This is a genomic window from Kocuria gwangalliensis, assembly GCF_039544365.1.
GTDB lineage: Bacteria > Actinomycetota > Actinomycetes > Actinomycetales > Micrococcaceae > Kocuria > Kocuria gwangalliensis.
This window is the reverse complement of the sequence record NZ_BAABLN010000035.1, coordinates 113,075-169,350: the sequence shown is the minus strand read 5'-3', so window position 1 is coordinate 169,350 and position 56,276 is coordinate 113,075. Positions and strand designations below refer to the sequence as shown.

At 63.1% G+C, this 56,276-nt stretch carries 55 protein-coding genes and 3 tRNA genes (2 of these 58 running past the window's edge); 29 read left to right on the top strand and 29 right to left on the bottom strand.

Going from position 1 to position 56,276, the window contains the following annotated elements; genetic code table 11:
- Nucleotides 1-822, top strand: partial view of a lipopolysaccharide biosynthesis protein gene (locus ABEA06_RS13415; RefSeq protein ID WP_303382421.1) — the 3' portion only. The gene continues 534 nt to the left of window position 1, outside the view; the window shows 822 of its 1,356 coding nt (coding positions 535-1,356); its start codon lies off the left edge, out of view; its stop codon occupies nt 820-822.
- A 6-nt stretch (nt 823-828) separates the two neighbouring features.
- Here ABEA06_RS13415 and ABEA06_RS13410 read toward each other — a convergent pair whose 3' ends face one another.
- A complete protein-coding gene (locus ABEA06_RS13410) occupies nt 829-1,302 on the bottom strand; it encodes an Lrp/AsnC family transcriptional regulator (RefSeq protein WP_303382422.1) in 474 nt (157 codons plus the stop codon).
- 181 nt (nt 1,303-1,483) lie between these two features.
- Here ABEA06_RS13410 and hisC point away from each other — a divergent pair, with 181 nt between their 5' ends.
- The 5 genes from hisC (at nt 1,484) to ABEA06_RS13385 (ending at nt 6,861) form a co-directional block, all read left to right on the top strand.
- Nucleotides 1,484-2,626 (top strand): histidinol-phosphate transaminase, encoded by a 1,143-nt coding sequence (hisC, locus tag ABEA06_RS13405; RefSeq protein ID WP_303382423.1) that lies wholly within the window; start codon nt 1,484-1,486, stop codon nt 2,624-2,626.
- Nucleotides 2,627-2,856: 230 nt separating this feature from the next.
- A complete protein-coding gene (locus tag ABEA06_RS13400; RefSeq protein WP_315276044.1) occupies nt 2,857-4,200 on the top strand; it encodes an amino acid permease in 1,344 nt (447 codons plus the stop codon).
- A gap of 52 nt (nt 4,201-4,252) precedes the next feature.
- A complete protein-coding gene (locus ABEA06_RS13395; RefSeq protein ID WP_315275996.1) occupies nt 4,253-4,756 on the top strand; it encodes a phosphoribosyltransferase in 504 nt (167 codons plus the stop codon).
- A gap of 31 nt (nt 4,757-4,787) precedes the next feature.
- The gene (locus ABEA06_RS13390) at nt 4,788-5,405 is read left to right on the top strand and encodes an ABC transporter ATP-binding protein (protein ID WP_345311814.1); all 618 of its coding nucleotides are present in this window, start codon (nt 4,788-4,790) and stop codon (nt 5,403-5,405) included.
- Between the two features lie 76 nt (nt 5,406-5,481).
- Nucleotides 5,482-6,861, top strand: a complete 1,380-nt coding sequence (locus ABEA06_RS13385) for a hypothetical protein (RefSeq protein WP_345311813.1) — start codon at nt 5,482-5,484, stop codon at nt 6,859-6,861.
- Between the two features lie 92 nt (nt 6,862-6,953).
- Here ABEA06_RS13385 and ABEA06_RS13380 read toward each other — a convergent pair whose 3' ends face one another.
- The 3 genes from ABEA06_RS13380 to pta form a co-directional block, all read right to left on the bottom strand.
- Nucleotides 6,954-7,196 (bottom strand): hypothetical protein, encoded by a 243-nt coding sequence (locus ABEA06_RS13380; protein ID WP_315276002.1) that lies wholly within the window; start codon nt 7,194-7,196, stop codon nt 6,954-6,956.
- Between the two features lie 914 nt (nt 7,197-8,110).
- Nucleotides 8,111-9,343: an acetate/propionate family kinase gene (locus ABEA06_RS13375; protein WP_345311812.1), complete on the bottom strand. Its 1,233-nt coding sequence runs from the start codon at nt 9,341-9,343 to the stop codon at nt 8,111-8,113.
- 96 nt (nt 9,344-9,439) lie between these two features.
- The gene (pta, locus tag ABEA06_RS13370; RefSeq protein WP_303382512.1) at nt 9,440-11,533 is read right to left on the bottom strand and encodes a phosphate acetyltransferase; all 2,094 of its coding nucleotides are present in this window, start codon (nt 11,531-11,533) and stop codon (nt 9,440-9,442) included.
- Nucleotides 11,534-11,663: 130 nt separating this feature from the next.
- Between pta and ABEA06_RS13365 the strand changes: the two genes are divergently transcribed.
- The 4 genes from ABEA06_RS13365 (at nt 11,664) to ABEA06_RS13350 (ending at nt 14,399) form a co-directional block, all read left to right on the top strand.
- A complete protein-coding gene (locus ABEA06_RS13365; RefSeq protein WP_259914624.1) occupies nt 11,664-12,026 on the top strand; it encodes a thiamine-binding protein in 363 nt (120 codons plus the stop codon).
- Between the two features lie 18 nt (nt 12,027-12,044).
- Nucleotides 12,045-12,980 carry a spermidine synthase gene (locus ABEA06_RS13360; protein ID WP_345311811.1) on the top strand — a complete coding sequence of 312 codons (936 nt, stop codon included), beginning with the start codon at nt 12,045-12,047 and terminating at the stop codon, nt 12,978-12,980.
- Between the two features lie 132 nt (nt 12,981-13,112).
- Entirely contained in the window at nt 13,113-13,475 is a 363-nt protein-coding gene (locus ABEA06_RS13355) for a VOC family protein (protein WP_259914627.1), read from the top strand.
- A gap of 15 nt (nt 13,476-13,490) precedes the next feature.
- Complete coding sequence (locus tag ABEA06_RS13350) at nt 13,491-14,399, top strand: urea transporter (protein ID WP_345311810.1); 909 nt, start codon at nt 13,491-13,493, stop codon at nt 14,397-14,399.
- 12 nt (nt 14,400-14,411) lie between these two features.
- On the opposite strand, the gene ABEA06_RS13345 is transcribed toward ABEA06_RS13350, so the two are convergent.
- The gene (locus ABEA06_RS13345) at nt 14,412-15,875 is read right to left on the bottom strand and encodes an NCS2 family permease (RefSeq protein WP_303382516.1); all 1,464 of its coding nucleotides are present in this window, start codon (nt 15,873-15,875) and stop codon (nt 14,412-14,414) included.
- 224 nt (nt 15,876-16,099) lie between these two features.
- Here ABEA06_RS13345 and ABEA06_RS13340 point away from each other — a divergent pair, with 224 nt between their 5' ends.
- From ABEA06_RS13340 to ABEA06_RS13330, 3 genes are all read left to right on the top strand, one after another.
- Complete coding sequence (locus tag ABEA06_RS13340; protein WP_259914639.1) at nt 16,100-16,930, top strand: HAD-IIA family hydrolase; 831 nt, start codon at nt 16,100-16,102, stop codon at nt 16,928-16,930.
- A 141-nt stretch (nt 16,931-17,071) separates the two neighbouring features.
- Complete coding sequence (locus ABEA06_RS13335; protein WP_345311809.1) at nt 17,072-18,493, top strand: FAD-dependent oxidoreductase; 1,422 nt, start codon at nt 17,072-17,074, stop codon at nt 18,491-18,493.
- A gap of 658 nt (nt 18,494-19,151) precedes the next feature.
- Nucleotides 19,152-19,769, top strand: a complete 618-nt coding sequence (locus tag ABEA06_RS13330) for a hypothetical protein (protein ID WP_345311808.1) — start codon at nt 19,152-19,154, stop codon at nt 19,767-19,769.
- Nucleotides 19,770-19,927: 158 nt separating this feature from the next.
- Here the strand turns inward: ABEA06_RS13330 and ABEA06_RS13325 are convergent, their stop codons facing one another.
- Complete coding sequence (locus ABEA06_RS13325) at nt 19,928-21,319, bottom strand: D-arabinono-1,4-lactone oxidase (protein ID WP_345311807.1); 1,392 nt, start codon at nt 21,317-21,319, stop codon at nt 19,928-19,930.
- A gap of 222 nt (nt 21,320-21,541) precedes the next feature.
- Here ABEA06_RS13325 and ABEA06_RS13320 point away from each other — a divergent pair, with 222 nt between their 5' ends.
- From ABEA06_RS13320 to ABEA06_RS13305, 4 genes are all read left to right on the top strand, one after another.
- Nucleotides 21,542-22,489 (top strand): universal stress protein, encoded by a 948-nt coding sequence (locus ABEA06_RS13320; protein WP_303382520.1) that lies wholly within the window; start codon nt 21,542-21,544, stop codon nt 22,487-22,489.
- A gap of 91 nt (nt 22,490-22,580) precedes the next feature.
- Nucleotides 22,581-22,653, top strand: a tRNA-Glu gene (locus tag ABEA06_RS13315).
- 90 nt (nt 22,654-22,743) lie between these two features.
- Nucleotides 22,744-22,817, top strand: a tRNA-Asp gene (locus tag ABEA06_RS13310).
- 62 nt (nt 22,818-22,879) lie between these two features.
- Nucleotides 22,880-22,952, top strand: a tRNA-Phe gene (locus ABEA06_RS13305).
- A 78-nt stretch (nt 22,953-23,030) separates the two neighbouring features.
- Here the strand turns inward: ABEA06_RS13305 and ABEA06_RS13300 are convergent.
- Together ABEA06_RS13300 and ABEA06_RS13295 are read right to left on the bottom strand one after the other, a co-directional pair.
- On the bottom strand, nt 23,031-24,179 hold the full coding sequence (locus tag ABEA06_RS13300) for a tyrosine-type recombinase/integrase (protein WP_345311806.1): 1,149 nt from the start codon (nt 24,177-24,179) through the stop codon (nt 23,031-23,033).
- On the bottom strand, nt 24,179-24,829 hold the full coding sequence (locus ABEA06_RS13295; RefSeq protein ID WP_345311805.1) for a hypothetical protein: 651 nt from the start codon (nt 24,827-24,829) through the stop codon (nt 24,179-24,181). The genes ABEA06_RS13300 and ABEA06_RS13295 overlap by 1 nt, the downstream gene beginning before the upstream one ends.
- A gap of 121 nt (nt 24,830-24,950) precedes the next feature.
- Here ABEA06_RS13295 and ABEA06_RS13290 point away from each other — a divergent pair, with 121 nt between their 5' ends.
- Entirely contained in the window at nt 24,951-27,014 is a 2,064-nt protein-coding gene (locus ABEA06_RS13290; protein WP_345311804.1) for a hypothetical protein, read from the top strand.
- A gap of 255 nt (nt 27,015-27,269) precedes the next feature.
- On the opposite strand, the gene ABEA06_RS14600 is transcribed toward ABEA06_RS13290, so the two are convergent.
- Together ABEA06_RS14600 and ABEA06_RS13285 are read right to left on the bottom strand one after the other, a co-directional pair.
- A complete protein-coding gene (locus ABEA06_RS14600; protein ID WP_425559536.1) occupies nt 27,270-27,557 on the bottom strand; it encodes a GNAT family N-acetyltransferase in 288 nt (95 codons plus the stop codon).
- Nucleotides 27,558-27,589: 32 nt separating this feature from the next.
- Nucleotides 27,590-28,974, bottom strand: a protein-coding gene (locus tag ABEA06_RS13285; RefSeq protein ID WP_345311803.1) for an IS3 family transposase whose coding sequence is annotated in 2 segments (ribosomal slippage) — nt 27,590-28,656 and nt 28,656-28,974 — 1,386 coding nt in all. Because the reading frame shifts where the segments join, the coding sequence is not laid out codon by codon here.
- Nucleotides 28,975-29,659: 685 nt separating this feature from the next.
- Between ABEA06_RS13285 and ABEA06_RS13280 the strand changes: the two genes are divergently transcribed.
- Entirely contained in the window at nt 29,660-30,247 is a 588-nt protein-coding gene (locus tag ABEA06_RS13280; RefSeq protein ID WP_345311802.1) for a hypothetical protein, read from the top strand.
- Nucleotides 30,248-30,318: 71 nt separating this feature from the next.
- Here ABEA06_RS13280 and ABEA06_RS13275 read toward each other — a convergent pair whose 3' ends face one another.
- From ABEA06_RS13275 to ABEA06_RS13260, 4 genes are all read right to left on the bottom strand, one after another.
- Complete coding sequence (locus tag ABEA06_RS13275; RefSeq protein WP_345311801.1) at nt 30,319-31,626, bottom strand: nucleotide-binding domain-containing protein; 1,308 nt, start codon at nt 31,624-31,626, stop codon at nt 30,319-30,321.
- Between the two features lie 2 nt (nt 31,627-31,628).
- Entirely contained in the window at nt 31,629-32,225 is a 597-nt protein-coding gene (locus tag ABEA06_RS13270; RefSeq protein WP_345311800.1) for an SLATT domain-containing protein, read from the bottom strand.
- Nucleotides 32,226-32,757: 532 nt separating this feature from the next.
- Nucleotides 32,758-34,002, bottom strand: a complete 1,245-nt coding sequence (locus ABEA06_RS13265) for an IS701 family transposase (RefSeq protein WP_345311799.1) — start codon at nt 34,000-34,002, stop codon at nt 32,758-32,760.
- 135 nt (nt 34,003-34,137) lie between these two features.
- The gene (locus tag ABEA06_RS13260) at nt 34,138-34,413 is read right to left on the bottom strand and encodes a helix-turn-helix domain-containing protein (protein WP_345311798.1); all 276 of its coding nucleotides are present in this window, start codon (nt 34,411-34,413) and stop codon (nt 34,138-34,140) included.
- A 109-nt stretch (nt 34,414-34,522) separates the two neighbouring features.
- Here ABEA06_RS13260 and ABEA06_RS13255 point away from each other — a divergent pair, with 109 nt between their 5' ends.
- A complete protein-coding gene (locus ABEA06_RS13255; protein ID WP_345311797.1) occupies nt 34,523-34,960 on the top strand; it encodes a hypothetical protein in 438 nt (145 codons plus the stop codon).
- Between the two features lie 31 nt (nt 34,961-34,991).
- Nucleotides 34,992-35,330, top strand: coding sequence for an Lsr2 dimerization domain-containing protein (locus ABEA06_RS13250; RefSeq protein ID WP_345311796.1), 339 nt, complete (start codon nt 34,992-34,994; stop codon nt 35,328-35,330).
- Nucleotides 35,331-35,381: 51 nt separating this feature from the next.
- Here the strand turns inward: ABEA06_RS13250 and ABEA06_RS13245 are convergent, their stop codons facing one another.
- Entirely contained in the window at nt 35,382-35,612 is a 231-nt protein-coding gene (locus tag ABEA06_RS13245; protein WP_345311795.1) for a hypothetical protein, read from the bottom strand.
- Nucleotides 35,613-35,713: 101 nt separating this feature from the next.
- Between ABEA06_RS13245 and ABEA06_RS13240 the strand changes: the two genes are divergently transcribed.
- Nucleotides 35,714-35,899, top strand: coding sequence for a hypothetical protein (locus tag ABEA06_RS13240; protein ID WP_345311794.1), 186 nt, complete (start codon nt 35,714-35,716; stop codon nt 35,897-35,899).
- 112 nt (nt 35,900-36,011) lie between these two features.
- Here ABEA06_RS13240 and ABEA06_RS13235 read toward each other — a convergent pair whose 3' ends face one another.
- The 9 genes from ABEA06_RS13235 to ABEA06_RS13195 all read right to left on the bottom strand — a co-directional run bounded on the left by ABEA06_RS13235 (nt 36,012) and on the right by ABEA06_RS13195 (nt 44,773).
- Nucleotides 36,012-36,389: a hypothetical protein gene (locus tag ABEA06_RS13235; protein ID WP_345311793.1), complete on the bottom strand. Its 378-nt coding sequence runs from the start codon at nt 36,387-36,389 to the stop codon at nt 36,012-36,014.
- Complete coding sequence (locus ABEA06_RS13230) at nt 36,373-36,630, bottom strand: helix-turn-helix domain-containing protein (protein ID WP_345311792.1); 258 nt, start codon at nt 36,628-36,630, stop codon at nt 36,373-36,375. Before ABEA06_RS13230 ends, ABEA06_RS13235 begins: the two co-directional genes overlap by 17 nt.
- 29 nt (nt 36,631-36,659) lie before the next feature.
- Nucleotides 36,660-37,697, bottom strand: coding sequence for an Eco57I restriction-modification methylase domain-containing protein (locus tag ABEA06_RS13225; protein WP_345311791.1), 1,038 nt, complete (start codon nt 37,695-37,697; stop codon nt 36,660-36,662).
- 2 nt (nt 37,698-37,699) lie between these two features.
- A complete protein-coding gene (locus tag ABEA06_RS13220) occupies nt 37,700-41,011 on the bottom strand; it encodes a DEAD/DEAH box helicase (RefSeq protein ID WP_345311790.1) in 3,312 nt (1,103 codons plus the stop codon).
- Nucleotides 41,004-41,651, bottom strand: a complete 648-nt coding sequence (locus ABEA06_RS13215) for a DNA methyltransferase family protein (RefSeq protein WP_345311789.1) — start codon at nt 41,649-41,651, stop codon at nt 41,004-41,006. The genes ABEA06_RS13220 and ABEA06_RS13215 overlap by 8 nt, the downstream gene beginning before the upstream one ends.
- Before the next feature lie 329 nt (nt 41,652-41,980).
- Nucleotides 41,981-42,760, bottom strand: a complete 780-nt coding sequence (locus tag ABEA06_RS13210) for a pPIWI-associating nuclease domain-containing protein (RefSeq protein ID WP_345311788.1) — start codon at nt 42,758-42,760, stop codon at nt 41,981-41,983.
- Between the two features lie 3 nt (nt 42,761-42,763).
- Complete coding sequence (locus tag ABEA06_RS13205; RefSeq protein WP_345311787.1) at nt 42,764-42,886, bottom strand: hypothetical protein; 123 nt, start codon at nt 42,884-42,886, stop codon at nt 42,764-42,766.
- A gap of 306 nt (nt 42,887-43,192) precedes the next feature.
- Nucleotides 43,193-43,882, bottom strand: a complete 690-nt coding sequence (locus tag ABEA06_RS13200; RefSeq protein WP_345311786.1) for a TVP38/TMEM64 family protein — start codon at nt 43,880-43,882, stop codon at nt 43,193-43,195.
- Between the two features lie 27 nt (nt 43,883-43,909).
- Nucleotides 43,910-44,773: an NYN domain-containing protein gene (locus ABEA06_RS13195; protein ID WP_345311785.1), complete on the bottom strand. Its 864-nt coding sequence runs from the start codon at nt 44,771-44,773 to the stop codon at nt 43,910-43,912.
- Nucleotides 44,774-44,966: 193 nt separating this feature from the next.
- Between ABEA06_RS13195 and ABEA06_RS13190 the strand changes: the two genes are divergently transcribed.
- Both ABEA06_RS13190 and ABEA06_RS13185 read left to right on the top strand, forming a co-directional pair.
- Nucleotides 44,967-45,605, top strand: a complete 639-nt coding sequence (locus ABEA06_RS13190; protein ID WP_345311784.1) for a DUF1801 domain-containing protein — start codon at nt 44,967-44,969, stop codon at nt 45,603-45,605.
- Between the two features lie 151 nt (nt 45,606-45,756).
- Nucleotides 45,757-46,248, top strand: a complete 492-nt coding sequence (locus tag ABEA06_RS13185; protein ID WP_345311783.1) for a hypothetical protein — start codon at nt 45,757-45,759, stop codon at nt 46,246-46,248.
- Between the two features lie 54 nt (nt 46,249-46,302).
- Here ABEA06_RS13185 and ABEA06_RS13180 read toward each other — a convergent pair whose 3' ends face one another.
- The gene (locus ABEA06_RS13180; RefSeq protein WP_345311782.1) at nt 46,303-48,006 is read right to left on the bottom strand and encodes a glycoside hydrolase family 13 protein; all 1,704 of its coding nucleotides are present in this window, start codon (nt 48,004-48,006) and stop codon (nt 46,303-46,305) included.
- 248 nt (nt 48,007-48,254) lie between these two features.
- On the opposite strand from ABEA06_RS13180, the gene ABEA06_RS13175 reads away from it, so the two are divergent.
- Nucleotides 48,255-49,256 carry a hypothetical protein gene (locus ABEA06_RS13175; protein ID WP_345311781.1) on the top strand — a complete coding sequence of 334 codons (1,002 nt, stop codon included), beginning with the start codon at nt 48,255-48,257 and terminating at the stop codon, nt 49,254-49,256.
- 163 nt (nt 49,257-49,419) lie between these two features.
- Here the strand turns inward: ABEA06_RS13175 and ABEA06_RS13170 are convergent, their stop codons facing one another.
- The 3 genes from ABEA06_RS13170 to ABEA06_RS13160 form a co-directional block, all read right to left on the bottom strand.
- Entirely contained in the window at nt 49,420-50,331 is a 912-nt protein-coding gene (locus tag ABEA06_RS13170; RefSeq protein WP_345311780.1) for a hypothetical protein, read from the bottom strand.
- A 3-nt stretch (nt 50,332-50,334) separates the two neighbouring features.
- Entirely contained in the window at nt 50,335-51,141 is an 807-nt protein-coding gene (locus ABEA06_RS13165; RefSeq protein ID WP_345311779.1) for an exodeoxyribonuclease III, read from the bottom strand.
- A 168-nt stretch (nt 51,142-51,309) separates the two neighbouring features.
- Nucleotides 51,310-52,092: a TIGR04086 family membrane protein gene (locus ABEA06_RS13160; RefSeq protein ID WP_345311778.1), complete on the bottom strand. Its 783-nt coding sequence runs from the start codon at nt 52,090-52,092 to the stop codon at nt 51,310-51,312.
- Nucleotides 52,093-52,295: 203 nt separating this feature from the next.
- Between ABEA06_RS13160 and ABEA06_RS13155 the strand changes: the two genes are divergently transcribed.
- Complete coding sequence (locus tag ABEA06_RS13155) at nt 52,296-53,546, top strand: phospholipase D-like domain-containing protein (protein WP_425559538.1); 1,251 nt, start codon at nt 52,296-52,298, stop codon at nt 53,544-53,546.
- A gap of 36 nt (nt 53,547-53,582) precedes the next feature.
- Here the strand turns inward: ABEA06_RS13155 and nadE are convergent, their stop codons facing one another.
- Nucleotides 53,583-54,410, bottom strand: coding sequence for an ammonia-dependent NAD(+) synthetase (gene nadE / locus ABEA06_RS13150; protein WP_345311776.1), 828 nt, complete (start codon nt 54,408-54,410; stop codon nt 53,583-53,585).
- Nucleotides 54,411-54,506: 96 nt separating this feature from the next.
- On the opposite strand from nadE, the gene ABEA06_RS13145 reads away from it, so the two are divergent.
- The 3 genes from ABEA06_RS13145 to modA all read left to right on the top strand — a co-directional run.
- A complete protein-coding gene (locus tag ABEA06_RS13145; protein ID WP_345311775.1) occupies nt 54,507-55,292 on the top strand; it encodes an enoyl-CoA hydratase in 786 nt (261 codons plus the stop codon).
- 78 nt (nt 55,293-55,370) lie between these two features.
- Nucleotides 55,371-55,772 (top strand): TOBE domain-containing protein, encoded by a 402-nt coding sequence (locus ABEA06_RS13140; RefSeq protein WP_303383044.1) that lies wholly within the window; start codon nt 55,371-55,373, stop codon nt 55,770-55,772.
- A protein-coding gene (gene modA, locus ABEA06_RS13135) for a molybdate ABC transporter substrate-binding protein (RefSeq protein WP_425559537.1) crosses the window boundary here: on the top strand, nt 55,772-56,276 show its 5' portion. Its footprint extends 299 nt past the window's final position; only the first 505 of its 804 coding nucleotides appear in the window; the start codon lies at nt 55,772-55,774; its stop codon lies beyond the right edge, outside the window. Before ABEA06_RS13140 ends, modA begins: the two co-directional genes overlap by 1 nt.

The following is a 56,276-nucleotide window of genomic DNA, read 5'->3' as shown; positions in this document are numbered from 1 at the left end:
ATGGCGTTCTTGCTGGTCACTTTGGTTTTGTACGCGGTCTCTCCGTCCGTTCAAGAGGCCCGCGCACGACGACGCCGCGCGGCGTCGTCGGCCTGGACCGTCTCGTTCACCGGGCGGCACGCGAGGGCTGTCCCCGAGCCGGGCAAAACATACGTCCCCCGGCATGCTTCCCGTGGGTCCGGCCAGGACGGTGCCGCCTCGGTGTCCGTCCCATGGCGCCCCGCGCTGACCGTGGGCGCGGGCAATGCGCTCACTGCGCTGTGCGTGCGCGGGCCGATGTTCGTGATTGGCGGGCAATCCCTGGCCGCCGCGGGTGTGTACGAGGTGGCGCAGAAAATCCAGTCCGGCGGCGCCATGGGAACTTCCGCCGTGGCCACTGTCTTCGCCCCGCGGATTGCCGTGGCCCTGCGCAAGCCCGCGGCGCTGATCAAGTTACTCATGCAGGCCAGCGCCAGCTCCCTGGTGGTTCCGGTGGGGCTGCTCCTGTTCCTGTTCGTGGTCGGTGCGGACGGGCTCGTGGCCGTACTGGGCGACGAATATCAAGGGGCGTGGGCGGCGTCGGTGATTTTGGTGGTGTCCACGGTGATCAACGCCGTCACCTCGGCCATGAGCAATGTAATGGTGCTCGGCGGTCGTGAGCGGATGTTTGTGGTGATTGCGGCGGTGCAGATGACGGTCGTGGTGGGTGGTGCGCTGGCGAGTGGGGCGGACACCGCGGCGAGCATGGCCGTGTGGGTGCTCATTGGTGAGACGTTTCGCTCCGGATGCATGGTGGCGGGACTGGCACTGCATTTGAGGGTTCAACGCGGTTCGGCGAACTGAGCCGAACTAGCTTCGGTCCGCTTCGCGTTGCAGCAGGCTGGACATGCGCAGGGGCATGGCCTCGAGCAGTGAGATGGACGTGGTGGTGCGCAGCAGACCCGGGGTCTCGAGGATCAAATTGGTGATCCGGTGCAAATCCGAGGTGCCCTTGGCCACCAGCCGCACGCGGAGGTCCGAGTCCCCGGTGGTCGCATAGATTTCTATGATCTCCGGGATCTTCAGCAGGGCCTTCTGGGCGTCTTCGCTGGTGCCCTGGCGGATGGAGAGTTCCACGAACGCCATGAGATCGTAGCCCAGCGCACGCGGGTTGAGCCGTTGGCTGACGGGGCCCATGACTGCTCCCTCCGAGAGCCTGCGAAGCCGGGCGTGCACGGTATTTCGGGCCACGCCCAGAGTGTGGGCCAGGGCCAGGATCGTGGCGTTGGGATCCTTGTCCAATGCCATGAGGATGCGGGCGTCCAGGGGGTCAAGTCGGTACATGGTGGGCAGCATGCCACTTTGAGAAGTTTGGATTGAGCATTTAACGCAGTCAAGAATTAAAGTATTGCGCACACGGCCCAGGGGGCCTCACCATCATGTGAGCGTGTCATGGCTCACATATCGAGCCGACGTCCCAATGGTTGTCCGTAACCCGGACCCTTGGCATCCGAAAGGCCCCTTGATGACCACCAGCCCCACCGCCAGCCAGCTAAAGACCCCCGAGGCACCCGAGACCCCCGGGTTCCGGGACGAGGAACCACGCGTGCGCGACGTCGTATCGCAACTTCCCGGCTACGTTGCCGGCCGCCGCGCCACCGGCGATCTCACTGCCGCGCTGGCGTCCAACGAGAGTCACTACGAACCCCTTCCGGCCGTGCTGGACATCGTGCAGCGGACCGCTTTCCGGATGAATCGCTACCCGGACATGGCCGCAACCGAGTTGCGGGAGCGTCTGGCGGATTTCTTGGCCGTGGAACCCGGCGAAGTGTCCGTGGGCCCCGGCAGCGTGGGCGTGCTCCAACAAATTCTGGCCGCCACGTGCGGTCCCGGGGACCAGGTCATTTTCGCGTGGCGCTCCTTCGAGGCTTACCCCATCCTGGTGAGCCTGACCGGCGCCACCCCGGTGCCCGTGCCACTGAACGCGGGCGAAGGCCATGACCTGGACGCCATGCTCGACGCCATCACCGACCGCACCCGCGTGGTCATGGTGTGCTCTCCCAACAACCCCACCGGGGTCGCGCTGGAGCACGGGGAACTGGCTCGTTTCCTGGACCGGGTTCCGCCGCACGTGCTCGTGGTGATCGACGAGGCCTATACCGACTACCTCCACGCCGCGCAGACCCTGGACGCGCTGGCCCTGTTCCGCGCCCACAACAACGTGTGCGTGTTGCGGACTTTTTCCAAGGCCTACGGACTGGCCGGACTGCGCGTGGGATACGCGGTGGCCCACCCGAACCTGGCGGAAGCCCTGCGTCGCGTGGCCCTCCCGTTCGGCGTGAGCACGCCGGCCCAGCAAGCGGCCATCGCGTCTCTCGAGGCCCAGGAACAGTTGCGCGAGCGCGTGGCCGCGGTGGTCTCCGAACGACGTCGTCTTCTCACCGCCCTGCGCCGGGCCGGCTGGGACGTCCCGGACAGTCAGGCAAATTTTGTGTGGTTGCGAGCGGGCGAGGAGCTGCGGCAAGCCCTGGTCGATGCCTTCGATCGTTCCGACGTCCTGGTGCGCGCTTACGCGGGAGACGGTGTGCGGATCACGCTGGCCGACCCCGTGACCAATGACCGGGTGCTCGAGGTCCTCAAAGATCGTTCCGCGTTTCCCGCAGCCTGACCCGCTGTTGTCTCCCACCGCCTGTGCCGGGTTCGCCCGGCTTCCCGGAATGCACCCGGCCCATCCTGTCGGTGCAGGCCCGAAAGGAATTCCCCATGTCCCTACGCCATAAGTCGCCGCTCTCCTCAGGTGAGAGTGCGGCTCGATCTGATCGGGATGTCATGTCCGCTTCACCCGCTTCGCCCGCTCCAAATCCGTCTCTGGACGTCAGGACATCCAACGCCGCTCACATGAAGACCCGCCACCTGGTGATGATGGCGCTGGGTTCGGCCATTGGCACGGGGCTGTTCGTCGGTTCGGGTAACGCCATCGCGGTGGCCGGGCCCGGTGTGCTGATCTCGTTCCTGGTGGCGTGTGTGATCCTCGTGCTGGTCATGCGTGCCATGGGCGAGATGGCCGCGGCCGAACCTGCTCGCGGCGCCTTCTCGCTATATGCCGAGCAGGCCATGGGTCGCACCGCCGGGCAAACCCTGGGCTGGTTGTGGTGGGTTCAGCTGGTGATCGTGATTGCTGCCGAGGCCACTGCTGCGGCGCAGATCCTGAACGAGATGTGGCCGGTGGTTCCCCAGTGGCTCATGGCGCTCGTGTTCATGGTGATCTTCACGGCGCTGAACCTCATCAGCGTGAAGGCCCTGGGCGAATCCGAGTTCTGGTTCGCCCTGCTGAAGGTGGGCGCCGTGGTCGTGTTCCTGCTGGTGGGAGTGGCCTTGCTGCTGGGGCTGTTGCCCGCGCCGTCGCCGGGGTTGAGCAACCTCACGGAGCACGGTGGTTTCATTCCCAACGGATTCACGGGTGTGGCCGCTGCGCTGCTGATCGTGGTGTTTGCCTTCGGTGGCACGGAACTGGTGGTCGTGGCCGCCGCCGAGACCGAGAACCCCAAGGAGAATGTGGTCAAGGCGATCCGCACCATTGTGGTGCGCCTGCTCGTGTTTTACATCGGCGCCGTGACGCTCATGGTGATCATCCTGCCGTGGAACGACGAAACCCTGTCATCCAGTCCCTTCGTGGCTGTGCTGAGTGAGGTCGGTTTGCCCGGTGCGCAGGCCGTCATGGCCATTGTGATCGTGCTGGCCCTGCTCTCCGCACTCAACGCGAACCTCTACGGCGCCTCCCGCATGCTGCACTCATTGTCCTCGCGTGGCTACGCCCCGGGCCGGTACTCGACGTTGAGCGCTCAGGGCGTGCCCCGCGCGGCCGTGGTGGCGTCTGTGATCGTGGGATTCCTGACGGTCGGCGCCAATTATCTGTGGCCCGAGCAGTTGCTCGGGTTCCTGCTGAACACCATCGGCTCCACCGTTCTGGTGGTGTGGACCTTGTCCTTGATCTCGCAGATCATCCTCCGACGCCGCTCGGACCGTGCAGGACGTCAGCTTTCCTTCCGCATGTGGGGCTACCCGTACCTGTCGTACGTGGCACTGGGCCTCATTGCATTGATCTTTGTGCTCGGCTTCTTCGACCCCGTGGTCCGGACCCAGTTGCTGTTGACCGGCAGCTTGGTGGTGATCATCGCGATTGCATGCAAGCTACGGACGGCGCAGAAGGCGCGTAGTGCTTCCGCATCCGTCGACCGGTGATCGTCGCGGGGGACAGTGGGCACAATTCAGCTGGAGTGACTAACCTGCGGACATGGCTTATCACGCTGACTCCGCGGACCTGCAGACCAAAGAAGTACTCACGTGGGAGAGCTTCGGCACCGCCAGCCGTGACCTCGCCCAAATGATCGTCGACTCCGACTTCACCCCGGACATCATCATTGCCGTGGCCCGGGGCGGGTTGTTGCCCGCCGGTGCCCTGTCCTACGCCATGGGCGTCAAGCTCTCGGACGCGGTCAACGTGGAGTTCTACACGGATGTGCACGAAACCCTGCCGGACCCGGTTCTGCTGGCGCCCATGCTGGACACCGAGTCGATCAGCGGCAGGAAGGTCCTGGTCGTGGACGACGTGGTCGACTCCGGGCGCACCTTGGCCCTCGTGCTGGAACTGCTCAGCGGTCACGGAGCACAGTGCCGTTCGGCCGTGGTCTATGAGAAACCCCAGTCGGAGGTGAAACCGGACTACGCGTGGAAGACCACCGATGAGTGGATTGTGTTCCCCTGGTCAGATCAGGATCCGGTGACGCGGAGCAAGTAGTCGCAGCCCGTCCGGTTAGTGTGGACGGACTATGAGCGAAACATTGGTTGAAGTCAGCGGCGTATCCAAGACTGTTTATGGTCGGGAAATCCTGGCACCGGTGAGTTTTGCTCTCAGCACTGGTGAAGGTGTGGTCCTCACCGGGCCCAACGGCTCCGGCAAGACCACTCTCCTCAAGATCCTGGCCGGCCGGGACCTAGCTACTGAGGGAACCATCGAGGTGCACGATTCCCTCAAACACCGCGCCGGAATCGCCACGGTACTGGGCGATCCCCCGTACTTCGAGGACCTCACCGTCCTGGAACATCTCCGATTCGTGTGTGTCTCGTGGGGAGAATCGCCGGACACGTCCGAGCCGGAGCGCATTTTGGCGGCTCTCAAGATCTCGAGGATCCAGGACAGTTTTCCGCTTGAACTGTCTTCGGGTGAACGACAGCTCGTCTCCCTGGCCATCGGGTTCATCCGGCCTTCCGAACTGATGATCCTGGACGAACCGGAACAGCGCTTGGACATCGAGCGGCGGGCACTCGTCGCGGAACTGTTGCTTGACAAGAAACGCAACGGTGGCGCCGTCGTCATGGCCACGCACGACCCACAATTCGTGGAGGCGCTCGCGGACAGCCACGTCGCGCTGGGAATCACGGGCTGACATGGTTGGCGGTTCTCGACCAGTGCTTACTGAAGATGAGCGCGCTCATCGGAGCAGTATTGTCGAGGCGCAGCGCATGCTCGGACCCAAGCAAACCGGCAACAAGAACCTCGTGTACTGGCTCTACCTCGCGGGACCACTGGCTTGGTACGGCGTATTCGGGGTGCGGGAGCTGGGGTACGCGGCGGGATCCGACACGGTTCTTACCGCGTTCTTCCTGAGTGGCTCTCTGGCCATTCTGCTCGCGCCGTGGCTGCCCACCCGATATGGGCCGGTGGTGCTCTCCGCGCAGGAGCTTTTCTATTTCGTGGAGGGGCCGTTCGGGCTCCGTGGGACGGTTCTGCGGCGGACCGTGCGCATTTGCCTCGGCGTGGCGGCGTGCGCGGGGTTGATATCTGCGGTGATCGCCGTCGGGCTGCGGGCGGAGGTGGTTGATGCGCTGCTGGTGGCTGGGTTTGGTATGGGAACGGCCGCGCTCTTTGCCTCCGGTGTCGTCCTAGGTGGTTCAGGAGTGGCTACCTGGGCGCGACTTGCCTTCACAGGACTGGGCTGCGGCATGCTGGGCCTGGCCTTGGGGATGAACCTCGATCACTGGCTTCCGTGGGCGCTCACCGGGGTAGTCCTGGTCTGCGCAGTGGCAATGATACGGTCGCTTCCCGCCGCGCTGGATCAGGTCACCGATGCGCGGCTGCGTACGGACCTGCGATCGCGGGAACTGCTCACCGCCGGGCTCGTCGCGGGGGATTTGCGGGTTGCCGCTTCGACCGGTGGGACGGCGCGGCGGTTCTTCCGGGGTTCTCGGCTGTCCCTGGGCCCTTATTCCTGGCTGAATGCGGTGTCCGTGGATGCACTGACACTTGTTCGGCGGCCTTTTCGGCTCATGGGTGCGCTGCTCCTGAGTTTCTGCGCGGGTGCCGTCGTGACCGTTTTTGGTCCTGATCCGCTGCTGATGGCGCTGGCGGTTGTGGTGCTGCAGGGGGTCTTCGGCGTGCTGGCCAAGGGGCTGAATGACTACCTGGAATCCGTGGGCGCGGATCGAATTCTTCCGCAGGGTGTCTGGGGCACGGCGGTCCGGCACCTGATCCTGCCAGTGCTCTTGAGCGCATTGAGCTTGGCCTTGGCGTTTGTCGCGGGGGAATGGTTGTTCCTGGGAACGACCATTGTCCCTGCGGCGTTCCTGATCCTCTTCCTCCTTCCGCCGCTCATCAAGCTGAGTCTGAGCGGCGCCGGGGCCCTGCCCGCAGAGATGATGACTGGCGTGGTCACACCCATGGGGGACCTGTCAGCCATCGCGCGGATCGTATGGATGTTCCAGGGGCTCGTTCCCGCCGTGCTATTGGTGGTGCTGTTGCAATACATGTCGCTGTCCACGGGGGCTTGGTGGTTCCTCGGTGCGATGTTGATCTTCGCACTCGCTCGCCTCAAAAAGTTGTCCGACATCGAGCGTTTGGAGTGATGATTAGCGCGGGGATTCACGGTGCCCGAACTTTCCGGTCCCCAAGAGTGCATCGTGGGGCTTGAGGTCCGCACTATTACGGACTGGATTGTTTACCCCCGCTGCCCGAGCTGCTGTGGCAGCCATTCGATCAACAGATGGCGGCGTTGCGTGTCAATCAGGTCTTCCCACACGACGTATCGCACCCGCCAACCGTTGTCCTCGAGACGGTGACGGCGGAACATCTCATCGCCGTACTGACGACGGTCCACGTGATCGGCACCGTTGTACTCGACAGCAATCCTGTGTTCCGGCCAGGCCAGATCCAGGTAGCGATCGACGCCGTCCAGGACCACGTGGAAATTCAGAGCGGGCGGCGAAAACCCATGAGCAACAACAATTCTTCGAGTCAGGGACTCAGTGGGGGCCAGGCGCCTTCAACGGCGGCATTAAGGGCAGCTCGAACGTTCCGCACGGTACGGGAGGTAGGAGGCAGTTTGTCGATCCGTCGATCCAGAAATTCTCGGCTGTACAACGGGAATGACTTGCCAGCGGGGGATCTGATGTTACGAGTCATGAGGGCGTCAAGACATGACGTCATTCGCCGGCGGGCCAAGTAAGGGGCAGCCACTACGAGTGCCTCAACAGGGTCGGCCAACATGCTCCCCCACGGGCCGGGAAACCGACCCAGGCCATACGACTTGGTCACCAGCGTGGTCTTATCCGGACACTTCCGCCGGAGGCCTAACCAGGAGAGGTAAGGAGTAGCCAGCATCTTCCGATACTCCCCGACACGTACGGGTGGCGCATGGCCGAGCACGTGATCCAGGTCCGCATCGGGCAACCCTACGGGGAGACCATAGAGCTGTAAGGCAGTCAGCCCCGTGACTCGCAGCCCTGACCCCGGACGGTCCAGAACGTGGTGCATTAACGCTGCACGTTGAAGTGCATCAAGTGGCCCGGAGGTGCGGACCCAGTGTCTGTCGGTGAGTCGCCGCATATGGGTGTCACGGTTCAATGACCTAGAAGCTCCACCCCATGCCGAACTTGTGCCCACGAGGGGCTTGATCCCCAGATCAGGCATGCGAATGAGTGGCGGCATAACCGGAGACTATGAATTCCCGTGAAGGTCCGCAGCCACCCAGGGAGATTGTGGAGGGCGCACTCCGGAATTCTCAGGGCCTACAACACTTGAGTCCGCAAAACTGCTCTTCTAACCGGTCAGAATGCAGTTTTACGGACTCAAGTGTTCAGGGGCGGGGCGGCGGAGCTACTTCTTCACCCGCTCCCGCACCAGCGCCGCCGTGGCCTCGGCGATGGCTCGTTCCTCATCCGTGCTGATCACCAGCACCTCGATTGCCGACTCCGACGTGCTGATCCGCGCCACGTCGCCCTCGGGGGAGGCATTCAACTCGGGATCCAGTGCTATACCCAATGCACCCAGTTCATTGCACACCCGCGTGCGGAACTCCGGCGAGTTCTCACCAATACCCGCTGTGAAGATCAGGGCCTGAGCGCCACCCACGGCCACGTGATAGCCACCGATGTACTTGGCCAACCGGTACGCCGCCATGTCCAGCGCCAGCTGGGCCTTTTCATCACCGTTGGCCGCTCGCTGCTCCACGGCGCGCATATCGGAATCACCGGAAATGCCCTGCAGACCGGACTCCTTGTTGAGGATCCTGTCCAGTTCCTTGGCGGTCATTGCGGGGTTGCGGTCCAGCATGGCGGTGACCACGGAGGGGTCCAGATCGCCGGAACGCGTACCCATGATCAGGCCGGCCAGCGGCGTGTAACCCATGGAGGTATCGAAGGATTCACCGTTGCGGATGGCCGTGACAGAGGCGCCATTGCCCAGGTGCGCCACAATGCCGTTGAACTGCTCACGCGGAATCCCCAGCACATCGCAGGCCTTGCCCGTCACGTAGTCGTGGGACGTACCGTGGAACCCGTAGCGACGCATGCCGTGCATGACATACATTTCCTCGGGAATCGCATAGCGCCAGGCCTTCTCGGGCATGGTGCGGTGGAAGGCGGTATCGAACACGCACACCTGCGGCATGTGCGGCCAGGTCTTCTGGATGGCACGCAACCCCAACGCCGAGGCGGGGTTATGCAGCGGAGCCAGGGGTGCCAGGCGTTCGATCGCGCGGATGATCTCGTTGTTGACCAGCACCGGCGCGGAAAACCTCTCACCACCGTGGACCACGCGGTGCCCGGCGGCGTCAATGGTGCGCCCACCCAGCTCTTCATCGAGCCGCTCGGCCAGGATCTCCAGCGCCTGCGTGTGGTCCTTGATCTCGGACGTGCCGATGTTCTGGATCAGACCTTTGGTGATGATCTCATCGGTTTCGACACCCTCGGTCGCCCGGGCCAGCGGTACGTTCTCGTTGATGGCCGGCATGGAGGAGGTGTACGGATTGGTGGGTTCGTCCACAGCGGTCACCTCGCGCACCTGGTACTTGATCGACGATGATCCGCAATTGACAACGAGCACGAGCATGATGGGTCCTTCCGCGCGCCCGGTCGGTGGGCGCCTCTGGTGAGCTGGTCAAGGGGGCGACGCCGCCCGCGAACCTCGCGAGCGACGTCGTAGGTACTAGAGGCTCTGGGCCTGGATGGCCGTGATGGCCACGGTGTTGACGATGTCATCCACCGTGCAGCCGCGGGACAGGTCGTTGACCGGCTTGCGCAGGCCCTGCAGCACCGGGCCCACGGCCACCGCGCCCGCGGACTGCTGGACCGCCTTGTAGGTGTTGTTGCCGGTGTTGAGGTCCGGGAAAATGAACACGGTTGCCTGACCGGCCACGTGGGACTCGGGCAGCTTGGACTTGGCGATGGAGGCGTCCACCGCGGCGTCGTACTGGATGGGGCCCTCGACCTCGAAGTCGGGATTGCTGGCCCGAACCAGCTCGGTGGCCGCCCGAACACGCTCTACGTCCTCACCCGAACCGGAACCACCGGTCGAGTAGGAGAGCATGGCCACCTTGGGGTCCACACCGAACTGCTCGGCGGTCTGCGCGGAGGCCAGCGCGATGTCCGCCAGGGCCTGCTCATCCGGGTTGGGGTTCACGGCGCAATCACCGTAAACCAAGGCGCGATCGGCCAGCAGCATGAAGAAGACCGAGGACACGATGTTGACACCCTCGCGGGTCTTCACGAACTCCAGGGCGGGGCGGATGGTGTTGGCGGTCGTGTGCACGGCACCGGAGACCATGCCGTCCACATCGCCCAGCTGAACCATCATCGTGCCGAAGTATGAACCGTCGGCCATACGTTCGAGCGCCTGTTCCTTGGTCACCCCCTTGTGCGAACGCAGCTTCACGTACTCGTCCGCGTAGCGACCGCGCAGTTCGTCGTCGTGCTGGAAATCGATCAGGTTGAGCCCCTCGGCCTCGAAATCCAGGTCGATGCCCTCGGACTGCGCCAGGGTCCTGATCTGTTCCGGATCGCCCAGGATGGTGAGGTCGCAGAAGTTGCGCCGGTGGATCATCTCCGCCGCGCGCAGGATGCGGGGGTCCTCACCCTCGGGCAGCACCACGTGTTTGCGATCGGCGCGCGCGGATTCCACGAGCTCGTGCAGGAAGCGCAGCGGGGTGCGCTTCACGGGCCGCGGCAGGTTCATGCGCCCGGCCAGCTCGTCGCTGTCCACGTACTGGGACCACGCGCCGCGGGCCGCCGCGACCTTGCGGGGGTGGGCGCCGCCCAGCGTGCCGCGCGTGGAGGCCACCGCGCTGGCCGAGTTGAAGGTGTCACGATCGGTGGTCAGCACCGGGAACGGCGCGGCGGCCAACAACGACGCGACCGCACCTTCCGGGCGGAAACCACCGGTCAGCAGCATGCCCGAGGGCACCGGTAATGACGCCGCGAACGACGACGCCAGGGTCGCCGACATCACGTCCGTCCGGTCACCGGGGGTGATCACCAGGTCGCCGTCCGTGAGCTGATCCAGGAAGTGCCCCACGGTCATGGCCGCGATCTTGATGCCCTTGATGTCACGGTCCAGGGAGTTGTCGTTGAGGTCGGTGCCGAAGCCCTGCGCGTCCACGAGTTCTGCAATGGTGGGATGGGAGATCGCGGTGACCTCGGGGATGACATAGACCGGCAGGTTGTGGGCGCCGGGTTTGGCGCGCCGGGTCAGTTCTTCGATCTGGTCAGGCGCGGCACGGTTGACGATGACCGCGTAAATGTCGCAACCGGCCTGGCGGAGCTCGGTGCGGGTGACGTCCACGGCGTTGACGGTGTCCTCCACGGACCCTGCGTCGTGAGCGCTGATGACCGCGGCCACCGAACACCCCATGTTGTTGGCCAGGCGAGCGTTGAGGTCGAACTCTGCGGTGGCCGCGTTGTGGGCGACCAGGTCGGTGCCGTCCACCAGGATCACGTCGCACTCACGGGCCATCTCGGAGTAAATGGAGACCGCCGCGGAATCCAGTTCATCATGATCACCGGAGGCCAGGATCTCCCGCGTGCGAGCCAGGGAGACGCCGCCGCGGCAGCGGGAGTCGGGCAGATCGAACGTGCGCTTCATGAGTTGGAGCGCGGAGTCCTGCTCGGGGGAGTCACCGTCATGCACGGGGCGGAAGAACCCCAGTTTGTCCGTGCTGTTGAACAGCGTGTCCGCCAGCCCCAATGCCACCAGTGTCTTGCCGGACTGCGGTGTCATGGCGGAAACGTAGATGCCCTGGGTCATGGAGGTGGTCCCTTTCGGTTGGCGGTCTGCTGTCTCAGTTTAGAGACGACACGTGTGCAGCGCGGCAACAAAGGTGTGAATACCGAGGGTTTCACGGGCGCTTCGGTAAGAGAAGTGCCACACTGGAAGCATGTTGGTCGCCTTCTCAGTCTCTCCCAGTGGCGGGGACAACCCCGACGCTTCCGTTCACGACGCCGTGGCCGCCGCCGTCCACGTGGTCCGCGAATCCGGGCTCCCCAATCGCACCGATTCCATGTTCACCACCATCGAGGGTGAATGGAATGAATGCATGGAAGTGGTCCGCCAGGCCACCGCTGCGGTGGCGGAGTACGGCCCGCGCGTGTCCCTGGTGCTCAAGGCGGACATCCGGCCCGGTCACACCGGAGAGCTTTCCGGTAAGGTCGAGCGCCTCGAGGCTGCCATTCACAGTCACGAACTCAACCGTGCTCGGGAACGCCGCGGCATCACGTCCGGTTCCGCGGATCAGAAGTAACCGGGCGTCCCGGGGCCAGTGAGCAAGAAACGTAACCATAAGAATCGGCGGGATCAGGCAGAGACCGTGAGCGCGGCGTCGTCGGACGCGGCAGGTCTGAGCGAAGGTACCTGGCACACCGACACCGGGACCGTGCAGCTTGAACATGACTCGTACGTGCCCGGCGCGTGGGTGTTGCGCGTCAACGGTGTGCCGTCATCGCACATCGTGCCGGACCGACCGGACCAGCTCGAATTCGAGTACATGAGGTGGTTCAGCGCGCTTGCCGAAGAGCACGTGGACCGCCACCTGGACCCCACCACCCTGCGCCTTTTGCACCTGGGCGGTGGCGCGTGTTCCATGGCGCGCTACCTCGCATGGCGCTATCCCGCTGCCCGCCAGGTGGTCGTGGAACTCGACGCCGCTCTCACGCGCCTGGTCCGCGAATGGCTCGATCTGCCCCGCGCACCCCTCCTTCGGATCCGAGCCGGGGAAGCCCGTGAAGTCACTGAATCACTGCATGAGTCATCGCGCGAGGTGATCCTGCGTGATGTGTTTGCCGGCGAGCAAACACCGGGGCATTTGCGGACTGTGGAGTTCGCGCGGCACGTGGATCGAGTGCTGACACCGGACGGCATCTACCTCATGAACGTGGGGGACACCCGCAATCTCAAGGGAACCCGCGCGGAGCTGGCTGCACTGCTGGAGGTGTTCGAGCACGTGGGTGCGGTTGCGGATCCCGCCATGCTGAAGGGGCGCCGATATGGCAACGTGGTGTTGGCTGCCTCGCACGCACCGCTGCCCGAGCCCGGATCCGAGGCGGGTGCCGCCCTGGCCAAGGAACTGTTGGGTGGGCCGCTGCCCGCGCAGTACAAGGACACCGCGTGGTGCCGACAGCTCGTGGCCGAAACGCAGCCGTGGCACGACAAGCCGGCGGACCAGATGCCGGCGGTGGGGACCATTACGGGCGCGTGAGCCACCCGTCATGGTCCAGCGCACCATTTCTTCCGGCTTTACTGCGCAGTAGCCCGGCCTACCGTGCAGTAAACCCGGACCAGATGGCTCCGGGCCCTCCCGTTCCACGCCGGGTCACCGTAGCGTGGGCCCATGACTAGCTACGTGAGCTCACTGGCCATTGACGCCCAGGACCCGAAAGCCCTCGCCCGCTTCTGGTGTGAGGTTCTGAACTACCGGATCGATGACGAGGAAGAGGGCTTCGTCAGCACCACGCCCACCGAGGGGCAGGGCCCGCGGCTGGACTTTCTGCAAGTTCCGGAGGGCAAGACCGTGAAAAATCGGCTGCACCTGGACATCCGGGCCCTCGACTCGAACCAGGACGCGGAAGTGGCACGCGTTGAATCCCTGGGCGCCTACAGGGTGGACGTGGGCCAAACCAGCAAGGACAGCTGGGTGGTGCTCGCCGACCCGGAGGGTAATGAGTTCTGCATCCTCTCGGATCCGCAGGAGTAACCCATACTCGCCAGTGTGTGGCTGGTCCGAGCGCTGATCAGGTCCCAGGGGCAGATCTTCTTCCAGCGCGCCACACTCAGCGGTCTGGTGGTCCTGCTGGCGCTGACGGTGGCGTCCCCGTGGTTGGCGGGCACCGCGGTGCTCGGCGCCGCGGTGCAGACCGGAGTATCCCTGCTGCTGCGCCGGCCGAGGTCCGTATCAGCGCATCGCGACGCCGCGGACGGCATTCACGGGTTCTGCGGAGCCCTCACCGGGTGCGCGGCGTTGCTCGCGTGCGGCCCCTCTACCGCCGCGCTCACCTGGACCGTCCTGGGCAGCGCTCTGTGCGCGTTGTTCGTACGGGTCCTCGAACGAATACGCATCTTCACCTGGTTGCCCATGCTCACGGGCCCGTTCTGCGCGGTGAACTCTGCGCTGAACCCGGTCTTCGGGCGGTGGCATCAAGACGTCTCCGCGGTGCCGCCGTTCGAGCCGATCGGGCCGCTCCCTGATCTCGTCAGCGGAACGCTCCGGGCCTGTGCGCAAGTCCTCCTGACCGATCACCTGCTGACGGGCCTGGTGGTCCTCGCCCTCATGTTTCTCGCCGGAGCGCGCGAGGGCCTGTGGTCGCTCACCGGTGCAGTGGCAGCCACGGCCCTGGGCTTCTGGATCCTCGGTGGAGAACCCGCCGCGGCGGGCCTGGCCGGCTACTGCGGCTTCTTGACCGCCCTTGCCCTGGGTGCGCTCTTCCCACCCGCCGACGCCGCTCGCGCGGTCCGCCTGATCGTCCCCTTGGCGGGTGCGTGCCTCACGGTCCCGCTGTGGGGGGCGCTGCAGTACACCGGGATGGCCATGTACACGTGGCCGTTCGTGCTGACCACGTGGGCGGTACTGATCGCGCAGCACCGGTGGGCGCGACGGGAAGTGGCCCGGGCGGCGTCGTAGTCGAAGAGCGAGCTACGCCGTCCAGCCCTCGATCACGGCAATGCCGAAAAAGACCACGAATGCGCCGGCCACCACGTACATGAGCGGGTGGACGTCGCGCCAGCGGCCCTGCACCAGGCGGATGAACACGAAGGACACGAAGCCCGCGCCAATGCCGTGCGCAATGGAGTAGGTGAACGGCATGACGGCGAAGGTCAGGAACGCGGGAACGGAAACGCCCCAGTCCTCCCAGTCGATGTGCACCACGTTCTTGGCCATCAGGAATCCCACGACCACCATGGCCGGGGCCACGGCCTCGAAGGGCACCACGTTGACCAGCGGGGTCAAGAACATGGCCAGCAGGAACATGATGCCGGTGACCACGTTGGCCAGGCCGGTGCGAGCGCCGTCGGCGATACCGGTGGAGGACTCCACGAAAATCTGGTTGGACGAGACCGAGCCCGCGCCACCGGCCACGGCGCCGAGCGCGTCGACCAGAAGCACGCGGTCCACGCGCTCGATCTGACCGTTCTTGTCGACCAACCCGGCCTGCTGGGAGAGGCCCACCATGGTGCCCATGGCGTCGAAGAAAATGGACAGCAAAATGGTGAAGATCAGCAGCATGCACGCGATCACGCCCAGTTCGCGGAAGGCGTCGATGGGGGCGGCCGAGCCGATCAGGGAGAGGTCGGGGAGCGCGAACAGGCCCTCGGGATTGGCGGGGACCACCAGGGACCAGCCGTTGGGGTTGTCCACGGAGGAACCGGACGGGGAGACCGCCTCGAGGATGTGGGCGAAGATGGTGGTTGCAACCACCGCGATCAAAATGCCGCCGCGCACGTTGCGCACCAGCAGCGCCACGGTCAGCAGCAGGCCCACCACGAACGTGAGGGTGGGCCAACCGAACAGTTCACCGCCGGTGCCCATCTGCACGGGAACGGTGGTGCCGGCGGCGTCCGGGATGCGGCGCACGAAGCCCGCATTCACGAACCCGATCAGCGCAATGAACAGACCGATGCCCACCACGATCGCGGTCTTCAAAGACGGCGGCACCGCGTTGAACACCGCGGTGCGGAAACCGGTGAGCACCAGCACCACCATGATCAGACCGGCCCAGATGACCAACCCCATGACCTCGGGCCAGGTCAGACCCGGGTTCGTGGCGATCGTGACCGCCAGGAACGCGTTCACGCCCAATCCGGTGGCCAGCGCGAACGGGGATTTGGCCCACACGCCCATGGCAATGGTCAGTACGCCCGCGACCAGAGCGGTCACGGCGGCCACGCGCTCGCCACCCAAGATATTCCCGGCGCCGTCCGGACCGTAGCCCAGGACGAGTGGGTTCAGCACCACGATGTAGCTCATGGCGATGAAGGTGGCCAGGCCACCGCGAATTTCTCGTCCCACGGTGGAACCGCGTTCGGAAATGTAGAAGAAGCGGTCCAGCGCTCCGCGGGGTTCGCGCGTTTGCGAAGCGGGCTTGGTCGGTGACGACATGAAGATCCTCACGGGTCAAAGGCACAACGGCAGCGCACGGTACGGCTACCGGAATGGGGGCGTTTGTGTAGAAATACTACGCCGACGGCGCAGCCGCTGCCGCGGTCAGGGTTCTCGCGTGATTGCCTTCACTGGCGCGGTGTTGCTCAACTCACAGCCGTGCTGGCCCGTCCTCAGTACGCTGGTGCCAGGGGAACGATGATTGCCCGGGAAGGACAAAGCTCATGACGAAGTCCGCAGAGGCACAATTCACCCACGTCACCACGTGGCTCACCGACATGGACGGTGTGCTGGTCCGCGAGAACACGGCCATCCCCGGTGCGGCGGAGCTCCTGGAGCTGTGGGAAGAACGGGGCCAGGAGTACCTGGTGCTGACCAACAACTCCATTTACACCCCTCGCGATCTGGCGGCTCGGTTGGCGCGCTCGGGACTGCATGTGGCGGAGGAAAATCTCTGGACGTCCGCGCTGGCCACCGCGCAGTTCCTCAAGAATCAGAACGCCGGTTCCCGCGCTTACGTGATCGGAGAAGCGGGGTTGACCACGGCTTTGCATGAGGCGGGGTTCGTCCTGACGGACACCGATTGCGATTACGTGGTCCTGGGTGAGACCCGAACGTATTCGTTCGAGGCCATTACCAACGCGATCCGGTTGATCCTCAACGGTGCGCGTTTCATCTCGACCAACCCGGATACCACCGGGCCATCGCCGGAGGGGCCCATGCCGGCCACGGGATCGGTTGCGGCCCTGATCACGGCGGCCACCAACCTCCACCCTTACGTGGTGGGCAAGCCGAACCCCATGATGTTCCGCTCCGCCCTCAACCAGATCGGTGGGCACTCGGAGACCACCGCCATGCTGGGTGACCGGATGGACACGGACATCGTCTCCGGTATGGAGGCGGGCCTGCGGACCGTTCTGGTCTACAGCGGAGTGACCACGCCCCAGGACGTGGAGCGGTTCCCGTTCCGACCCACCCTGGCGCTGGATTCGGTGGCCGACCTGGTGGAACTACTCACTGTCGACGGGCAGGACGCGGCCGGGGCGGCGTCGTAAATCGAATATCGTCTGACCCGGGTGTGACGGAACATTACGCGGGGGTGGCCCGGTGTGTGTGATTGCCCAAATTTCACTACCGTAGAACCCAGTCCCCGCAGGCACGCGAGTGTGCGTGCGCGTTGAAAGGAAATACCAGCTGTGACAGCACCTACTTCAGCACGTCCGTTGCGCGTTGCCGTGATCGGAGCGGGTCCGGCGGGCATTTACGCCGCTGACATGCTCACAAAGTCCGAGGCCGTGCGGGAAGGCGAGCTGGAAGTCAGCGTTGATCTGTACGACCGCTACCCCACCCCGTTCGGTCTGATCCGCTACGGTGTGGCCCCGGATCACCCGCGTATCAAGGGCATCATCACTGCGTTGCGCTCGATTCTGGGCCGCGGCGACATCCGCTTCTTCGGCAACGTGGAGTACGGCAAGGACCTCACGTTGGGGGAATTCTTGACGCATTACGACGCCGTGATTTTCGCCACGGGTGCTGTCAACGACGCTCCGTTGGAGGTCCCCGGTGCGGATCTGGATGGTTCCTACGGCGCCGCCAAGTTCGTCGCTTGGTACGACGGTCATCCCGACTACCCGCGGACCTGGCCGCTCAACGCCAAGGAAGTTGCGGTCATCGGTAACGGCAACGTGGCGCTGGACGTGGCCCGAGTGCTGTCCAAGCACGCGGATGACATGCTCGTCACCGAGATCCCGGGCAATGTCTACCAGGGGCTGCGTGATTCGCCGGTCACGGACGTTCACGTGTTCGGCCGCCGGGGCCCCGCGCAGATCAAGTTCACCCCGCTCGAGCTGCGTGAGCTGGCCAAGTCCCGCGACGTGGATATCGTGCTCTACGACGAGGACTTCCAGTTCGACGAGGCCTCCGAGCAGGCCATGGTCGAGAACAACCAGACCAAGGTCATGATGAAGACCTTGCAGAAGTGGCGCGAGGATGATTCTCCAAAGACCGCATCCCGCCGCCTGCACCTGCACTTCCTGCAGACTCCGTCCGAGATCTTGGGCGACGAGGACGGCAAGGTCAGCGGTATCCGCATGGAACGCACCCGCCTTAACGGTGATGCCTCCGTCACCGCCACCGGTGAGTACATCGATTACCCGGTCCAGGCCGTCTACCACGCCATCGGGTACCTGGGCTCGCCGCTTCCGGAGGTCCCGTTCAACCCCGAACGCGGCGTGGTCCTCAACCAGGAAGGCCGCGTGGTCGACGCCGAGGGGGCCGTGATTCCGGGCGTTTACGCCACCGGCTGGATCAAGCGCGGTCCCGTGGGCCTGATTGGCGCCACCAAGTCCGATGCCCTCGAGACCATTAACCACCTGCTCGAGGACCGCAACGCCCTAGCCGATCCGGACTTCCCGGAGCCCTCGGCCATCGAGTCGCTGCTCGAGGAGAAGGGTGTCGAATACACCACCTGGGACGGTTGGTTGGACTTGGACGAATACGAGCAGAGCCTCGGCCAGTCCTCTCACGACGCCGAGGGCAATCCCCGCGAACGCGTCAAGGTGGTCGACCGCGACGAGATGCTTTCGGTCTCCCGCCGCGGGGTCCACGCCCGCAGCTAGTTCTCGCGGTCACTGTCCCGCCGACGACGCCGCCCCCTCCAGTTCCCGTGTTCACCCCGGGCTGGGTGGGGCGGTGGTGTCTGTGGCGGGCTGGTTGCACTCTGGTCGACGGTACGGCCCTAAAAGCCGGTTCGCAGGGTCGTAGTGTCGATCAGCTTGCAGCGCGGTTCGGGGCACTGGTTTTAGCGTCGACCAGAGTGCGCGGTCACGTGAACTGCACATCGGGCAAACGCTGTTTCTCGTCGCCTGCGTGCTTCGTAGCCTGTGCAGCATGAAGAAACTCGGTGAACCCTTGGCGCTGGGGCCGCGCCCGCTCATTAGGTCCACCGCAGAGCTGGGAAGTCGAGCTCGGGATCTTGAGAGACGCCCGGGCACGCACAAGTTGCTTCGAGGCGCATGGGTTTGTTCCAATGCTCCGCCGACGCCGGTCCAGAAGTCCCTGCTGTTGCACGAGCATTACTCGAAATACGGCGTGGGTCTGAGTATCACCGGTCTTCACGCGCTGCAGTTGTTCACGCTGCCGGTTGGATACACCAAACGGTGGGTCAATGAATTCCTGGGCGATCCACCGCCAATGCGCGCACGAGATGTGAGTAGGGCTTTCGAAGTCCCACATCTTGCGTGGTCCGAATCCCGTCCCACAGTGCGTGAGCGGGGAATGCGATTGACCAAGTCATCTGCCCTGAACACCTACGCGGGTCCTTGGGGCACGCGCCTGGTGCACCCCGTCGAAGCTCTGGTTGCCGCGGCGCCCTATCTGTCGCAATGGCGGCTGACTGCCTGTCTTGATGCCCTGATGTCGGGGGCTTTGCAGATTCCGGAGTTCACAGCGCAACCGGCATTGACAATGAGTGACATTGCCGCGGCCTTGACACACTTTCCGGTTCGGAACCCGTCGGTTATGGCCGTAAAACGTGCACTGCGTGGCGCGGCAGAACCAGTGTGGTCACCGATGGAAACGTTGGTGCGACGAATGGTTGTTACCCAAGGATTTCCAGAACCCGCATTGAACCACCCCGTGATGATCGACGGACAGCTTACCTACCCGGACCTTTCCTGGCCCGAGTTGCGATTGGGCATCGAATACAACGGAGAAATCCATCTCTTGGATCGCCGTACGTACGGCACCGAAATGAATCGCATCCGTACGTTTCAAGACCACGGGTGGGATCTCAATGTTCTGGTCTTTGATGACCTCGAAAACCCCGCTCTCCGCTGGAAATGGCTGCAGTGGGTGGCCGAAAGGCTCAACCGTGGATCCCAGCGCGCAAGCTGATCAACGATAGAACCACGACTCCCACGCCCCTCGTCATCTGATGAACGGTAGAGCCAGGAAATCCAACTTCTAGGGTCTTACCGTCGACCAATTTGCAGGTGGGTGGAACTAACGGTCGTGCCGTCGATCAGAATGCGGCTGGTCGCCGGAATGTTCCACTACAGGCCCAGCAGCAATCTCGTGTGGTCGTTGAGGAGTAAGCCGTGGGGGTCCAGCTCGGAGCGGACTGCCAAGAAATCATCCCAGTTCGAGTACATGGGCTTGAGGGTCTCGGCGGTTTGAGTGTGAATGACTCCCCAGTGCGGGCGGCCACCGTGGTTCAGGAAAATGTGCTCGGCGGCCCGGAAGAACTCTTCGTAGGGGCGTTTGCCGTACTGGCGCAGGCTGATCCACCCGGTGTAACGGCCCGCGGAGGGGGAGAGGTACCCCTGTTCCGGAGGTGAACAGCGCACCAGGACGGGGAAGGACAGGGTGTAACCCTCCCGGTCCACCAGATCTTTCAGCTCGCTGAACGCCGCAGCAGTGTTTTCCAGGGGCAAGGCGTACTCGGTGGACACGAAACGTACTGCGCGCGGGGCGGTGAACACCCGGTAGGACACGTCGGTGTAGCGCCGGGAGCTTTTGGACATGGACTCCAACGTGTTCAGACCGGGCACGGTTTTGGGTGCCATGGAAGCCAAGCGGCCCAGGCCGGAGGTCAGGGAGGTGCGCAGAACGGCGTCGTCCGCTCGGCGGAGGGCCCGCGAGAGCGGTGAGGCCGGGCGCGTATAGGTGTCCGGGAGACGGTGCAGTCGGCTGAGAATGCGGGTGTGCACGGTGGAGCGGCCGGGCATCCAGAAGAATTCGAAGTGATCGGCGCCGGACATCCGCTCGGCCAATGAATCCACCAGGCGGTCGAGAGGCTCGCGGAACTCGGCGCAGTGCAGCCGGAAGGCGCTGACGCACTGGATGGTGACGGACACGATCACGCCCAGGACGCCCAGGTGCACGCGCGCGGCGCGCAGCATCTCTGGATGGGAGGACTCGGAGCACGTGATCAGCTCGCCGCTCGGGGTGGCCAGCGTGATCTCCGTGATCTGCTCCGAGAGGGAGGGTTGCCCCAAGCCGGTGCCGTGAGTGCCCGTGGCGATGGCGCCGGCAATGGTCTGGCCCGTGAAGTCCGGCATGTTGGCCAGGGCAAGTCCGTGGTCCTCCAGGATCTGGCAGATCTGCTGAATCGTGGTGCCGCCGAACACCGTGACCTGCTGTTTCTCCGTGTCGATGGAGCTGAGCCCGCTGAGTGCGGTGGCATCCAGAAGCACGTCAGAGGTGGGGACCAGGGGAGAGAAGCTCTGCCCGGAACCGGCCGGACGAACCCGAAGACCCTGTGCGGCGGCGTCGCGCAGGACCTGTTCGACCTGGTCCGTGTTCTCGGGACGCACGATCACCGCCGGTTTCACGGTGAGGTTACCGCCCCACGAACGCCACGTATCCTTGCCGGCCTTGCCGGCCTTGGCGGTCATGGACGACGACTCTGCGGGTTCGCCCGGTGTTGCAGACTGCTCGTTCACGGTTTGTATCCTCCCTCAGAACCTTTCCCTGAGACCGGGGTTCGGGTTCCTACCCGTGACGCCGATCCAGGTGCTTTCCTTAGGACCATCCTCCGGACCCGCTCCATCTTCTCACCACGGGCTGAAAGCCAGCTCTTGTCCTCCACGAACACCAAAATCCCGGGCATCCGGGCGGCCCGAGGACTACGCTTAAGTGACGTATCGGCGAAAGGAAGGCACGCCATGACCTTGAACGGCCGAGAAATTATCGTGGGTGTGGACGGTACGGATCAGAGCTTGGGAGCCCTGCGCTGGGCCGCCCGTGAGGCGAAGCGCCGTGGCGCGCCACTTCACCTGGTGAGCGCCTACTCGGTGCCGATCTATGCCGGTTCCACGTTCGACGTCGGGTACGCCGCGTTCGACCAGGCCGCCCTGGAAGACGCCGTCAAAGAGCTCGTCCGCGAGGCCGCCCTGCATGTGCAGAACCTCAACGTGGAGATACGGTCCACGGTCGAAACCGGGGACCCCTCCGGTGTGCTCCTGGAACTGAGCAAGTCCGCTCAACTGTTGGTCCTGGGTTCCCGCGGCCGCGGTGGTCTGCTCGGGCGCTTGCTGGGTTCCGTGTCCACCGCGGTGCCCGCCCACGCGCATTGTCCCGTGGGCATCATTCCGTTGCCGTGGGCGCGTGAACACCAGCTCGAGCGGGACATCAACGAGACCAAGGCCTTCGTCGACGGCGTTTCGGTGGGTTCGGACGGATCCGAACATTCCAGCGTGGCCATGCTGCGCGCCGCGGACGAGGCGCAGCTGTTGGGCGTTCCGCTCAACGTGGTGTGCGCGGTGCCGCCCATGGCGGGCGCGGCGTCCTGGATGCCCACCCCCGTGGACTTCGCGAATATCTACCAGGAAATCGCGGACGCCCTCAACGCTTCCGTTCGCTGGTTGCGCGGGCACTTCCCGGATCTGGAGATCACCGCCGAGCTGTTGGACGGCTCACCGATCGACGTTCTGGTGGAGCAGTCCAAGCGCAACCGCCTGGTGGTCATGGGTACTCGCGGTCGCGGCGGATTCGCCGGGATGCTGCTGGGTTCCACTTCCCAGGGTGTGATCCATAACAGCGCGGGACCGCTCATGATCATCCAAGGTTTCCAGGACGATCGTCTGGCCGATCGACCCGAGGCCACCCTGTGATAGTCGGGTTTGTGCAACCGGGGTGTTTACCTCTAAGCTACTGAAGGTCCATCGTCCACTAATGCGCAAGCGGCAGTCGGGCGACGTTCTGGCCCCCATCGTCTAGCGGCCTAGGACACCGCCCTTTCACGGCGGCGGCACGGGTTCGAATCCCGTTGGGGGTACGTTTTTTCGCGGGAAAATCTGATGCAGTGAACGATTTGCTAAGGCAGTCCGTTCTACTGGTAAGATATCCACTCGTTGGAAACAACTAAGGCCCTGTAGCGCAGTTGGTTAGCGCGCCGCCCTGTCACGGCGGAGGTCGCGGGTTCAAGTCCCGTCAGGGTCGCTCAGGCGGCGATGAAAAGGCAACTTTTCGCGCCGTCGCGGCATATCCCAGGTGATGTGCCTGGCTCTGTAGCTCAGTTGGTAGAGCGTACGACTGAAAATCGTAAGGTCACCGGATCGATGCCGGTCGGAGCCACTGAACCCTCGCGTGGCTTCTACACGCGGGGGTTCTTCTATTTTTAACAGTCGGACACCCCGCATAAACCCCGCACTTTCAAATCAGCCCGGCCAGCTGCTCCTCCATAAGGGCACCGGCCCGAGTATCGCCCTTGAGGGTATTCATGTACACGTCCTGAGTCATAGACGGGTTCGCATGACCCAGGAACGCCGCGATCTCGGTTGCAGACATCCCGGCCCGGTCAAGTATCGTCGCCGCGGTCTTACGTAACGTATGAGTCGCCAACTGCGGGTAACCCAGGGCGCCACGGATATCCCGGAGCTCTCGCTGGGTATTGGAGGGATCCCGCAGTCGCATGAGCGGCGTAGGGAACAGCAGGGTTGTGTTCCGCTTCAGGCGTTCATGGCGACGACGGAGCATCTCCACCGTGGGATCCGGTAGCGGCGTAATGCGCCAGGCGGCATCGGTTTTCGGCACAGGCTGGCGGATGATGCCCCGCCCTTTCACCCGGACGTTGGTGGCTTCGACTTCGACAGTGCCTGTGCGGAGGTCAACCGGGGCCAGGTCAAGGGCGCACGTCTCGCCGATCCGCCAGCCCGAGGCGACCATGTAGTCGAGCAGCTCGACCGTATCCTGCTCGATGAGGGGAGGGGTCGCCATTAGCTTGGCCATCAGGTCGGGGAGGTCCTGGGGCTCGATGGCGGAGGACCCCTTCTTCCCTTTGGGCTGCGTGATCCTCTCGACGTCGCGGACCGGGTTCGTAGGCGCTGCGCCATTGCTCACCGCCAGCGCCATCATGCCGCTCAGGGTTGAGCGGCAGTTCTTCGCAGCGCCGTGCCCGGACTCCTTGTGCACTGTGTTGAGGAACTTCTGGAGCCGATCGGGCTTCGCCTCGGCAACAGTAAGGTCCCCGAGGCGCGGGATGATGTGCGCCGTCACCGCGTAGCCGTATGTCTCAAGGGTGCCCTCTGAGCGCTCGATGTCGCGCTTGTGCGCGAGGAACCGCTGTCCGAGCACACGAAGCGTCGTCGTCGGCTTCAGTTCACCTCCCCGGCTGCCCTCGATTGTCAGCAGGGCCTTTTTCAGGGCTGCCTCGGCCTTGACGCGGCTGGGTTCGAAGCGTTCGACCTGGCGGGCTTTGCCGTTGGCATACCGGTACCGTGTGCGGGCCCTCCACTTGCCGGGTTCGATCTCTGCGGTGTTGATCTTCCCGTAGGTGCCGATGCTCAGCCGGGGACGGCCCATCACCGCTCCTCGATGGCGGTGCGGATCTCGTCCACGAGCAGGCGCGTGACTCGGCCCCGCGCCTGGGGCGAGCTATCGGGACCGGCTCGGCGCGCCGATTCGTCCTCAAGCCCCCGCCCCCAAAGCTCGCTGGCCCAGTGCCGGAGTTCTGCGGGGTCGATTTCCAGCTTCTTTGCCGCACGCTGCTCGGCAAGGCTTGGTGGGTAGGCATCGTCTTCGTCCCAGTCCGGCTCGGGCGGCTCATGGTAGTCGTTGATCATCCGATCGACCATGCTGGAGTGCTCTTCGGGCGTCAGGCGCGCGCCACCTCGGTGGGCGAGGTGTCTCTCGAGCTCCTCATCGACTACATGCCGGCGCGGCCGATCGTCAGCGGACCATAAATGTTCGTGGTCCGCCTGCGGAGCGAACGGCCCTTCATAAAATGGAGCCGCATCCTCCTCGGTCATCTCAACTTTTCCTCCCCTAAGGGCGCGCTCTGCCAGCGATCTGCGGACGGGGAGTTCCGGGCGGCCCGAGAACGGGCGGTCGAACACCTCCGCCTTCCCGAGCAGGTCCACGAGCGTGAGCGATCGCCCGCTGAGATCACCGAGAACGAGGGCGAGGGTCAGCAACGTCGGTAGCGTCGGTGATGCCTTGCCGGACTGCAGCACCCTAACTGACTCAAGTAAGGTCAGTACTGACCACCAGTTCTGGGAAAATGCACGAACAGCTTGCCCGGATTTGATCTCGGCGCAGGAAGTGGCGTCTAAATGCTAAAGGGGACGATCAAGGATGCTTCAAGTTCCATTCAATGACCTCGCTCAATCGTTGAAAAAATCCGGTCTGCCGGGCACCAGCAGCAGTGCATTTGGCGTCCCAGAGAATGCAGATTTCTTCGTTGACCCAGTACTTGTAGTCAAGGAAAAGCTAAGCGATCTCTCGTCGGAAGTGATTCTCGTTTCCGCTCGTGGCGCAGCCGGAAAGAGTCGAACTGCCTTGGAACTTGCAGCGCGATCCGGGGCACCGCTTTGGCGACTCGAAGCAGACGACGCAGTCGGCCGCGCAGCGCTTCCTCTGAAACTAAATACCTATTTATCGTCGGTCGATGCATTTTCAGATATTGCTCAGCTGCCGGAACGACCAGCACTATTTATCGACTCTCTAGACGAGGCTCGCTCACGCGTCTCGTCTCAGTCTTGGGAGGAGTTCTTGGATTCTATCTCTGAAGCTGCTAGCCGAGGTCTTCAGGTTGTTCTCTTTGGGCGGGATCGAACTCTTGAGGACGTATGGTTGAAACTTGAAGATGCAGGTCGTTCTATCGCCTGGCTTGAGGTCTCTCATTTTCCGAACGAGGCGCAACGAACCTATATCGACAGCCGCACTCGAGAGAACAAAAAGAACGTCACCATAGACACAGATGATCCGTACTACCAGGAGGCAAGAGAAGAGCTGCTGACTGTCTTATCCAGGGCGTTGGACGCTGAATCAGCCGAGACGTTTGTAGGCTACCCTCCCGTGCTTGATGCGGTCGCCACGGTTCTCGTCTATGACCAAAATCATTTCAAGCTTGCTCAAGAATTTTCTTCACAGATGTCTGGCTCTCGTCCCATGGAGGTATTAAGAAGAATCCTAGCCGACCTCCTGATAAGGGAACAAGGGAAGCTGAAGCCACTCGCGGAGGATCTGGGTCTCGATCCGACGGCGGTCTACAGTGCTGACGAGCAAATTCAGTGGCTTTGGCATGACCTCATCAATAGTGATGCACCCAATTTAGAGTACATATCCGATGCAGCCAAGAGGCATGATTACCAGCGAGGACTTCAGCGTTTTCTGGATGATCATCCATTCCGGGCGGAAAAGTACTGGGCAAGCACGGTCTTCGAGGCGTACGCTACTGCTGAACGCATAGGTAAAAATTTGTCCCCAGGTACACTTTACGATGTCGGCACACACTCAGGTTTACTTTTTGACTTCACGGCAACGGCTCAAGCCGGTTCGGAGACAGTTCTCGATGAGTGGCAATTTGCTGCATTACACGCTTCAATTCTAGCTGGCGAATCCCCGGGGAGTGCGGCGACGGTTTCTGCAGTAAAGACTGAGGATGAGATTTTCAATGGAAGCATGGAGGTCACTCGTACTAACGGGACTTTGCATCTCGAGTTTGCTCTCGTCCCGGACGATCCAGATTCTCTCGTCTTGGTGGGCCCTCTCGAGTCGCTTACTATTTCCACGCCAGGTGCGATAACTATCCCCCCTCTTGATAAAGGTAGGCTCATCGGACCCGATTTATTCCTTCGGTGCGACTCAATAAAGATTGAAGGCACCGATGTGCAGTTTGCCAGGACGCCCTCCAGTGCCGCCGCAGATGGGATGGATATTCATATTGAAGTCACTGGTTCCAACATAAGCCTAGCCCCCTCAATTTCCGTTGCTCCCACATCGGATAGCTTTGAACTCGCTGTGAGCGAATCGGTGCAAGTTGCGTATCCTTGGTTCGATTACCGAACCCGGTTGGAAACCGATGATGCAATCGACTTGAGGTCGAAGACAATTCGATTTCTCAGCAAGCTCCAGAATTTAGCACGTACCCATGGTCACTCTGATGGGCGCGCAACATTTTTCATGAAGCTCCAAGGGAGGCAGCCGTTGAAGGCCGCGCAGCTTCGCGAGGTATTGAGTGTGCTCAAGTCCAAGGGTGCCATCCGATTCCAAAACGACCTCATATTCCTTACCTCCGAAGCAGACCAACACCGTTTCAGCGGCAAAGCCCTCCCGGGCCAGAGAACAATCCTTCAAGAATGGGACTACTGGGGACCAATCGTGGAGGAAATAGAAAAGGTGCTTGAACCTGCCTGAGCTTGGCGTGCTCCGCACTGCGGCGATGTCTCAAGAACTCATTGAGGTTACGTGCAGAAACGAGACCGACTTTTGAGACTGATGCCTCCGCAGGAACGCGGGGGCATCATCTCGTCTCATTGAGGTGATGTCTGTGAGACAGCGCCTGTCGGCGAGGATGTCGAACCCCGCCTTGCTGTTGAGATGCAGCGAAGATTTCTTGAATACGCACCTATGTCACACGCGAAAACGCGGTGCTCATGCCGTGACGGGGTTCTAGGCCGTGTTCTGCGAACCTGGATTGGGAATTGGCTCAGTGGGATCGTGTCGTGGCAACTCCATCTCCAAAGCGTGCCACGGCCGACCGTCTACTTCTGCGCTACGCACTCGGCCGGTCTCCCGGAACCCTAAGCTCTCGTACACGTACCGCGCTGAGGTGTTGTGAGCGTAAACGCCCAACGTCATGACAGGTAAGTCCGTGGCCTCGAAGCCAGCTCGCGCAGCTGTCCTGATCAGCTCCCGTCCCAGACCGCGCCCACGTGCTGCCGGATCGGAATTTTTCAAGTCAAGCGGTACCAAGGTGAGTTAGGCAGCGGTTAGGCCGCTTCGGTTTCGGGGTTCTCCTTTGGTTGGTTGATCCATGCCGGCCCGGGAAGGGCCAGGATCTTCGGGTCGGTGGTGGTGCTGAAACGGTGGGGATGCCTGGCGCGGGCCGCGGCCAGGGTCTGCGAACGCTTCAAGGCAACCGAGTCGGCGAAGCCGTAATGCACGTTCGCCGGGGTATGGACCCCAATCCCGGAGTGCCGGTGGTCGTGGTTGTACCAAACCACGAAACCGCTGATGAACGCCCGGGCATCGCCCAGGGAAGCGAAGCGCTCGGGGAACGTGGGTCCGTACTTCAGCGTCTTGAAAATCGACTCCGAGTACGGATTATCGTTGCTCACCCGCGGCCTGGAATGGGACCGGGTGACCTCCAGGTACGATAGCAGAGCGGCCACGGTCTTGGACGTCATCGAGGTGCCGCGGTCGGCGTGCACGAGGTTCGGGACGCCGTGGATGCCGAAGATCTCCTTCATCATCTCCACCGCCAGCACCCCGGATTCGCTGGCGTGCACGTGGGCGCCGACGATGAACCTCGAGTGGATGTCCACCATCAGGTAGCAGTCGAAGTACTTGCCCTTCACCGGACCAGCCAATTTGGTGATGTCCCAGCTGAGCACCTGACCTGGCGCGGTGGCAACCAGCTCCGGGATGGCCCGGGCCGGATGCGTGGCCAGCCGGCGGCGCTCAGCCACCTGCTCGTTCTCCTGCAACACCCGGTAGAACGTGGAGACAGACCCGAGGTAGATGCCCTCGTCCAGCAGCTTCGCGTAGACCTGCAACGGCGCAAGATCCACGAATTCCGGACAGTTCAGCGCCGCGAGGATCTCGGCCCGCTCCGCGTCACTGAGCTTGTTCGGCGGTGCCACCGGCTCGTGGTCCACCGGGGCGGCGGGCTTGCGGTAGATCGTGGTGCGCGAAAGCCCGGTTAGGGCCGCGGCCTGCCGCGTCGGAACGGTGGCATCCACCAGCTGGCGATAGGCGCTGGTCATTTCTTCCTGGACTTCGGTTCGTCCGGCGATTCCTTGATGGCGTTCTCGAAGAACGCCGAGAGTTTTTCCATGATTCCCAAGGCTGCCTCGGTCGTGCTCAACCGGCTCTCGCTCACCTCCAGCTGGCGGCGCAGACGCGCGATCTCAGCCTGCTCACGGGTGGGCTTCCCGACCGTTTCCCCGGCCTTCTTGCCCTGAAGGGCGCCGGCGTCTCGTAGTTTGCGCCACTCGGCGATCTGGGAGGAATACAAGCCCTCACCGCGCAGGAACGCGCCGCCTTCCTGGCGGGTGCAGGCGTCCTCGTACTGGGTCAGGAATTCGAGTTTTCGCGCGGGGGAGAAAGACCTTCGAGGGGTCGGTCCACCGGCACGCGGTCCGGAACTACTCATGGGTCCATCTTGGCCCACATCGGCCAAAACTAGATTCGACATACTGGCTGGTTTCCTGGTTCTCGCCCCACGCGATCAAGCTGACTTGCTATGTCACCGTGGTACCGCTCAACCCTGACACGTAGGGGATCGAGAAGAATGAACCCAAGCCGCATTGTGCGCGTTTGATTGTCAATGAGCAACGAGGCATGGCCAACGGGTTTCCCGGAAGCCGGATGCAGCCCGGTCCAATACTGGCGCTGACCATTTTGGAGATAGCGCTCCAGCTGATGGCGGGTCAGTGGCCAGCTGAAGGTGGGGCCAGACCAGAGCACCATGGCTGTCTCGGAGGGCACCCATTTCAGAATGAGCTCCAGATCAGCGGGGGTGGTTGCGCGCAAGTGCATGCCCTCAGGGTAAAGATTTCCCGTTGAGTTCCAGCGTTGTTACTGGCAGAACGCGAGGACGCACTGCACGTGCACGCGTGCGGTGTTCACGCCGATGAACAGGCGCTCGCGACCTCTCGGGTTGGCTATCCGACGCCCGGCCTGCGGGAGCTCGACCCATGATCAAGGAGGGCTAATGTTCAGAAACTGATTTTCGCAGTTTTTGTGATATGTTCTTCGAGTTGGGAACCTCTCGACCGAGACCCGTCGAACTCACCGGCGACTCGCCTCACCCCCTCATCAGAGGAAAAGGACGCATCATGAATCTTGTCATCGAATCGCACGCACCAGACGCCTCGAGCACCGAGCTGTCGGTCACGCGCGCCGCAGCCATTCTCGACGTTAGCGCCCCCGTGCTCCGCAAGGGCCTCAACGGCGGCACGATCCCAGATCTCAGCATGGGAACGATCGCCGACCTGGCTGGGCGTCACATCCTCACGAAGGTGGAGATGGACGGCAACGCGGTCCCCGTTCTCCGTGCCGGACTCGCCCGCCAGCACCCCGACGAAGAACGCCGCTTCTCCGGATGGATGATTGACCAGCCGATCGCCGACACAACGGTTGCCCTGGATCGTTGGTGGACCGCGCCTGGACGTGACCTGATCATTGCGGCAGGCGGTTTCGTCGTCGCCATGGGATCGGTAGTCTGCGCGGTGCTCGGCGACATCGATGAGTCTCGCCTCGTCGAGCGCGGAGACCGGATTAACTACAACGCCACGCTTGCGGGGGTCCTACGCAGCGACAGCCAGGTCGAAATCACCGGGGCGAACCCGTGGGCGGGCCTCGCACGGCGCGTTATCGGATCCCGAGTCCTCGGCGGCGGTGGAGGAAACTTCACCCGCGTCTGAGCGAACCCCCTTAAGTGACGAGACCCCCGCATGTCGCCGGGGGTCTCGTCACATTCTGGCGAGGGCAATTCCTACGAGACGCTCGCTGACCTGACGCTGGTGTTGCTGACTGGGACGTTGACGCGGTCGCGGGCAACGACAATCCCGTGCTTGACGACATAGCAGTCGACGACGTGGTCTCCCTTGAAGTCGGAGCGCTCCACCAGCATGTTCGGGGTGCTCGAATCGAGGATCTGTCCGCGGACCATGTCCCGACGCTCGGCCTCCGGGCCGCGGTTGAGCACCTTCCACTTCAGTGTGTACGGGCGCTGAACCGTGCAAGCGGTGACCATGAACTTCAGGCTCTTATCCGCTTTCAGTAACGCTCCGGTGCGCAGCATCTCCCGCAGCTTTGTCGGTCGCCAGCCGTCCTGCGTGACCTCGCAGTCGATGGTGACCGACTCGGCGATGTCGACCGGGTACTGGTCCTCGATGAACTGCTCGGTGTCCTTAAACGCCTGGGACGCCTTGCTAGCAGCAAGGGGCACGGACGTCCCGAAGACCTCTCGCCACTTCTTGTTGGCAGCAGCCTTGCCCTCGTTCTCGATTGCCTCGAGGCATCGGTTGTAGGCCTTCGTGGCCTTGGACTGGAACCGCGCCTTCACTTTCACCCGCTGGTTGCTGCCCAGCGCCAGGTAGTAGTCCTGGTCTGGTTCGTTCTTGAGGTACTCGAAGAAGTCGCGAGCCATGAAGTCGATCGAGCCGGTCCCTGCCGCGTCGTAGGCATCGGTCTTGGAGAAGAATCTGTGTACCAGGGTGTCGATGAGCAGGCCGCCCATGATCACGCCGTTCGCGTTCCTCCACGCGCGAGCCATTCTCGCCAGATGCCGCATGTTCGTCGAGGTGCGATTGTTGCATTCCCTGGTCGCGCTGATCTCCTCGCGCGGCTTGGTGAGCTTCCAACCCTCCGCGACGGTGTCCGGGTAGTCGAAGCTGCCGTCAGAGTTTTCAAAGGCGGGCTGGACCTCGAACTTGAACGCGCTGTTGGTGAACCGCACTCGCACGACGCACTGATCGACGCCGACCTCGGTGCTCGGGTACCGCGACGCCAGGTCGTCCCGGACTCGGTTGAGCACCCTCCGTGGGCCCGTGTCCCCATCGTAGTTTGAGCGCATTTCAGGCGGGAGGATGAAGATAATGTCCAGGTCCGAAATTCCCTTGATGGCGGTGTGCCGGCCGTAGGAGCCTACCATCAGCCTGTAGTCGGTGCAGCTGTCCTTGGACCGAAAGTCTTTGTTCAGCGCCTTCGTGATCTCGTCTCTGCGCGAGGCGACCGTGGTGCTGCTGTCTCCGACCTTCAGGTTCTGGAGCAGGCCGTCGAAGATATCTGAGGTTTCCATACTTACGCCTTTCTCTTGTTGAGCCGGAGCGCCTCGGGCAGGAAGAGATCGATCTCGTGAGACGCGAACGTCATCTCCTCGTTGTCCTTGAGCCCCTTGCGGGCCTTGGCGAGGGCCTTGTCGGTGGTTCTGGGTGCATCCGCGTAAGTGGCACGCGCGGCTCCCTGGAGTTCATCGCGACGAGCACGGGCCCCGGAATCGGACGTCGCGCCGGACATCAGGTCGGAGATCAGCGACAGGTAGGACTCGCGGACGTCCCAGAGCTGTGAGGCGATGTCGCGATGCGCTTCGGATTCCTCACCCAACTTGAAGGTCTTCGTTCCGAGGCTCGTCATCGTGACCAGAAGGGCGATGAATGACGTCGCGAGGCTGGCCAGCTCAGGGCGCGCCAGCACTCCCAGTACCGATACCAAGAAGGTTCCTGAGCTGATCGCGGTGAGGACGACCAGCAAGCCCTGCTGCCGCCTGTACCGTCGGAAGCACATGTCGGCCTGCTTCTCGTGGACCTTGTGACTGTAGACCACCCGTCCGAACGACTCGCGCACCTGAGCGAGAAGGTATGGATCGCGGTCGGGTTCGACAGTGGGCTGGCTCGTCATGTTGCTCCGTTCTGCGACACCAAAAAGGTCCGCTTCGATGGGTTCCTTCTCGGCCTCGGGTGCCCCGGGAGAGGAACGGCGACCCGTGATCATTGAGTATTCATCAAGTATTACTGGTGCCTATGACATGCTCAGCGGACTGAGTGAGGTAGCCAGTAACCGGGCGACATGCGGATCAATCCGATACTGACGCGTCTTCCAGCGCAGAGATCCAGTGGGCCGACGAGGACGCGCGCCGGGTCTTCCCCTGTCAGGGGAGGGTACTTCGTCGTCGCAGCACCCTGGGGCGGAGAGAGCGGGTGGCCGACGTCCGGACCCTGAACGATCCGGACCCGCGAGAGCGCACCGCTATGGCGACGGCCTGGTGCGCTGGGGAGCATGTGCACGTTGAACCGCCATCGCCTGGGCCCGGCAATTGTCAGAAGCGCCCTAGTAGTACTTTGTTATGTTGGTCCGGCGCGTTGGCAGTAGGGGCAGTGGCCGAGCAGGCGGATGACCGCGGTCTGGAGTTCGCGGAGCACCGTGTAGAAGCTCAGGGCGCCCCGGTCGCTTTTGAGTCCGCGGCCAGTCTCTGGAGCGTGATGAACAGGTGGGCTGCGGTCACGAGGGTGGTGTGGTGGTGCCAGCCGAGCCAGGTGCGGCCCTCGAAGTGGTCCAGCCCGAGGCCGTGCTTGAGTTCGCGGTAGTCGTGCTCGATGCGCCAACGGATCTTGCCCAGGCGCACCAGCTCGGCGATCTCGGTGGTCTCGGGCAGGGTGGAGAGCCAGTAGTCGGTGGGCGCCTCGGAGTCGGTAGACCATTCGACCAGCAGCCAACAGTCCGGCAGGGATCCATCGGGGTTGCGGGGCAGGTTCCGGTTGGCCGGGCGGACCCGGATGGCGACGAACCGGCCGGTCAGGACGCCTCGGGAGCCCTGGCGCCAGGACACCTCCTGGAACACCTCCGGTTCCAGTCCGGTCACGAGGTCCTGGGCCTGGATCGGGGCACTGCGATAGCTTGCCCGCACCGGCGGCCGGCCCCGTCCCGAGTACTCGGGCATCGCGAAGGCGGCGTCGACCGAGTGCACGCTGGTGGTGGACTTGACCTGCACGATGTAGGGAATCTGTCTGGCGGTGAGACCGGTGCGGAAGGATCCGTTCTCGCCGTAGCCAGCGTCTGCGCAGATCAGCGGTGGGGTGTGCCCCCAAGCGGCGAGCTCGTCGAGCATCTCCAACGCCTGTTCCCACTTGGGTCGGTGCCGCACCGTGTCCGGGATCTGCGCCTTGGCCCGCCGGGTGGCGGCCGTCTCGGCGTCCTCGTTGGTCTCGGCGCAGGTGTCGTCCCAGGCCTCGGGCAGGAACAATCGCCAGTCCAGCGGGCATGAGGCCTGATCGGTGGCCGCGTGCACGGACACCCCGATCTGGCAGTTGGCCACCTTGCCCAGCGATCCGGAGTACTGCCGGGCCGCCCCCGGGGAGGCTGGCCCGTCCTTGGGGAACCCGGTGTCGTCGATGACCCACGCCTGCGGGGCGATCAGGTCCACCGCCCTGGAGCACAACCGGCGCCGGACCGGCTCGACCAGCCACGGCGAGGAGGACACGAACTGCTGCAGCTGCTGGTAGTCAACCCCGAGCCGGTCTCCCATCGGCTGCATCGACTCCCGGCGGCCCTCCAGCATCAATCCCTGCAGATACAGCCCGCCCTTGGCGCGCTGGTCCTTCCGCACCAGCGAAGCGAACACATCCTGCACGAAGGACTCCAGCTCCCCACGCATCGTCTCAATCTCGTCCAGCCGCATGCGGCGAGATTAACAGGACCCGCCACGGATTAAAAGACCTAACCAAGTACTACTAGCCGCCGAGTTTTTCGCCTCCGGTAGCAGCGCCCGGCGATTTCGGCGGCACGCCTCATCACGGCCCCACCCTGATGCGCTTTATAGCTGTTCGACCAATGGTGCTGGCGTCCCCACCGATTTTGGGTGCCTCGCGCATACCGGCGCGACGAGTTCGGTCAGCGGCACGCCCAGAGCATGAGCGATGCCATGAAGCGTGCTGATCCGAGCTGCGACCCGCCCTGCTTCTATCTGGATGATCGTCTTGCGGTGGACTTCTGCGATCTCGGCCACTCGTTCGATCGACATGCCGCGATCTCGGCGTAGACGTGCAATCTCGAGGCCTAGGGCGCGTAGGTCGGGTAAGGGTGCAGGCACCCACCAACAGTCGAACGCGCGCGTATTTTACACAGTAACTTAAAAGCGCCTATTTGCTGGTATTCTGGGCCGCGTTGAATACCGGTACCAAGCAGGGGCAGTAGCGCCGATGACCACCACCGCAATGCAACGACGAGTTGGCTCGAGAGCCGCCGCGGTTGCGGCAATGCTGAAGGTGGCTACCGCGCTGACAGTATGCGGTGGAACCAGTGGCAATGGTGATGACATCGGACTCTTCGGCAGCAACGACATACGCTTTGCGGTCATCCCATTCGACGGGAAAACGCTGACGGCGACGCGGTCCGAGTTCAACCAGGAGCACGACGCCGAGGACAACCCGGTCGGCAAACCCAGGGACGACCAGACGAGCGTCACCTGGGTCGAGCAGTCTGGAGGCAGTATCGATTACCTCACCAATGACGATGAGATGTCCACGGTCTCGCTGCCCGGGGACACTCCCGTGGTCGGCGAGAACTCTTGCGTCAAGCCCGGCAGTGCCCAGGGAGAAGTGTTCGACCAGAACATCGAGTCGGTCTGCGCAGGCTGAGTCCTGCCATGAGGAATAGGAGATGAGTTAGGTGACAAAGCGAACTGTGATCGAGTCCGGTCTGAGCGGCACGAGCGACGCTCAGACCACTCGGCTCGGCTTCGAAGACGTCTGGTACGAGGTCGATCTCACCGCGGAGGAGCGCGAGGAATTGCGGGGCGCGATCGAGCCCTACCTGAGCATTGGCCGGCGGACGCTGCCTCGGGAGACTGCTCGTAAGCGTCAGGTCCCGGAGTCCACGGCTGCCGAGCGAGACCGCATTCGGGCGTGGGCTCGGACCGCGGGTTATGAATGCGCGGATCGCGGACGCACCCCGAAGCACATCCGAGAGGCATTCGAGGCCGACCAGGCCGGTAATAAAGCAGCCTGAATGGGGTGTCCGCTCACGCCGCTTCCGTTCAGGGCGCGATCCGTTGGTGGGTCACTGCTCATCGTCGGTGATCAATGGCGTCCAGCCTCCGAGAGCCTCCGGCGACAGGCACGTGGCGCAGCAGCACAGCCCCTCGTCCAGGCACACCAACAGCTCATCACGCCCATGGCCGGTATGCCAATCCCCAAGATCGGGATCGGGCCCGGGCGTCACCCCGCAGTAGGGGATGAGGTCCTGGGCGGGGCCGTTGGGATAGAGGTGGTGTACGACGTCGGTAGCCATCCTATGATCATGCCACCGGGCACCGCCCAAGAGTCTCGTATACGAGCGGACCGCTCAGGGCCAATGAGCGTCAAAATCATCACCGGGGAGGCATCCGTCACATGAGCATGCAGATCCGCACCGGTTCCTTCCATGCCGCGGTGATCCCTGCCCGTCAACATCGACGCGTCGTGCTGCGCACCTGGCGCGCGAACGACTCCGAGCGCACGGGTTTCTGGGTTCTTGTCGGCTTCTGCCCGCTACGACTGATCACGGGAAGAGAGGTCTCGGCTGTGGAGTTGGGCTGATGACCGGCATGATCCGCTGCCAGCGCTGAGAGGCCAAGCATTTCAAGACCCGCGGCTGGCATCACCACGACGGGCCGCGCGCCTACGGCAAGAACCTCATGACCCACGACATCTAGACCTCCTGGTCGAGCAAGTCGACGTATGCGGCCTTAAGGTCCCTCGGAGGAGGCAGTGGCAGTGCTCTCAACGCTTGCGCGAGCAGGTGGTACGGCTGACCACCGTGCCGACGGTTGGCCACGAACTGCTTGAACTGCGCAGTGTCGACGGGCAGCTGATTCAGAGCGTTGCTGAGCTCGTCCAATGCACCCAGATACAGGGCAGGCTGACGGGCTGCCTTCGTCTTCAACGCCTCGTCGAGCCACTCGATGATGTCTACTCTGGCCTGTTCCGAAGCCGCGTCATCGAACCGGGCGGCGCTCAGCGACTCGCGCTTGAGCCTGAGGGTCTCCCAGACTGCGTGCTTGCTGTACCGCTCAAAGCCCGTCGCCATCCACTGACTCCTCACTGCCCGCGGGTTGTTTGCGAGTTCGCTTCAGCTCAAGCTTTAGGCCGAGTACCTGCGCGACCTTCGCTATTGTCGCCGTCGTAACGTCGTTACCCGCTTCGATGCGAGCGATCGTGGGCCGGGACAAGCTCGAATTCTCAGCGAGCTCGGCCTGAGACCATCCGCGCCGTTTCCTGGCATCACGGATGATTCCACCGAAACCCGGGTTCACCGATTCTGGCACCATCGTGTCCACTCCTGACGGCAAGAAGACAATCAGCTCATCGGCTTGACGCGCGACTCGATGAACTCGATCTCGTCATCGTCGAGCCCGTACTTCGCGTAGAGCTGCTGGTCGATCTCGGAGATCGACTTGCTCCAGTCGAGGTCCGAAGTCTCGGTGAAGTCCTGGAGGGGAACATACTCCCACTTGGAGGCCGGGTTGTCCTGCGTGACCTTCAAAACACCGAGCATGGTCCGAGCGAACTTAGATTTCAGATACTTCTCACACGACTCCGCAGTAGCTCTAGTGTCGAAACTGCCAATGGTGATAAAAGTCCCCTGGACTCCTACATCAGGATCGAGAACGACGGGCTGCGCAAGCGCCTCGCCGAAATTTCCAGATCCGTTTGCCTTAGGTAGCGCCACCTTGAACCTCTTGAAAGAGGGCGGGCCAGCATAGTACTTTCGACGGATCCACCGCATTGCACGATGGGTCCCATCCCGGCCGAGGATTTGAACATACTCGTCCCCATCGTCGGGCTTCGACTTATGCCAGAGGAATGCGAGTCGAGAGAAGGTCTTGGCGTCCGGCTTGTATGGATTCCCCTTCGACATCAGGTCTCGGGCCTGCGGATTGTCCGCATGCATCTGCTTGGTGAAGCGGTACTGACGATCATTCGTGATGTCGATCTTCGTCAACGACGCATCACCGGAGCCTGCCACCTTGTGGATGATCGAGTTGAGTTCTGGATGTTTCGAAAAGGTCCCGATCGGTTCGCCAAGCTTCGACGAGTCTCGGTAGGTAACTACCACGCCAGCCTTAATATCTGTTCCGGGGAACAACTCATCACTGTTCGGTTCGTAGTGCGCGACCGACAAGTGCGGGTCCGCAAGCATCTTTGCGTTCCAGTCCTTGTTGGTGTAACCCGCATTGAATAGGAAGCGCGCAGGGGTAATGAGTACGGCTTTTTCTCCGACCTTATACGCTACATCCATGAACTTGTCGTAAATCGGCATATTGTGGGTTGATTCGCCAACTGAATCATCCTGGTAGGGAGGGTTACCGATCACGACATCGAACTTCTTACCCATGGTCAGTTGCCTTCCGTCAGCATGTCGTCGATCGTCTGGGTTCGCTGTGCGCTCGTCATCTTCGCGAGGTTACCGACCCTGTAATGGCCGGACTCCTCAAGCCACCGCTTGCGCTTGGGCACTCCGCCGGAGACCGCCTCGAGGGTGATCTCGTGGAGGATCTTGTTGTGGCTCATCTCGAACAGTTGCGAGGTGAGGATGTGCTTGAGCCGCTCCTCCTGATCGGGGATTCGGTCGACGAGGCCGGTGTCCAGACGGCGCACGAGCTCCATCAGGAACAGCCCGGCGGTCGAGAACAAGTCGGCTAAGGTCTTCTCGGGGTCCTTGAAGATGCCAGGGTTTTCGGTCTCGAGAATGTCGACCATCTGCTTAACGACCGACTGCGGAGTGAAGACGAGTGAAGTCTTCTGGTGCGGGATATAGGCGAAGATGTTCTCCGTCTGCGCGTCGTCGAAGTAGTCGGCGAGGGCTTCCTTCTTGTCGAGGAACTCCTGGATCGACTGGTCGAAAACCGACTCGTCGAAGAGCCCAGGAATCCTGGTGATCATACCGTCCTCCTCCGCAACCTCCTGACCGTCGCGTAAAAGGCAGAACTCCGCCTCGCTGATGCCGGTGATCTCTTCGAACACGTCGTCGGGGGTGTAGTCGTCGAAGTTTGACAAGCGAGTGTCCCGGTCACCGTAAGCCATGAGGAACATCGGGATAGTTCGAGCGAACCCGCGCAAGTGAGAACGTGCGTCATCCATAGTCTGGTCGGCGCGCTTCTGTTCCTTCTTCTTCTCCTCTCGCACGACGACCGTTTCGGTGATCGATTCGGTCGTCTCCGTAAGAATCTTGGCGACGCTCTCGTGGAAGGCCTTCTCCTGCTCGGTCTTCTTCGCGGCGATCGCCGCAGCGTCGGACTCGGTGGCGGCCTCGGCCATCTCGTCGGAGAGATGCTTCGAGGCGATCTCGTGCTCAACACGCACTCGCTCGTACCTGCGCACAACCTCTGCTTCGGTGGCCCGCTCGTCACGCTCGACTTGCTTCTTCGTCAGGCCGTACTCGGCCTGCAGTTTGTCCCGGGTATCGCGCGTCTTCTCGGTCGCGAGCTTCGCGAGTTTCTTTGCCACCTCTGCCGCAGGGGCCTGCGGGTCAGTCGTCGGGATGTCCTCAACGCCCCACACGGGAGCGCCCAGCTCAGCGACTTTCGGGTTGATGACGGTCTTGAGGTCGACCTCGGCGTTGCCATCGCGGTCCACGTTCGGCATAGGCTCCGGAAGGTCAAGCTCCTTCTTCTTGAGCTTGCCTTGTTCAGCGGTCGGAAGCTTGTCGAGGATCTTTTTGACGTGTTCGGAGTGGCGGAAGATCCCGGCGACGTTGGCGAACAGCAGGTTTGAGAGGAACCCGCGGCGCACGACCTCGCGAGCCTTGAACACCTTCGGGAAGGTGAGAACCTGCGAGGCGTCGAGCTCGACCATCCGTCCCTCTGCATCCTCGCCGATCACGGGGAAGAAGTTCAGCAGCGTCCGGATGTTCTGCTGCCGTTGGGCCGGCTCCCCCGAGGGGTTCGGGTGGAGGTTGTTCGCGAACTCGTCGAAAATGGTGAGCGTGCGCTCGGGGGCGAAGTCGAAGATGTAGGCATTCTTCTTCTGGAAGACCTTGTCGCCGCGTTCAAAGGTGCATGGGTTCTGCGCCCGGAACGCCGCCTGCATGTACAACGCCGGAGACGTCACGTTCGAGAGCATGACAACCGCTGTCCACTCGGGCACCGTCACACCAGTGGTGAGCTGACCGACCGAGAGCGTGATTGTCCTGCCGCCAAATTTCTCGGCCTCGGCAATGGCCTCGCGGACCTTCGCCAGGGACGCTTTCGAGGCCACGAGGTCGCTGTCATCGTCCGCGCCACGCCCATCTCCGGCAGCCAGGACGACCGTGTAGTCCTTGAACACCGGGTGCTTGTTCAGCATGCGCTGCAGCGCCTTCGCCGAGGCCACACGGTCCAGCAGCCAGAACGAGTGCCGGATCTCGTCGCGTAGCTCCGGGGTCGAGAAGGGGTACTTCTCATTCACGGACAGCCGATCGAGGAACGCCTGCACGTCTGCCTCGTGCTCGAAGAACCCGTTGTCCTTCGTGCGGAAGAACTCGCCGAGATCGAAGGCGTAGTCGATGTTCGCCTCGTTCTCGGCGATCGCTACCCCCTCGGCGAGGCGGTCGCTGATCATCCGGGAGACCTGGTAGGTCAGGAGGTTGAGCGTGGGGAGTGCCTCATAGGGGTTCTCCTGGCTCTCGTCGTCCCACTCGGTACGCGCCGTCTGCTCGTCTTCGTACGTCCAGTTGAAGATCTGGTCCTGGTCGAACCTTCCTGAGGCGAGGGCCTTGAATGGCGTGCCCGACAGGTGCAGTGTCCACTTGCGAGTGATCTGGTCGAAGGCGACATCGGTCTTCGTCGTGTCGACACCCTCGTGTGCCTCGTCGATGACAAGCAGGTCCCAGTCGCACTTCGCGATGTGGCCGAGCTTCTCGTAGCCGCCTCCGAAGTACACCGACCCCTTGAGGTCCTGCAACGAGAGGAACTCGACGATGCGCGGATCCTCGTCGCTCGTGTGTGAGACGTACGATGACCACTGCTGCCTGGTCATCGTCGGGCGGCCGTACAGCGACGGGGACTCGGAGACGAAGCGGTAAGTCGTCTGGTGGCCGATGAAGCGCAGGAAGTCTTCGAGCCACGAGTTCGCGATCGCCGGACGGTTGGTCACGATGAGCACCCGGCGCGCGTCGAGCTTGCTCATGAGGTCGTAGGCCGTGAGGGTCTTGCCGAAACGCGGTTTAGCGTTCCACAGCACCTCGTCCTTGCCGCCCCCGAACGCCTTTAGCGCCTGGGCGACGGCTGCCTTCTGCTCCGGGCGGAGCTCGTAGTCCTGCTCCACGACACCGGAGCTGTCGACTTCGATATTGCCTGAAGCGAAGTCGAGGAAGTACTCGCGCGAGTTCTTCGAAGCACCGTCGAAGCGGTGCCACTCGGTCCGTTTGGGGCGGTCTTCGGTCGCCGGGACGCCGTCGCGCTGGATGCCCTGCTGCTTAAGGTAGGCATGGAAGTCATGATCGGTGAAGCGCCCACCATCAGGTGTCATGTACGTCGCTTTGAAGACCCACTCGATCGTCTTGCTGATCGACAACTGCGAAGCCTGCTGAGCGATGCGCGCCCGTGCGCCGCCTTCCTGCTCCGTGTATCCGATCTTCTCCCAGCCGTCGTACTTGGGCAGGTCGGTCGTGCTCCATGAGTAGATCTGCGGCGTGATCTCCCGGAATGTACTGATCTTCGGGCTAGGCATCCGCGCTCGCTTTCCTGTGAACGTGATTGATCTGGCACGGTTCGTACGAGGCGTACACCGTGAAGTCGAATGCGCCTTCATCTCGCAGCGAGTTGAGGGTGAATGGCTCTCTCTTGACCATCGACGGGTCGCCTGTCTGGCGGGTCCACCAGGAGAACTCGATCTCGTCGCCGCCGGGGGTGCGACCAGTCAGTGTGTTGCCGCGCAGGATGTTCATCTCCATGAGGAAGGCCGCCGCTCGGTAGAGGTCAGTGCGCGGCGAGCAGGCAGTGCCATGCGAAGCGTGGAACTTCGCGAACTCGGTCACCAGCGCAGCCTGCGCGTCGCGGTGGTTGTCTTCAAGCAGTTCGATTGCATAGATCGACGCCAGAGCGAATAAGGACTCCCGTGGCCAGAGTGACGAGTCAAACCGATCCTCGATCGCGGCGAGCTTGCGTTGCAGGATCGCGACCAGGAAATTGCCGTCCCCAGCCGCCGGCTCGAGGAACGTCTTGTCCACGAAGCTCTCGTCACGTTCGAGATCGTCGCTGATCAGATCGAGCATCTGGTCGACCATCGAGCGAGGCGTGAAGACCTCGCCGTAGGTCTTGACGCGGTGCCGCGACTTCACTGGGAGGCGGTCCGCGTCAGAGTTGCTCATGGTGATCGTCCGTCGGTAGGAGGTCAGCCGAATTAGGGAATCGTGTCGCGGGCAGGATGCGTCGTCATCGAGTTCCGCGATGGCTCTCATGCCTCGGCTCACCTCAGGCGTGACAGTGCTGGCCCACGGAGACGTCGCAACTGCGACCGACGACTCGGCCTTGCCCATCTGACCCGCCCCCATCTCACGTCTTGTATCAAGGACTTTACATCGATTCGTGCTTCGCAATCGAATACGCTCGCCTCGTGTCGGCGGAGAACGAGCTGTTCTCGCCGATCGGTTCGCACCGTCGATGCAGAGGCTGACCTGCCTGGTCTCGCAGCTGAGGTTCAGACCATGCAGAGGGTGTGGATGAAGCCGACTGCCGACTCGACCCGAATGCGCAGAACGTTCAGCTGCGTGATCGTGAACCGGCCGGCATGACTGTGAGTGCCATTATTGAACTCGCGGAACAGCCCGAGCACGTTGTCCATGTCCTCCTCGACGAGATCCTCGAGGGCCCCCTCGTCGATGCCCTTGCGCCGCAGGAGGAAGCCGACCTTGGCCCGGCGGGTCGGCACTCTCTTGTCGGTCCGGTCGCAGGAGGGGTCGGCCTCGACAACACTTGAGTCCGGTGCTGCACCATCTATCATCGCGATGAGCACTTCGCGGGCGCTGGTGCAGAAGTGACGTGCGGCGTCGGGGTTGCTGGGGCTGAGGGAGAACAGCGCGCCTGTCCATCGGTCGATGAGGTCCTGCCCGAATGCTGCCAGCTCGGCCTGCATGCTTGGGCCGCGGAGCTCGTCCTCGGTCGGGTCGTCTTCGGTCGCGCCGCCGCCGTACATTGCGTTGAGCAGGTAGGCACTGTTCGCAGCCTCCTCGCTGCCGCGGTCGAGGAGGCTGCGGCCGGCCGGAGTGATTGTTCGACCGACCAGGCTCTCCTCAGTCTCGGTGTACGTGCTCGCGAGGGTCTCGACCGACGACCGATAGGTGACGAAGGTCCTCGCCGCCGGTCGCGAGTTGAGTCGGCGGAGCTCCTGGTCGAGACGCCGGCGCTGGTTCCTGACCTCGGCGTTGTGAGCGCGAGCCTTGGAGTTGTACGCACGAACCTCGCGGTTGTAGTCGTTCACTGCCTACTTGGCCGCCGCATTATATCGCCGAGCCTCGCGGTTGTACTTGTCGATCGCCTGCTTCTGCTGGCGCTGCGCCGTGTTCGTCGCGGCTCTGAGCTGCGCGGGAGTAACCTTCTTGACCATGTGCTCAGTATGCGATGCGGCACTGACACGGCAGGGCCTGCCACCGGACCGAGCGCCTCGACTGGGACTGCCTTAAAATCCCGCATCTACTCCGCAGATTCAGCGACAGAGCGCAGTAGAGCCTGACATCAGATTCGAGCTCTGACCAGGCATGATCGAAGCTCATGGTACTCCGCAGAAACCGTTGAAAGCGGGGATCTCTAAATCGTAAGGTCACCGGATCGACGCCGGTCGGAGCCACTGAACCCTCGCGTGGCTTCTACACGCGGGGGTTCTTCCCATTTCGGATCGAATTCGCGTGAAAACCTACTGCCGCGCAGCTTTCCAGCGTTTGTACGCCCACACGGTCATGACCAGCACCACGATCCATGACAGAACCACCACGGTGCCGTGGAAGAACGTGGGGTCCGCGACGAACGCCCCCAACGCCACGAGCGACACCTGCCCGGGGATCACCGCGATCACGCTGGCTCCCAGGAAATCCCGCTGCGTGATGCCAAAAGCTCCGCTGCCGTAATTGACCGGCCAATATGGAATGCCGGGAACGAGCCGCAGGGTGCACACGGCCTCGAAGCCTGCGCCGTCCAATCGGGCTTCAATTTTCTCGCTGTACTTGCCGAGCACCGTGCGCACCGCATCGGTGCCTAGCGCCCGGGCCAGCCAATAGGCACCCCACGAGCCGATCAACACACCGATCACGGAAAACAGGCTGCCCAGTACCACTCCGAAGATCAGCCCACCGGCCACCGCCATGATGGTCACTGGTATAGGGGTCAGCGCCACGACCGCGTAAAGGCCGATGAACACCAGCCAGCTCACCCACCCGTAGCCCTCAAGCTGTTCCTGCAATTGATCGGCCGGCGGTAGGTGCACGTTGAAGAACAACCACAGCATGATGACGGCCACCATGATCAGCGCGGCATTACGCGCGAAGGATCCCCATGCGATTCCGGGGTCATCCGCGGAGGAATCTGAAACTGCTGGCTCGTGACTCACAGGTTTCAGAGTAGAGCACCGTGCAACTTAGGCCAGGACGTCGATGGTGTCCCAGAAGCACTTGCGCAGATGCTTCCGCACGGACTGCAGATCGGTATCGGCCTCGCCGATACGCGCCGCGCAGTCCCGCAGCAGGGTTGAATCGATCTCTGCCGGGAGGACGGGGCGATCTTCCAGAACGGACTGCACTTCGGACAGCGGGGTCGTTTGGTACCAATTGCGGGCTAGACGTTCAGCCACCTCCTCTGCCACCGCGAACAAATGAGGAAGATCGATGTCCGGTTCTTTGACCGTGATGAGCGCGGTCTTCTTACCCGCCAGGGTCGCCGGGGTCACAGCGGCCGGCGTGAAGGTCGAGTGGATGAGTTCCTGTGGCAGCACGAGGATGCGATCCACTTTGTACGCCAAATGCTCAGCCACGGACTTGATGCCCAGATACCGGTTCTTGTCCTCCAGCGCCAGCAGCACCACTTTCATGCCCAGGTCCTGGGCGGCCTCGACGGCTTCTGCCAGATCGTCATCGCCGCTGAGCAGGTAGGCGACCTTGGCGGAGCCATTGCGGGCCACCTCGACCAGGTCCAGACCCAGTCGCAGGTCCACGCCCTTCTGCTGCCCGTTCACGCCAATGCGACCGAGCCTCACCTTGACGTCGTCGAGGAGTGAGATCTTCTTGTGCCAGTCGCTGAGCACGCCGTCCCGGGAAGCGTCGTACCAATAAATGCGCAGCGGGTCCAGGTTGCAGTTGTCGCGGGTGATGCTGACGATGCCCGTGATGAGCTGCTCGGCATCCACCCGGGTGGCAGCGCGCAGGGATGTTCCGGTCACGGTGGAACTACCGGCGGACAGCAAGAAGCCCGCGTCGATAAAAATGACGCTTTGGTCATGAAACATGTTCAGACCCGGTCCTTTCGGGGATCAGTCGAAAGCGGTGCTGGGTGCTCTGATCTTAGGTCCCCGCGATGAGCAACAACTGAACGGTGGTCTCCGGCAATGTTGTGCAATGCGCCAGAGCGCCTGAGTGCAGGCTGCTCGGGCTCTGCGCGTGCCGATGTTCAGGATCCTCGTGTGCATCTACTCTGGTCCCATGACCGCGCTCACGGAGATCAAAGGCACTGGGGCGCCGCTGCGTCGGGCGCTGGCAGAACGGGGTATCACCGAGCTCGAAGAGCTGGCCGGAGCGGACTTCCACGAATTGCTCGCGTTGCACGGTGTAGGACTGAAGGGCCTGAACCGGCTCAATGATGCGTTGGGTGAGCGGGGGCTGGAAGCGATGAGCGGCGTCGTCGCCCCGGAATTCACGACCACAACGACCGAGGCGGACCTCAAGACCAAGCCGACCGGGCAGTCTCCGAAGGACTGGATCGAGTCCCTGCCCTGGCCACGACGGGTGGAGCAGGGCAGGGCATTGCTTGAGATCTTCCACGAGGCCACCGGTGTCGAGCCCGTCATGTGGGGCCCGTCGATCGTTGGCTACGGCCACCTGCACTACCGCCATGAGACCGGTCGCGAGGGGGACACCGCGCGCATGGGATTCGCGCCGCGCAAGGCCGCGATCTCCCTCTACGGGCTGCAGGATGGCGATGGCGCGCAAGACCTCCTCGATCACCTCGGTCCGCACCGTCGCGGGACGGGGTGCGTCTACCTGACCAGGTTGGACGCCGTGGACCAGGACGTGCTGCGCGAGCTGATCGTCCGCGGTTGGGAATCCGCCCAGGCTCACTGATCCACTTGTTTTCACGGATGGACCACTGGGCGGGGACGCGGAAACTCTCCAGCCGTTACGGAGGTTGGCGGCTTAGGTTGGAGACGTATCGATCACCGTGCACGCCCCGAGCTTCTGGCCGGTTGGGCTGCACCTCATGGGCGGACGGCGGGTGAACCTCTTGACCTTGAAACGAGTTGCGACCGCAGCGGCCGCTTCGGGTTTGTTGCTTGCCCTGACCGGGTGCTCCTCCAGCGCGGAGGGGCCCGCCACCTTCGAGGCGCCCAGCGAAATTCCCCAGCAGAACAACGGGTCACAGGCCCCCGCGGGCACCGGCCAAACCACCGGCACCGGCACGTGCCTGGACGTGGTCGAGGTCTACACCGGCCTGGTGGTCCTGCCCATGACCACCGACCGATCCACAGACGCCACCGCCGGACCCGGCCAGGACTCGTCCGTGGTCGCTCAGGCCACCGCCTCCCTCGAATCGCACCGCGACCGGTTGCCGGAGCCAGTTCTCCCCGCTTTCGACGACGCCGTCCAGCTCCTCAACAACGCCGGCGAGACCCTGCAGCCCCAGGAGGCCGCCCAGATCCAACGGGCGCTGCAACCCGTCAAGGACTGGATCTCCACCCAGTGCTCGGCAGCGTTGCCGGAAAAGTAAGGTCCAGGACGTGCGCTGGGCCGCACTTATTCCGTACGGCCCAGCGGTCGCTCGCTAGAGTTTGATCCAGACTGTGTGATCCACGGCGAGCTTCCCGGCCATCGCGGCACTCTGGCCACTGGTAAGCAACAGTTCACCGCTGCTCAGCTCGGGGATCTCCACGGCCTCATCGCCGGCGTTGGCCGCGACCAGAACTGTCTCCCCGGACTCCGTAGTGAGATGGTAGGCCAGGACTTGCGAATCCCGCTCACTCAGGGGATCCCACGTGAACTCCGCGCGACCCAGACCCAGCTGCTGCCGGATGCGCAGCGCGTTCTTGTACAGGTTCAGCACGGACTGCGGGTTCCCCAGCTGGTGATCCACCGTGATGCTCTCGAAGCTCACCGGCTGCGGCAACCACGGGTCCGGGCCGAAGCCCAACCCGTTACCCATGGGGGACCAGGGCAGGGGGACGCGAGCGCCGTCGCGACCCAGCTCCTTGCCCTCGGTGCGGAAGAAGGTGGGATCCTGGCGGCTCTCTGCGTCCAGAGTGGTGTGCTCCGGCAGTCCCAGCTCATCGCCCTGGTACACGTATGCGGAACCGGGGAGGGACAGTTCCACGAGCGCGGCGGCGCGGGCGCGGCGCAGGCCCAGATCGGCGTCGGGCTGCTCGTCCTCCGCGCCGATTCCATTGGGGTAGGCGGTGCGGGAACCCAGCCCGTAGCGTGAGGTATGACGGACGGTGTCGTGATTGGAGAGCACCCAGGTGGACGGCGCGCCCACCGCCCGGTTGACGCGCAGAGCTTCCGTGATGGCATTGCGCATGCGGTCGCGATGCCAGCCCGCAACCAGGAAGTCGAAGTTGAACGCCTGCTGCGCCTCGTCCGGGCGGACGTACAAGGCCAGCCGCTCCGCCGGGCCGATCCACGCCTCCACCACGAGCATGCGCTCGCCAGGGTACTCGGCCAGCACCCGATTCCAGTCGCGGTAGATCTCGTGCACGCCGTCCTGGTCGAAGTAGGGGCCGGTGTCCATGGTCTTCTCGGACTGGCCCTGCTCATCCACATCAGTGCCCTCGACCATGTGCACCTGCTCGTCCCAGTCGGGTAGGCCTTCCGCCTTGACCATGCCGTGAGCGACATCCACGCGGAACCCGTCCACACCGCGGTCCAGCCAGAACCGGAGCACGCTGCGGAACTCCTCCCACACCTGCGGGTTCTCCCAGTTCAGATCCGGTTGGGACGAGTCGAAGAGGTGCAGGTACCACTGGCCGTCTGCAATGCGAGACCACGCGGGACCGCCGAAAAGCGACTTCCAGTTGTTCGGGGGCAGTTCGCCGTTCACACCCTTACCTTCGCGGAACATGTAGCGGGCACGCTCTGCGGAACCTCTCGGAGAAGAGAGCGCGGCTCGGAACCATTCGTGATCCTCGGAGGTGTGGTTGGGCACGAGATCCACAATGAGTTTCAGGCCCAGATCATGGGCTTCATCGCGCATCCGATCGAAGTCGTCAAGAGTGCCGAACCGCGGGTCAATGGTGCGGTAATCGGCCACGTCGTACCCGGCGTCATGCTGCGGAGACAGGTAGAAGGGGGACAACCACACCGCATCCACGCCCAGCTGCTTGAGGTAGGGCAGTTTTTCGGTCACACCGCCCAGGTCGCCCATCCCGTCTCCGTTGGAGTCCTTGAAGGAGCGCGGATACACCTGGTAGATCACGGCGTCCCGCCACCACTCGGTACCGGACTGTTGACGCGGGGTCACTGATTCATCAGACACCCCTTAACGCTAGTCAGCATGCGGGATACGGGGAAATCTGAGGTGAGGGAATCGCAGCCGTGAAGCTCCAGGGAGGAAAATGCGTAAAGTGGCCCGGATTTGGACATCTTCCTCCCACCAGGCTGCGGGGCTGCACTTTCCTCCCATGCGCCTCTGGCCGAGGAACCATGGGCCCTGTGGAGGGCCACCGGACCAGTGACTGTGGACAACTCCCGGCCCGTGCAGGCCCGGTTCTCTAGAGTCCGAGCATGCTGTTTCAACAACAACCCCTGAAGCTCGGGGCCCGTCCGGTGGTGCTGCGCACGGTCGAAACGGGCAAACGTGCCTCGCAGTTGATAGCTCATGCGGGGATGCAGCGAGTGACCAGGGGACTGTGGGCCGTCCATCCCGCGCCGCTCACTCCGGTGGAGCGGGCATTGCTGTTGCAACAGCATTTAGGTGCTCCGGGTTCCACGCTCGCCGTGACCGGGTTCAACGCCCTGGACATCCTGAGGATACCCGTGGGGTACACCGAGCATTGGGTGCATCAGTCACTCAGGATGCCCTGTCCACGGATCATGCAGAACTTTTCGGGGGAACGAGAGTCGGCCCATTTGTGCTGGTCAGGTGGACGAATCCAAAGCGTTGCCGAGGGAATCAAGTTCTCCAAGTCGCTGGGGCTGGGTACTTTTGCGGGCCCCTGGGACAGCAGGATTGCACATCCGGTGGAGGCGCTGGTGGTTGTTGCCCCTCGGCTGTCGCACTGGCGCATTGTCGCCTGTCTGGACGCAATGATGTCCTGGCAATTCACCATCCCCGGTACGGGGGTCACGGCCGAACTTCCGAGAGCTGTGATCGAGGAGTGCTTAAGTCATTTACCGCCGCATTCGCTCGCCGTGAATGCTGTGCGAAAAGCATTGCGAGAGTCCCAGGAGTCATGCTTCTCGGCCATGGAAACCCTGACGCGCATGATTGCACTGCATGAAGGACTGCCACCGCCTCAGCTCAACTACCCGGTGAAGGTCAATGGACGGACGTTTTACCTGGACCTGGCATGGCCGGAATTCAAGGTGGCAGTCGAGTACAACGGCCGGGTTCATGCGGATGAAGTGGACCAGTACCGGGACGAGATGTACCGATTCGCGCTCCTGCGCGACAGCGGGTGGGATGTCACGCTGCTGGTCAAGGACGATCTCAAGGATCCCGGCCGGAGACGGAAGTGGGTTGAGCGCGTGCGCCGCGCGACGTCCTCGCGGTGTGTCGCATTCTGACGGAATGGCTTGTGTTTTAAGTACGCAGCAGGGAAGTCTCAGGGGTGTGATGTCTCAGGGGAGGAACCTGCGCGAAAAGTGCCGGATTTGGACATCTTCCTCACACCAGATTCGGCCACTGTCTTTGCCTCACCTGAGACCGACAGGCCAGCTAAAGCATTACCTAATTCGCCGCCTGCAGGTGCGCCAACGGAGACCACCGCCGGAAGATCCGCCGCAGGGCCGCTGTGGCGGCGCCTTGGTCGTTGTCGCGCAAGAGTTCCAGGGCGTCGGCCATGTCGCGTGGACTCTCGTCGGGCTGAATCCGGTCGGCCAAGGAGCCGTAGTCCAGGCTCACGAGTGAAGCGGGGCTGAATGTGCCGAGCCAGCGACCCAAACGAGTCAGATCATCGGCGAACGCTTTGGCCTGTTGTGCTTCCTCGGACAGTGCCTCGGCATTCGGACCGGCAGAAACCAACGCGGCGTCCTCGACGATCTGCGCCCCGTGAATGACACGCCGCGCGGCGGTATGCGCCGGGGTGATCAGCCGGTGGAGTTCATGGCCCTCGTGCACAGTGACCACCCGATCCTCTATGGTGAACGCCGAGAACCAGGCCAGGGGGACCACGTACGCGGATTCGCGGGTGTACAGCGGTTCGAACAGTTCCCCGGAAATCTTCCGGGCGGCGTCGCGCACCTGCTTTTCCGGAACCAGAAGCGGGAGGAGCTGAGCGCCGTCGTTCAGGGTGGCATCCGAGAACAAGCGGAGGGAGCGTCGCAAACGCTGGGGTGCGTGGAAGACCGGGAAGTCACCCACGCCACCCACAAAGCGCTCTTCGGCGAGAGGAGCCGTGGAGAACGGGATGGTCCACAGGGGTTCGCGCGCGGGTGGTAGCGGCGAATGGGAAGTGTCGGTGAGGCGGGTCAGCTGTTCGGTGAGTTCGTTGACCCCGCCCGTCAGAGGATCCAGGGCGCGAGGGATGGCGGGGGCGTACTCGGCGTCGAGCTCCTCCTGCGGCACGTAGATCCGCAGGGCGAAACGCATGGGAGGCCCAATGATCCCCCGGAACGCCCTGCCCACGTTCACCAGTGCCATGGGTCAGCCGATCTCGATGACCACGGGCGCGTGATCCGAGGCGCCCTTGCCTTTGCGCTCCTCACGGTCGATCCACGCGTCCGTAACGCGCGAGGCAAGGGCCGGGGAGCACAGTTGGAAATCGATGCGCATGCCTTCCTTCTTGGGGAAACGCAGCTGCGTGTAATCCCAGTAGGTGTACACCCCGGGTCCGGGGTGGCGGGGGCGGACCACGTCCACGAAGCCGGCGTCGTCAATGAACGCGTTGAACGCCGCACGCTCGCCGTCCGAAACGTGGGTGAAACCGTTCTCCTTGAAGTACTGGATGTCCCACACGTCCTCGTCCTGCGGGGCCACGTTCCAATCACCCACCAATGCGATCTCCCCCTGCGGATCGTCTGCAACCCATTGCGTGGCGTGGTCCTTGAGCACGCGCAACCACTCGAGTTTGTAGGCCATGTGCGGGTCGTCCAGGCCGCGGCCGTTGGGTACGTACAGTGACCACACGCGCACACCACCGCAGGTTGCGGCGATGGCGCGGGCCTCCTGGATGGGCTCCTGCTGACCCTTGCCGAACTCGGGCTGGCCGGGGAACGTGCGCTCCACGTCCTTGAGCCCCACGCGAGAGGCAATGGCCACACCGTTCCACTGGTTCAGTCCGAAATGGGCGACCTCGTACCCGGCGAACTCGAACAGTTCCCACGGGAAATTCTCGTCCTTGGCCTTGGTTTCCTGGATGGCCAACACATCCACGTCCGAACGGTCCAGCCACGCTTCGATGCGATCGGCGCGGGCTCGGATGGAGTTGACGTTCCACGTGGCAATTCTCATGACACCACCGTAGCGAGCAACGGCGCACTCGAGAAAATAACCGGGTGATTCCGTGAGCCCCACCAGCCACGATGATCCACCCCCATGCACGGGATAGCCCCGCCCGGCATGTCTGCGGGGCGGGGCTATCCGGTTGCGGACTTGTACGCCGACCGATGTAACGGCAGGTCAGGAACGCGAGGTGCGCACCCGGCTGTCATCCGAGCGCTCGCCCGCCACGGAGCGAGAGCCGAAGAGCCCGGCGATCGAGGCGATGATGGCCCCGAGCAGCAGGCCCACAAAGCCCCAAATGGCGCCGGAGGAGGCGGTGCTTGCGGCTTGTTCGGCCTGCGGGGCGGCCGACTCAATAGCCGCACCGGCCTGCTCGCCGGCCTGGCTGGCTTCTTCCTCGCTGACGTCGGGCGCCACGGAGGCGGCGGCCTCGGGATTCTGCGCGGCGGTATCGGTCACCGTGGACGCGGCGGAGCCGATCAGCCCGCCGACAGCACCCAGGGCATTGCCCACCAGCACACTGGCCAGAACCAGGGCGGTGAGCAGGGAGGTGGCCCAGGTTAGGAACCCGTGGATGAGCCCGGCGCGGCCGGCCAACAGCCCGGCCACGTAACCGCCGCCGGCAAGAGCCAGTACCAGTGTGATGATCGAGGAAATGCCGGTGGCGACCCCGACTCCCTCACCGGGGTTGGCGGAGTTCAGGTCGGCCATGCCCAGGCCGAGGGCCGCGGTAATCAACGACAACAGGATGGTCAGGGCGAGGAACGTCACCACACCCGCGATGACCGCTCCCCAGGAAATGTTTTTCACATCACCTGCTCGGCGATCACCCAGCACGTCATCCTTCCACGACGGCTTGTTGTGCTGGGAAGTGTGGGAGTCGGACTGGTGATCCACGGCATGCGAAGACGTGGTCGCAGATGTGCCGGGGGCGGGGCTGGACGGGGTGCTACTGGACATGACTGAAGTCCTTTCGTCAGGGGTCAACTGCGCGGAATTTACTCAAAAGTAAGCAAGCTGATGATTCCTTCTGTCCCCCACTGTAACGGCTTCGGATTTCGTTTGGCCAGCTCAAGTGTGGCGTTACACGATTCCGGGTTGAGGGTAATCGGGTTGACCGGCTCACGCGCCGCGCAGGCCAGTAGGGTGTTCGTATGGACCTCATGCATGTGGTGATGGAAATCAGGCATCGGCGGATGCTGCTCAAAGCTGCCGGGGCCGGTGCTGCCGCACTTGTGGGGGCGCAGGCCGCGGTGATCGCCTCTCTGGCAGGCCTGGACTGGTGGAAACACAGGAACCGTAAGGTCCGTGATGCTCCTCGCCCGGGCACCTTTACCGCCCAGGTGCAAGACTCCGAGCTGAGCATTTACACGTCGGGTGAGGCTCTCTACGAGGACCAGCTCAAAGCCATTGACGGCGCCCAGACATCCATCCACATGGAAACCTTCATCTGGAAAAACGATGAAGTGGGCCAGCGGTTCCTCGATGCTCTCAACGCCGCTGCCGAACGGGGGGTGGCCGTCTTCGTCATTTATGACGGGTTCGCCAACCTGGTGATCCCCAATTCCTTCTATCGGTTCTCGGACAAGGTCAATGTCTTCCGGATGCCGGCCGTCCGACGTAAATGGTGGCGGGGCCCGCTGCGTTACACCGGGGTCAATCATTCCAAGATCCTGGTCGTGGACGACAACATCGGTTTCGTGGGTGGCTACAACATCGGTTCCCTGTACGCCAGTCAGTGGCGGGACACCCACGTGCGTGAGGTGGGCCCGGCCGTGTGGGGACTGCGGAACTCCATTGCCCAGGTGTGGAACGAGGACCGGCACCCGCGCGAACAGATCGAGTGGGTGCCCCCGCAGAACTGGGACCCAGAGGTTCGGGTTGCTGCCAACCTGCCGGTGCAGCTCGTGTATCCGATCCGGTACCTGTACATGAGCGCCATCGAACGCGCCACGGATCATATCTGGATCACCACACCGTATTTCATTCCCGACCAGCAGATTCTCGATGCTTTGGTGGATGCGTCCAAGCGTGGTGTGGACGTCCGCGTGATGGTTCCCAAGGACTCCAACCACATCCTGGCGGACTGGGTGTCCCGTGGCTTCTACGGCCAGCTGCTGGACGCGGACATCACCATCCTGCTGTACGCGGCGGCCATGATTCACGCAAAAACCGCGACGATCGACGGCGAGTGGTCCACCGTGGGCACCGCCAACATCGACCGTTTATCACTGTCGTTCAATTACGAGACCAACGTGGAGATCGTGGACCCGGATTTCGCGGCGGAAATGGAGAAGGTCTTCGAAGCCGACTCCGAGCACTGCGAGATCCTCAGCTCCCCGCGCTGGCGTGATCGTCACCCCATGGCGCGCTTTGCGGAGACGGTGTTGATTCCGCTGCGACCGATCCTCTAACCGCGGCCAGCCACCCAGCCGGAACGCCCCGGGAGGTTACTCGGAACGCCACCAGTCATCGGCCGGGGTCACGGGCACGGTGCGCTTGTGGCGTGATCTCAGGAAGATGGTTTCCAGCTGCTGCGCGACCTCGGCGGTAATCTCCTGACCCTCCAGGTAGTCGTCGATGTCGTCGTAGGTCAATCCCAGTTCGTCCTCGTCCGTGCGACCCGGATTGTCATCGAGCAGGTCCGCGGTGGGCGCCTTGGAGATCAACAATTCCGGGGCCCGCAGGTATCCGAGCAATTGGCGGTTCTGACGTTTGTTCAGGCCGCCCAACGGCAACAGGTCCGCGCCGCCGTCGCCGAATTTCGTGAAGAATCCCGTGACGGATTCCGCGGCGTGATCCGTGCCGATCACCAGCAGGTTGTTGTCCCCGCCGACGGCGTACTGGGCCGTCATACGCACCCTCGCCTTGGTGTTGCCTCGCGTGAAATCGGTCAGCTTTGATCCGGTGGCCGGTTCGTAAGCCTCCTCGAAACCACGTACGGCCGGAGCGACGTCAAAGGTGATCGTGCGGTCCGGTGCAATGAAGGCGAGAGCGGCCTGGGCATCGTCCTCGTCGTACTGGACGCCGTGGGGCAGACGCATGGCCACGAACTGGGCGTCCTCACCGTCGGCTCGAAGTCTCGTCACGGCCAGCTGGGCCAGCTTGCCGGCCAACGTGGAGTCCACGCCGCCGCTGATCCCCAGAACGAAGCCTCGCGCGCGGGCGGCCCTGAAATAATCACACAGGAAATCCACTCGGCGTTCCACTTCCGTAGCGGGGTCGATCTGCGGTTTCACACCGAGTTCGGAAATGATCTGAGCCTGCAATTCACGCATGCGGATATGGTAACTCCCCAGTGTTTCGCAGGCGTTTCATGTCTGCACCCTCTGCTCCTCAAGGGTGATCAGTGGCCCGCATGAGATGCTAATCACATGAGTGAAAACACCGAGTACGAGACCATTTTGGTGACCCGTGACGCCCGCGTTGGCGTCATCACCTTAAACCGGCCCAAGGCGCTCAATGCTTTGAACGAGCAGACCATGAATGACGTGGTCACCGCCGCCTCCGAGCTCGATCGCGACCCGGACATCGGCGCCATTGTCCTAACCGGTTCCGAGAAGGCGTTTGCCGCGGGTGCTGACATCAAGGAAATGGCTACCAAATCGGCTGCCGAGATGTACCGCGTGGACTTCTTTTCACCCTGGGATGCCTTCGCTCACTTGCGCACCCCCAAGATTGCAGCCGTGGCGGGTTACGCATTGGGTGGTGGTTGCGAATTGGCCATGATGTGCGACCTGATCATCGCCGCGGACACCGCCACGTTCGGTCAGCCCGAGATCAATCTGGGGGTCATCCCCGGAATGGGCGGCACCCAGCGCTTGACGCGCGCGATCGGTAAGGCCAAGGCCATGGACATGATTCTGACCGCCCGCCAGATGGATGCGGAAGAAGCCGAACGTTCCGGTCTGGTGGCCCGCGTGGTCCCGGCAGACCAGCTTCTGGAGACCGCCAACGACGTCGCTCGCACCATTGCCGGCCTGTCCAAACCCGTTGCCCAGCATGCCGTGGAGTCCGTGAACGCGGCCTACGAAACCACGCTCCAGCAGGGTGTGCAGTACGAACGTCGCGTGTTCCACGGCCTGTTCTCGACCGCGGACCAGAAGGAAGGCATGACCGCCTTCAGCGAGAAGCGCAAGGCGAACTTCACCCACGAATGAGCGAGTCGCCCGCGCCCTGTATCCGCATGTGCGGAGTGCGGGGCAGCAAATGTCTGTAAATGCGGATATTATGGCACCATGACACACATTCGCGTGGCGGACGCCGCGCTGTTCCTGGGCGTCAGTGATGACACCATTCGGCGGTGGATCGATCAGGGAGTCCTGTCCAAACTCAGCGGGCCGTCCGGCCACACCGGGGTGGACGGACTGGAGCTTGCGCAGCTGGCCAAGAAGCAGGCCACCAATCCCAAGGATCCCGCGGTGATCGCGGGTTCGGCGCGCAACCGGCTGGTGGGGCTGGTGACCTCCGTGGTGTCCGATACCGTCATGTCCCAGGTCGAGTTGCAGTGCGGTCCGCATCGCATTGTGTCCTTGATCAGCACCGAAGCGGTTCGGGAACTGAATCTCGAACCCGGATCGGTGGCCACCGCCGTGGTCAAGGCCACGGCGGTGTCGATAGAAACCGCGGCCCAATCATGATGAGCCGGGTGAAGGCTCTCAAGGCCGCCGCGATTACCGCCGTGCTGGGCGCGGTTCTCGCGGGATGCGGATCCCCGAGCAGCGGTGGCGGCAATGCGGGCGGGTCCGCGGCAGCGTCGTCGGACGGGGATCGGACGCTGACCGTCTATGCGGCGGCATCCCTGGCGGACACGTTCGACCAGCTGGGCAAGGATTTCGAGGAAGCCCACCCGGGCACCACGGTGGCGCTCAATTACGGCGGTTCCTCCGGGCTGGCGCAGCAATTGATCGAGGGCGCGCCGGCGGACGTATTCGCATCGGCGGACCAAAAGAACATGACAAAGCTGACGGACGCCCAGCTCAATGACGGTGAGCCCACGATTTTCGCGACCAACACGCTGACCATTGTGGTACCCACGGATAATCCGGCTGACATCACCTCTTTCGACGACCTGCACAAGGACGGGGTCAAGCTGGTCACGTGTGCCCCCGAGGTGCCGTGCGGTTCGGCCACCCAGACCGTTG

Coding starts and splice junctions, on each gene's coding strand:
- ABEA06_RS13300 (WP_345311806.1), bottom strand. CDS start 24,179: ATGGGCCGTCCCCGGCTGAGCATCGGCACCTACGGGAAGATCAACACC.
- ABEA06_RS13205 (WP_345311787.1), bottom strand. CDS start 42,886: ATGGTCAAGAAGGTTACTCCCGCGCAGCTCAGAGCCGCGACGAACACG.
- ABEA06_RS13195 (WP_345311785.1), bottom strand. CDS start 44,773: ATGTTTCATGACCAAAGCGTCATTTTTATCGACGCGGGCTTCTTGCTG.
- ABEA06_RS13245 (WP_345311795.1), bottom strand. CDS start 35,612: ATGGCTACCGACGTCGTACACCACCTCTATCCCAACGGCCCCGCCCAG.
- nadE (WP_345311776.1), bottom strand. CDS start 54,410: ATGCGTGAATTGCAGGCTCAGATCATTTCCGAACTCGGTGTGAAACCG.
- ABEA06_RS13175 (WP_345311781.1), top strand. CDS start 48,255: ATGCTGTTTCAACAACAACCCCTGAAGCTCGGGGCCCGTCCGGTGGTG.
- ABEA06_RS13155 (WP_425559538.1), top strand. CDS start 52,296: ATGCATGTGGTGATGGAAATCAGGCATCGGCGGATGCTGCTCAAAGCT.
- ABEA06_RS13170 (WP_345311780.1), bottom strand. CDS start 50,331: ATGGCACTGGTGAACGTGGGCAGGGCGTTCCGGGGGATCATTGGGCCT.
- ABEA06_RS13395 (WP_315275996.1), top strand. CDS start 4,253: ATGGCTTATCACGCTGACTCCGCGGACCTGCAGACCAAAGAAGTACTC.
- ABEA06_RS13400 (WP_315276044.1), top strand. CDS start 2,857: ATGAAGACCCGCCACCTGGTGATGATGGCGCTGGGTTCGGCCATTGGC.
- ABEA06_RS13140 (WP_303383044.1), top strand. CDS start 55,371: ATGACACACATTCGCGTGGCGGACGCCGCGCTGTTCCTGGGCGTCAGT.
- ABEA06_RS13320 (WP_303382520.1), top strand. CDS start 21,542: ATGACCTTGAACGGCCGAGAAATTATCGTGGGTGTGGACGGTACGGAT.
- ABEA06_RS13165 (WP_345311779.1), bottom strand. CDS start 51,141: ATGAGAATTGCCACGTGGAACGTCAACTCCATCCGAGCCCGCGCCGAT.
- ABEA06_RS13255 (WP_345311797.1), top strand. CDS start 34,523: ATGACCACCACCGCAATGCAACGACGAGTTGGCTCGAGAGCCGCCGCG.
- ABEA06_RS13365 (WP_259914624.1), top strand. CDS start 11,664: ATGTTGGTCGCCTTCTCAGTCTCTCCCAGTGGCGGGGACAACCCCGAC.
- ABEA06_RS13160 (WP_345311778.1), bottom strand. CDS start 52,092: ATGTCCAGTAGCACCCCGTCCAGCCCCGCCCCCGGCACATCTGCGACC.
- ABEA06_RS13340 (WP_259914639.1), top strand. CDS start 16,100: ATGACGAAGTCCGCAGAGGCACAATTCACCCACGTCACCACGTGGCTC.
- ABEA06_RS13240 (WP_345311794.1), top strand. CDS start 35,714: ATGAGCATGCAGATCCGCACCGGTTCCTTCCATGCCGCGGTGATCCCT.
- ABEA06_RS13215 (WP_345311789.1), bottom strand. CDS start 41,651: ATGAGCAACTCTGACGCGGACCGCCTCCCAGTGAAGTCGCGGCACCGC.
- ABEA06_RS13330 (WP_345311808.1), top strand. CDS start 19,152: ATGCGATTGACCAAGTCATCTGCCCTGAACACCTACGCGGGTCCTTGG.
- ABEA06_RS13345 (WP_303382516.1), bottom strand. CDS start 15,875: ATGTCGTCACCGACCAAGCCCGCTTCGCAAACGCGCGAACCCCGCGGA.
- ABEA06_RS13220 (WP_345311790.1), bottom strand. CDS start 41,011: ATGCCTAGCCCGAAGATCAGTACATTCCGGGAGATCACGCCGCAGATC.
- ABEA06_RS13230 (WP_345311792.1), bottom strand. CDS start 36,630: ATGGTGCCAGAATCGGTGAACCCGGGTTTCGGTGGAATCATCCGTGAT.
- ABEA06_RS13390 (WP_345311814.1), top strand. CDS start 4,788: ATGAGCGAAACATTGGTTGAAGTCAGCGGCGTATCCAAGACTGTTTAT.
- ABEA06_RS13145 (WP_345311775.1), top strand. CDS start 54,507: ATGAGTGAAAACACCGAGTACGAGACCATTTTGGTGACCCGTGACGCC.
- ABEA06_RS13355 (WP_259914627.1), top strand. CDS start 13,113: ATGACTAGCTACGTGAGCTCACTGGCCATTGACGCCCAGGACCCGAAA.
- pta (WP_303382512.1), bottom strand. CDS start 11,533: ATGACCCAGGGCATCTACGTTTCCGCCATGACACCGCAGTCCGGCAAG.
- ABEA06_RS13270 (WP_345311800.1), bottom strand. CDS start 32,225: ATGACGAGCCAGCCCACTGTCGAACCCGACCGCGATCCATACCTTCTC.
- hisC (WP_303382423.1), top strand. CDS start 1,484: ATGACCACCAGCCCCACCGCCAGCCAGCTAAAGACCCCCGAGGCACCC.
- ABEA06_RS13265 (WP_345311799.1), bottom strand. CDS start 34,002: ATGCGGCTGGACGAGATTGAGACGATGCGTGGGGAGCTGGAGTCCTTC.
- ABEA06_RS13385 (WP_345311813.1), top strand. CDS start 5,482: ATGCTCGGACCCAAGCAAACCGGCAACAAGAACCTCGTGTACTGGCTC.
- ABEA06_RS13280 (WP_345311802.1), top strand. CDS start 29,660: ATGAATCTTGTCATCGAATCGCACGCACCAGACGCCTCGAGCACCGAG.
- ABEA06_RS13375 (WP_345311812.1), bottom strand. CDS start 9,343: ATGCTCGTGCTCGTTGTCAATTGCGGATCATCGTCGATCAAGTACCAG.
- ABEA06_RS13235 (WP_345311793.1), bottom strand. CDS start 36,389: ATGGCGACGGGCTTTGAGCGGTACAGCAAGCACGCAGTCTGGGAGACC.
- ABEA06_RS13410 (WP_303382422.1), bottom strand. CDS start 1,302: ATGTACCGACTTGACCCCCTGGACGCCCGCATCCTCATGGCATTGGAC.
- ABEA06_RS13275 (WP_345311801.1), bottom strand. CDS start 31,626: ATGGAAACCTCAGATATCTTCGACGGCCTGCTCCAGAACCTGAAGGTC.
- ABEA06_RS13225 (WP_345311791.1), bottom strand. CDS start 37,697: ATGGGTAAGAAGTTCGATGTCGTGATCGGTAACCCTCCCTACCAGGAT.
- ABEA06_RS13190 (WP_345311784.1), top strand. CDS start 44,967: ATGACCGCGCTCACGGAGATCAAAGGCACTGGGGCGCCGCTGCGTCGG.
- ABEA06_RS13290 (WP_345311804.1), top strand. CDS start 24,951: ATGCTTCAAGTTCCATTCAATGACCTCGCTCAATCGTTGAAAAAATCC.